A 57,671-nucleotide genomic window follows, 5' to 3' on the forward strand; every position below is an offset into this window, starting at 1 on the left:
CGTGCTCGGCCGGCTGTGGCCGCTGGTCAACGACCGCCTCAACTACCTGACCCCGACCAAGAAACCGACCGGGTACGGCACCGACCGCCACGGACGTCGAACCCGCCTGTACGACCCGCCCCGCACCCCGCTGCAACGGCTCCTGGCCGCCAAGGTCCTGTCCGCAACCCAGGAGAACGAGCTGCTGGCCTACCGCGACCACCTCAACCCTGCCGACCTGGCCCGCCGGATCGCCGACCTGCAAGCCCGGCTGCTCGTCCTGGCCAAGGACAAGACCGAACAGCTCTACCTCGCCAGCTTCCCCTCAGCCCTCCCCAACCTCCGCCGCGGCATCCGCGTCCAAGCCAGCTGAACCACCCACCACTTTCGCGGGCATTCCTAGTTGAGGCACGGCCCCAGTTTCGCGGGCACATTGACATGAGGCACTACGCATCTCGCAATCCGTGTTCTCGTCGGTTCAGCGCCTCGCGCTACCCGCGAGTCGATCGAGGCCCACCTGACCATCGCGTTCGCCGCGCTGGCCGTGGCCCGCTACCTGTAGGAAGCGACTGGGATGAGCATCAAGAAGATCGTCAGGACACTACGACGACTGCAACAAGTCAGCGTCCGCATCGCCGGCCAGGAACACCTCGCCGAAGACCCCCTCACTCCCGCCGCCAAAGCCATCCTCGACGCACTCGACCTCACCGCTCAGTGACGTACCCCGGTGGCACGAGTCGGTACTACGGTGGGGTTGCCCCGTTTGGTGGACATCGGTTAGGCGGCTTCTGAGGCCGCGGTGATGGTCCGGTGCTCGAACGTTACCGGAGGGATCTGGCCGAGGGCGCTGTGGCGCCGGCGGCGGTTGTAGACGGTTTCGATCCAGCCGGTGACGGCCCGGATGGCGTGGGCGTGGGTGGCGAACTGGTGACGGTCGTAGAACTCGGTCTTCAGGGTCGACCAGAAGCTCTCGATCTGGGCGTTGTCCCAGCACACGCCTGTGCGTCCGACCGAGAGGAGCACGCCCAGGTCCTGCGCGGCGTCGGCGAGCTGGGTGGAGGTGTACTGACCAGACTCAACCAGTCGAAGCAACACCCCGACAGTGGAGGTGTTGATGGGACGGCAGCCAGGGTGGATGGTCACACGGACAGGACGACCGGCGATGAGGTCGCCAGGGCGGCCGCCGATCCGTCGGGAGGTCGAGCGGGCGTTCTGGCGCAGGATCGCCGAGGGCATGACGAGCGAGGATGCCGGGATCGCGGTCGGCGTGTCGGGCTCTGTGGGGTCGAGGTGGTTCCGCGAACGTGGCGGCATGCCGTTGATCAGCCTCGACGCACCCTCGGGCCGGTACCTGTCCTTCGCCGAGCGGGAGGAGATCGCGCTGTGGAGAGCCCAGGACCACGGCGTGCGTGAGATCGCCCGCCGAATCGGGCGCTCGCCCTCGACCATCTCGCGGGAGCTGCGGCGCAACGCCGCGACCCGCGGCGGGAACCTGACGTATCGCGCGGGCGTGGCGCAGTGGAAGGCAGAGCTGGCAGCCCGCCGGCCTAGGACGGCCAAGCTGGTCACCAACCCACGGCTTCGCGAGTACGTCCAGGAGAGGCTGGCCGGTCAGGTCCGTCGCCCCGACGGCACCATCGTCACCGGCCCCACGCCGGCACCGTGGAAGGGGCGGAACAAGCCTCGGCGCCAGGACCGCGCCTGGGCGTTGGCGTGGAGCCCGGAGCAGATCGCCGCCCGCTTGCCGATCGACTTCCCCGATGATGAGTCCATGAGGATCAGCCACGAGGCGATCTACCAGGCGCTGTACGTCCAGGCCCGCGGAGCGCTCAAGCGCGAGCTCGTCTCTTGCCTGCGCACCGGCCGTGCCCTCCGAGTGCCCAGAGCGCGGGCGCGCAGCAAGCCCGGTGCTCACGTCACGGCCGAGGTGATGATCAGCGAACGGCCTGCCGAGGTCGAGGACCGGGCGGTGCCCGGCCACTGGGAGGGGGACCTGATCATCGGGCTGCAGCGCTCGGCGATCGGCACGGTCGTGGAACGCCGGACCAGGTTCACGATGTTGGTGCACCTGCCGCGCGAGGACGGCTACGGGGTGATCGTCCCGGTGAAGAACGGGCCGGCGCTGGGCGGTTACGGTGCGCTGTCGATGAACAAGGCCCTCGCAATCACGATGACCACGATGCCGCAACAGCTGCGCCGGTCGTTGACGTGGGACCGCGGCAAGGAGCTCTCGGCCCATGCCGCGTTCACGGTCCAGACCAAGACGGCGGTCTACTTCGCCGATCCGCACAGCCCGTGGCAGCGCGGGACGAACGAGAACACGAACGGGCTGCTGCGGCAGTACTTCCCGAAGGGCACCGACCTCTCGCGGTGGGCCGCCGAGGACCTCGAAGCCGTCGCGCACGCGCTGAACAGCAGACCGCGCAAGACGCTCGGCTGGAAGACACCGGCCGAAGCGATGCACGAGCAACTACTCTCGATCCAACAAGCAGATGTTGCGACGACCGGTTGATTCCGCCCAGCGCGAGGTAGCCGCGGAAGAGGAACAGGGCACCCACCAGCACGGCCAGCACCCCGACGACCCAATCCTCCATCGGTTCTCCTCACGCTCGTCCCGCGCCAGCACCCCGTCGGTCCGCAGCCTAGGCGGAGCGGGTCAGGACTGGCTACGCATCCTGCCGATGGCGGACCTACCCCGTAGGTTGGGTCGAGCCGTTGCGTCGAGAGTGGGAGCAGGAGAGGAGCACAGCATGCTGCATGGCAAGGTCGCGTTGGTGACCGGTGCGGGGTCCGGCATCGGTGAGGCGAGCGCACGGACGCTCGCTGCGCAGGGTGCGCACGTCACCCTGGTCAGTCGCACCCGGGAGGAGCTCGAACAGGTCGCGTCCGACCTCGAGGCCGCCGGCGCCCAGGCGCTGGTGGTGCCCGGCGACGTCAGCGAGGAGGACGATGTCCGCCGGATGGTCTCGGCGACCGTGGAGCGCTTCGGCGGGCTCGACGTCGTCGTCGCCAACGCCGGGGTCAACGGCACGTGGGCCGGCATCGAGGACCTCGGGGTCGAGGACTTCCGGTCCACGGTCGACATCAACCTCACCGGGACGTTCCTCACCGTCAAGCATGCGGTGCCGCACCTGGCCGAGGGCGGCGGCTCGGTCGTCGTGGTCGCGTCGGTCAACGGCACGCGCGTCTTCTCCAACTCCGGCGCCACGGCATACGCCGCGAGCAAGGCGGGCCAGGTCGCCCTGACCAAGATGCTGGCAGTCGAGCTCGGGCCGCGCAGCATCCGCCTCAACGTGGTGTGCCCCGGGACGATCGAGACCGAGATCGACGACAACACGCGGTTCGTGAACTCGGACGTGAAGATCCCGGTCGAGTTCCCGCAGGGGGAGATCCCGCTCACCGAAGGGGCCCCGGGCTCGGCGCAGCAGGTGGCCGAACTGGTGGCCTTCCTCGCCTCGGACGCGGCCGGTCACATCAGCGGCACCGAGGTGTGGGTCGACGGGGCGCAGTCGCTGCTGCAAGGGTGACCGGCGGTCCCTCGGTCCCTCGGGGTCGATCTTCTTCGGCATGCTCATCCTCCTGGACTCAAACAGGAGCGGCATCAAACCTGGGACGCTTCAGCTCACCGCGCGACGAAGGCCCGGACCGCACGGTCCGGGCCTTCGTCGCGCACCCAGCGTCCGTCAGTAGCCTTCCTCGGCTGTGCCGGAGGTGCTGCCGGTGCCGATCTTCCCGTGCATGCCGACCCCGGCGGCGACACCGCCCGTGTCGCCGCCCATGGCCGCCGCGCCGGTGGCCTTGGCGGCACTGCGTGACCTGCGGCGCTGCCGGTCCTCGATTGCCTCGGCGAGCCTGCCCAGCCCGTAGTTGATGACGATGAACAGCGCAGCCGCGACGATGTAGGCCGGCACGACGTTCGCCTCAGCTGACCCGAGCTGGCGGGCCCGCGTGAGCAGCTCGGGGTAGAGGATGATGTAGCCCAGCGCGGTGTCCTTGACGATGACGATGATCTGGCTGACCAGGGTCGGCAGCATCGCGGTCAAGGCCTGGGGGATGAGGATGATGCGTCGGGTCTGCGAGGAGCTCAGTCCGATCGAGAGCCCTGCCTCACGCTGCCCGTTGGGCAGCGAGCCCACCCCGTTGCGGATGACCTCGCACAGGACCGAGGAGTTGTAGAGCACCAGGCCGGTCACCGTGGCGATGAAGGGGTTCAGGTTGTCGGGGAACCAGCCCTGCCGGGACAGGAAGAAGAACGTGAAGATCATCATGATCAGCACGGGGACGGCGCGGAAGAACTCGACGAAGACGGTCGTGACCCAGCGCAGGGGGGCCAGGTCCGACATCCGGCCCATGGCGAGCAGGAGGGCCAGCGACATCGAGATCACGATGGCGGCCAGCGCTGCCCGCGCCGTGTCCCAGAAGCCGGGGATGTAGTAGTTCTGCCAGATGGACCAGTCCAGGAAGGGCGACCACTTGTCGGCCGTCAGCTGGCCGCGGTCCCACATCCGCCAGCCGATCCAGCCGAGGGCGCCGGCCACGATGAGGACGCCGACGACGGCGAGGATGCGGTAGAGCCGGATCGCCTTGGGCCCGGGTGCGTCGAAGAGGACCTGCTGCGCGCTCATCGGCGGACCACCAGCTTCTGGGACAGGTAGCTCACCGCGAGCCCGGTGGGCAGCGTCAGGATGACGAAGCCGATGGCGATGATGAGGAAGTTCAGCAGGATCACGTCGGGCCGGAACTCGATCATGTTGCGGAGGGCGTAGGCGGCCTCGGCGACACCGATGGCCACGGCGACCGTCGTGTTCTTGATCAGCGCGATGAGCACGTTGCCCAGCGGGGTGATCGCGCCCCGGAACGCCTGCGGAAGGATGATGTAGCGCAGGTTCTGGGCGAAGGTGAGCCCGACCGAGCGGGCCGCCTCGGCCTGCCCGACGGGGATGGTGTTGACGCCGCTGCGGATCGCCTCGGTGACGAATGCCGCGTGGTAGAAGGCCAGGCCGATCACGGCCAGGCGGAAGTTCAGGTCGACGATGAAGGTGTCCGAGGTGCGCGAGGCGGGCTCGACGCCGAGCTGGCCCCACAGGCCGAGGCTGCAGAAGAGGATGATGAGCGTCAGCGGGGTGTTGCGCAGCAGGGTGACGTAGGCGGCGCCCGCCCACTGGAGGACTCCCACGGGCGACAGCCTCATGATGGCCACGATCGTGCCGATGATCAGCGCGAACAGCGATGACCACAGGGCCAGGCGGATGGTCATCCAGAAGGCCGTCAGGACGTTGAAGTCGTTGATCAGCTCGAGCATCGGACTCCTTCAGGAAGGGCGGACGGGGCCCGGCCGGCACACCCGCAGACGGTGGCCTGGGGTGTGCCGGCCGGGATGAGCGTGCCGCGCGGGCTCAGCCGCAGTGGCCACCGATCTCGGCCGGGGGGTTCAGGTCGGGGTTGGCGGTGTAGTTGGCGGCACCGAGGTTCTCCTCGATGATCGTCTCCATGGTGCCGTCGTCCCAGAAGCCCTGGAGGATCTCGTTGATCTCCTCGCACTGGTCGGAGTCCTTGTTGAGGCCGACGCCGTAGTTCTCCTCGCTGAACGGCTCACCCAGGACGCGCAGCTGCCCGGCGTACTGGTCCTGGGCGGCGTAGCCGGCCAGGATGGTGTCGTCCGTGGTCAGGGCGTCGATGGTGCCGTTGGCCAGCTGCTCCACACACTCGGAGTAGGTGCCGTACTCCTGGAGCTGCACCCCGGGCACCTCCTCCTGCACGTTGTTGGCCGACGTGGAGCCGGTCACGGAACAGAGCAGGCGGCCGTCCAGGTCGTCGAGCCCGGAGACGTCGCTGTCCTCCGTGACGAGCAGGTCCTGGCCTGCCACGAAGTAGGGCCCGGCGAACTGGACCTCCTCCTTGCGGGCGTCGGTGATCGAGTAGGTCGCGAAGATCATGTCGACCTGGTTGGTGGTCAGCAGGTTCTCGCGCTGCGGGGTGGGAGCCTCGCGCCAGGTGATGTCCTCCTCGGCGAAGCCGAGCTCCTCGGCGACGGCGACGGCGACGTCGACGTCCATGCCGGAGTACTCGTCGCCCTCCTGCAGGCCGAGGCCGGGCTGGTCGAACTTGATGCCGATGGTCAGACCGTCGCCGGAGGCCTCACCTTCGGTGGCGCCGTTGCCGGCGTCGCCGGCGTCGCCGTCGCCACCGTCCCCCTCGTCGTCGGAGCCACAGGCGCTGAGCACCAGGGCGGAGGCGGCGAGGACGGCGGCGATGCGGTACGGGGAGTGCTGCTTCACAGTGTTTCTCCTTCAGTGGGTGAGGATCTTGCCGAGGAAGTCCTTGGCACGGGCTGACTGGGGGTTGGTGAAGAACTCCTCGGGGGTGTTCTCCTCGACGATGGCGCCCTCGGACATGAAGACCACGCGGTCGGCGGCCTTCCTCGCGAAGCCCATCTCGTGGGTGACGACGATCATCGTCATGCCGCTCTTGGCCAGCGAGATCATGACGTCGAGGACCTCGTTGATCATCTCGGGGTCGAGGGCCGAGGTCGGCTCGTCGAAGAGCATGACCCTGGGCTCCATGGCCAGCGACCGGGCGATCGCGACGCGCTGCTGCTGGCCGCCCGAGAGCTGGGCGGGGTACTTCTTGGACTGGTGGGCCACCCCGACGCGCTCGAGCAGGGTCATCGCGTGCTTCTCGGCCGCCTTGGGCTTCATGCCGCGGACCTTGATCGGCCCCAGCGTGACGTTCTCCAGGATCGTCTTGTGGGAGAACAGGTTGAACGACTGGAACACCATGCCGACGTCGGCGCGCAGCTGAGCCAGCGCCTTGCCCTCCTCCGGCAGGTCCTGACCGTCGATCGTGATGGTGCCCGACTCGTAGGTCTCGAGACGGTTGATGGTGCGGCACAGCGTCGACTTGCCCGAGCCCGACGGGCCGATGACCACGACCACCTCCCTCTCGTGCACGGTGAGGTTGATGTCCTGCAGGACATGCAGGTCGCCGAAGTGCTTGTTGACGCCGCTGAGGACCACCAGAGGGGTCGACGTGGCCGTGGAGGGTTCCTGCGTCATGGTGGGGACACTACCCACCTGCATGCCTGTGCGGGGCGATGCATAACAGGTCTATACCAAATCGTGTCCTAACCTCCGCGGGGTCGAGGTGGGTGGTTGCGGCCGGTAGGGGTGCCTCACCTGGCAGTATGGAGGGGTGACCAGGCCCAGCAGACGAGCGGTGGTGCTCGCCGGAGCATTAGCCGGCGCGACGGCGTGGGCGGCCCCGGCCGGAGCCCGCCACAGCAACCTGCGTCACGAACGACCGCTGACCGAGCTGGAGCGCACCGACGCCGAGCGTCTGCTGGTCGTGGTGACCAAGGAGGTGCCCCTGGACCCGGTCGACTACGCACCCTCGGACCTGGTCCCGTGGCGGGACACGGCATACGAGCTGCGTGCCGAGGTCAACGACCAGCTGGAGGAGCTCTTCTCGGCGGCGGAGGCCGAGGGCCTGGGGCTGCGGGTCATCAGTGGCTACCGGTCCTACGAGACGCAGGCCGGCACCTACGACTACTGGGTGCGCAACTACGGCCAGGCGTCGGCCGACGCGACCAGCGCGCGTCCCGGCCACAGCGAGCACCAGACCGGGCTCGCGGTCGACCTCGACGACCTCACGGGTGGCTGCTACCTCGACGCGTGCTTCGGCGAGCTTCCCGAGGGGCGGTGGGTGGCCCGGCACGCACACCGCTTCGGGTTCGTCCTGTCCTACCCTCAGGGTCTGCGCGACCGCACGGGCTACACCTACGAGCCCTGGCACCTGAGGTACGTCGGACCGCACGCCGCCCGCGCGATGCGGGAGCTGGGAGTCCCCCTCCTGCAGGACTACCGTTCACCGCGCGTCGCGGCCGCCGGGCTCGGGTCGCTGCTCGGCCGGCGGGACTGACCGCGCGGCACGCCCCCTGGGCGCGTCCTCACCGCAGCAGGCCCGTGCGGCGGGCGACGGCGGCGGCCTCGGTGCGGCCGCTCGCGCCGAGCTTGGCCAGGATGTTGGACACGTGCACGCTCACCGTCTTGGTGCTGATGAAGAGCCGCCGCGAGATCTCCCCGTTGGTGCGCCCCTCAGCGACCAGGGCGAGGACCTCCGCCTCGCGTGGGGTGAGCTGAGGTGGCGCACCACCCGCAGCCTGCGTGGCCCTGCCCCGGCGCGGCGCTGCGGCCTCGAGCTCGGTGAGCAGGGGGGTCGCGCCGAGCCGGAGGGCCACCGCATGCGCCGGCGCGGCCACCTCCTCGGCCCCGCTGACGTCACCGTGCGCGCGCAGGAGGGCGGCCAGCCTGGCGCGTGACCGCGCGGCCTCGAAGAGGTGGCCCAGCTGCTCGAACCCCGTCACCGTCTCCTCCCACGCCTGCACCATCGCGGCGTCGTCGGAGGTCCCGGACCCGCCCGTCCAGCACAGGCGCAGGTGCTCTGCCCTGATGCGGGACAGCCAGGCCCGTCCTTCCGGGCCGTAGGGCCGTCCCACGCCCTCCACCGTGGCCACGACCTCCTCGGCGGTCGTGAGCAGCTCGTCCCCACGCGCCAGCAACGCCGTCCGCTCCACGCTGCCGGCCCGGGCGGCGTGGGTGGCGAGGTGTCCGGTCAGCAGCGCGCCGAGGCGGACCTGAGCCTGGAAGACGGGCAGGTCCCACAGCCTCTGCACCGTGCTCGCGCCGTCCACCAGCGCCGCAGTCGCCCCTTCCAGGTCGCCCGCGTCACCCAGCAGGTCGATCGCGGCCCCGGTGCCGATGATCGCGGCCCAGCCGTCGCTCCTCCATCCTGGCCGCACGCGCTGGAGGGCCGCCGGCCCGTCGGGGTCACCGCGACCGGCCAGGACGAGCAGACGCAGGGTGCCGACCAGCATCTCGGCCTGCGGGGGAGGAGCCTGACCGGTCGTGTCGGTGAGCGTGTCGACCGTGTGCCAGTCGCCGATGGCGTATGCGGTGAGCCCGGCGAGCACGCGCGAGTCGAAGCCGTACGGGGCCCAGCGTCTCCCGTGCCTCAGGGCCAGTGCGTGAGCCTCGAGGTAGACCTGATGAGCGGCGGCCGCGTCGCCGAGCTCCAGCCGGGCGCCGCCCAGCTGGTGCAGCGCCCTGATGAGGGCGATGTGGTCACCGGTGCCGCGGGCCTGGTCGACGACCTGGGTGAGAGCGACGACCGATCCCTGCGGGTCGCCGGAGAGCTCCTTGAGCCGGCCGAGGGTCGTGGCGGCCTCCACCCGGACCGAGGCGGCCTGGACCTGGTCCGCCATGTCGAAGGCCTCCTGGGCGAAGCGCGCCGCCTCGTCGAAGCGGGCACGGTCGTCGAGCACCCGTGCACGCACCGACAGGGCCTTCGCCCGCAGGGCCGAAGGTCCGGGAGGCACGAGCTCGAGCGCCTCGGACACGACGTCCAGCGGGTTGACGGGTGCGTCGTCGGTCAGCAGTGACACGGTGCCGAGCGCGATGAGCAGCTGTGCGCGCTGCGCGGCCCCGATGCGCTCGCCGAGATGGCCGAGCTGGTCGCGCAGCAGTCCGGCGGACCGGGGGAGCTGCCCGGCCACCATGAGCGCGTCGGCGGCGCGCAGCGTGAGGTCGACCACGTCGACGTCGAGCGCGGTGGCGACCTCCGGGTCGGCGAGGACCTCCAGGGCGTGCTGGTAGTGCCGGGCCGCCTCGTCAGGACCCCCGACGGCCATGGCGTCGTCGCCCGCCTCGACGGCAGCCGTCGCGGATGTCGGCAGGTCGTGAGCGGCACGGGCGTGCCGGGCGAGCTCGGCCGCGGTGCCGCGCGCGCGCCCTTGCACCAGGGCCGCGACGTAGGCGGCGTGCAGGCGCGTGCGCTCGCCGGGAAGAAGGTCGTCGTGCACGGCCTCGGCCAGAAGGGCGTGCCGGAAGGCGTAGGAGTCGTCGTCCAGCGTCACCAGGACGTGCGCGTCGACCGCCTCCCGCAGGCCCGCGTCGAGCGCCGTCGGTGGCAGGTCCACCACCTGGGCGAGCAGGGCATGGGAGACCGTGCGGCCCGAGCAGGCCGCCGCACGCACGACGGCACGGCCCTCCTCACCCAGCCGGTCGAGGCGCACGAGCAGCAGGTCGGTGAGCTCGGTGGGCAGGCTGGCAGGCCCGAGGTCACGGGCGCCGAGCAGCTCCTCTGCGAAGAAGGCGTTGCCGTCGGCACGGGCGACGATCTCGTCGACGTCCCGCTCGGCCAGGCGGCCGGGGTGGACGGCATGGATGAGGGATCGCACCTCGGCGTCGCTGAGCGCCTCGAGCCCCATCCGGGTCACCCGCTGCATGCGCCCCCACTCCGCGAGCCGTGCGCGGAGAGGATGACGGCGGTGCAGGTCGTCGCTGCGGTAGGACACGACCACGCTCACGGGGGTCTCGAAGCCGCGGGCGAAGAGGAAGGAGAGAAGGTCGCAGGTCGAGCGGTCGGCCCAGTGCGCGTCCTCGACGACCAGCAGCACCGGTGCAGTGCCCGCCATCCGGGTCAGCGCGCTGTGCACACCCTCGAAGAGCTCGCCACGGGCCAGGGCCTCGTCAGTGGACGCCACACCAGGAGCGCCTCCGCGGCTGCTCCCGGACCCACTGTGCGCCAGCATGCGCCGACCGGGTTGGAGCCGGGAGACGGCAGGGTGTGCCTCGAGCAGGTCCTGCAGCAGGCCGGGCCGGGCGGCGTCAAGACGTCCGAACACCTCGGAGAACGGCAGGTAGGGCAGGGCGCTGTCGCCGAAGTCGAGGCAGTGGCCCATCAGCACCTGCCAGCCGGTGTCGAGAGCCTCGGAGCGCAGGGCACCCAGCAGCCGGGTCTTCCCGACCCCGGCGTCACCGCCGAGGACGACAGCGGAGCCCCGAGGGTCCGCGCCCAGGCCGAGCAGCGCCGTCAGCTGGTGCAGCTCACGGGTGCGCCCCACGAGGGGGGTCGTCGGCAGGTCGTCGGCGGGCACGCCTCCCATCATCGCGTGCTGCGCCCGCGTATGCGGTGCGGCGCTCCCGCGGCGGCGGGACGGGTCACCCGGCCAGGGCCGCGCAGGTGCCGACGCACACCTGCGGGCCGCGGCGACGGGACAGCCGGTCGGGGCGGACGGTCCGCCACAGGGGGGCTCGGGACCAGCTCGTGGCGAGCCGCTCACGGTGGAAGGCGACGACGCTCGGGTGCAGGGGCAGCGGGGTGGTCAGCACGATGGCTCCTCGGTGGGGTGTGGGTCCGGCTCTCGGATCCTGTGCTTCGACTCTGCGCCTCTGAGGTAGCCCTCCTCATCGGGCGAAGTCCCTATCTTTCGGTCCCCGCTACCTCAGAGCCGCGCCCCCACCACCGGGTCTCAGGTCTCCCGGGGGTTGAGGTTGCCCGGGTCGGCGTCCGGGTCCTCGAACTCGGTGTCGTCGCCGGTGTCCCGATCGTCCCGGGGGTTGAGGTTGTCCGGGTCTGCGTCGGGGTCGGGGCGACCGTCGTCGACCTGCTCCTCGTGTCCGCTCTGTTCGCTCATGAGCCGTCCTCCCTGTCACGGTGGCCTGGTCGGCCGCCTTCTCCGCACGGTAGTCCGAGCCGGTGCGGCCGGCCTGTCGAGGCACGACGTGCGGCACGGGGAGCGCTGGTAACCTCCGGCACGCAGGGGCCAGTAGCTCAGCCGGTCAGAGCAGCGGACTCATAATCCGTCGGTCGTGGGTTCAAGCCCCACCTGGCCCACCCCCGTCGGCACTGCTCAGGCGCGACGCAGCACCCGGCGGTGCCCGTCCGGGCGCGCGGCTGCTCGTGTCCGTGGGTCATCGCCTCACCTGGTCCCCGCCGTCAGACTCAGGGGTGGGGTGGGCCCGACGCGCGTCGCGGTCGAAGATGCCGAGGACCTCGCACGGCCCGGTCTCCGCGCCGAGGGCGTGGGGGAGCATGGTGGGGAGCTCCGCGCACTGGTTGGTCTCGACGCGGTATCGGCGGTGGCCCAGCAGGAGCAGGGCGGTGCCCGAGAGCACGACGAGCCACTCCCGGCCCGGGTGCGCGCGCAGCTTCGCAGGGTTGTCCGGCGGCGGCGCCGTCAGCTGTTGTCGGACGACGGTCATGCCCGGGTCGGCGCGCACCGGCCAGCGCAGCATCCCGTGGGCGTGGTCGACCACCGGGCTGGTGACGACGTCGTCCGAGGCGGTCACGACGAGCTGGTCGAGGGTCGTGTCCAGGGCTCGGGCGAGCACGACGAGCTGGTCGAGGGCCAGCCGCCGTGGTCCGTTCTCGATGCGCGAGAGCGAGGACTGGCTGAGATGGGCGCGGCTCGCCAGCTCCTCGAGCGACCACCCCTGGGCCACGCGCAGGGCTCGGATGCGCTTGCGCACGAGGCCGTCCAGGTCCTCGATGTCTTGCTCCATACGCAAGACCGTATGTCTGCAACGCATGATCGATCTACCGTCGTCATCGCCGGCCCGCACCCGCCGGATGCCGTGACGAAGGAGCACCACCCATGACGACGCAGGCTGCAACCCATATGTCTGACCCGCTCCCGCACCGGACCGTGGACGCCGTGGTGGTCGGTGGCGGGGCCGCCGGGCTCAACGGTGCGATCATGCTGGCCCGCTCGCGCCGCTCCGTCGTGGTCGTCGACGACGGCCGGCCTCGCAACGCACCCGCCGACGGGGACCTGCGCTTCACCATCACCCTTGCGGACGGTCGCACCGTGACCGCCCGGCGGGTGCTCGTGGCCACCGGCCTGCGCGACGTCCTGCCCGACGTGCCCGGGTTGTCCCGGCACTGGGGCCAGGCCGTCGTCCACTGCCCCTACTGCCACGGCTGGGAGGTGCGCGACGAGCCCATCGGCGTGCTCGGCGGCAGCGCGGCCTCCGTGCACCAGGCGTTCCTCTTCCGCCAGCTGACCGATGACCTCGTCTTCCTCACCCGCGGCGTCACGCTGGACGCCGACACCCGCGTCCGCTTCGGCGCCCGGGACATCAGGGTCGTCGACACCCCGGTGGCGGAGGTGGTCACCGACGCGGACGGCACCCTGGCGGGGGTCCGCCTCATCGACGGTGAGGTCGTGAGCCGCCGCGTGCTGGTGGTCGGCACCACGATGCAGGCCCGCACCGACGGGCTGGAAGGCCTCCGGCTGCCGAGGGAGGACCTGCCCGACGGCAAGGGCCGCCGGTTCGTCGCGGGCACGGCCGGCGCCACCGCGGTGCCGGGGGTGTGGGTGGCGGGCAACGTCACCGACCCGACCGCCCAGGTGGGGGCGTCGGCCGCGGCCGGTGCGCTGGCGGGGGCGCACATCAACGCTCTCCTGGCCGCCGCCGACACCGACGCTGCGCTCGCGGCGCATGCCGTCGCCGGACGTGCCTAGGTCACCCCCTCCGGCCCGCCCACCCCGCGAACCGGGGGTGCCGCGCATAGACTGGCTGCAGGCCCAATGACGGGAGGACCATGTCCCACGGGACGCAGACGGACGCGGCTGCCACGCGAGCCGCGACGGTCCGCAGGATCGCGGAGCAGCACGCCTCTGCGCGAGGCCCGCTGATGCCGGCCCTGCACGGCGTCGTGGCTGAGCTCGGCCACATCGACCCGCTCGACGTGCCGGTGGTCGCGGACGTGCTCAACCTCTCCGTCGCCGAGGTGCACGGCGTCGTCTCCTTCTACACCGACTTCCGCACGCGGCCGGCGCCCGCCCACACGGTGCACCTGTGCCGTGCGGAGTCCTGTCAGGCCCTGGGCAGCCAGCCGCTCTACGAGGACACGGTCCGGCGTTTCGCCGGTCGCGAGGACGTCGAGGTCGACCACGTCTTCTGCTTCGGCAACTGCCCGCTCGGCCCCTCGGGCACGGTCGACGGGCGGCTGCACGGCCGGCTGACCCCGGAGCGCATCACCCGTCTCACCCAGGACTGGCAGCCATGACCACCGTCTACGTCCCGTGTGACTCCTCCGCCGTGTCGGTGGGAGCCGACGAGGTGGCGGCAGCCCTGGCCGCCGTCGAGGGGGTGCAGGTGCTGCGCAACGGCTCACGCGGGATGCTGTGGGCCGAGCCGCTCGTCGAGGTGGTCACCGAGCGCGGGCGGGTGGGCTACGCCGGCGTGAGCGCCGAGGACGTGCCGCGGCTCGTCGCAGCCGGACTGCTCACCGGGGAGGACACCCCGGAGTGCCTGGGCGTCGTGGACGAGCACGAGTGGCTGCGCTCGCAGCGGCGGGTCTCCTTCGCCCGGGTCGGGCTGATCGAGCCCACCGACATCGCGGCCTACGGCGAGCACGGCGGCTGGGCCGGGCTGCGTCGTGCCCTGTCCCTGGCCCCGGCCGACGTCGTCGCGGAGGTCACCACCTCGGGTCTGCGCGGACGCGGAGGGGCCGGGTTCCCGGCGGGCGTCAAGTGGAGGACCGTGCTCGACGCCCCGGCTGGGCTCCGGTTCGTGGTCTGCAACCTCGACGAGGGTGACAGCGGCACGTTCGCCGACCGGATGCTGTGCGAGGGCGACCCCTTCACCCTCATCGAGGGGATGGTCATCGCCGCCCATGCCACGGGCGCCTCCGAGGGCTACGTCTACTGCCGCTCCGAGTACCCCGCCGTCGTCACCACCCTGCGCCGGGCCATCGAGGTCGCCTACGCGCACGGCTACCTGGGCGAGCGGATCACCGGCAGCGACCTGAGCTTCGACCTCGAGCTGCGGGTCGGCGCCGGTGCCTACATCTGTGGCGAGGAGACCTCCATGCTGGAGAGCCTGGAGGGCCGGCGCGGCGAGGTGCGGGCCAAGCCGCCGATCCCCGCCCTGCACGGGCTCTTCGGCAGGCCCACCGTCATCAACAACACGCTCACCTTCGCTGCGGTGCCGATGATCCTGGCAGACGGAGGTGCTGCCTACGCGGCGCTGGGCACCGGTCGCTCCCGCGGCACCCAGGTCTTCCAGCTGGCCGGCAACATCGCCCGCGGCGGCATCGTCGAGGCCGACTTCGGCATCAGCCTCGGTGACCTCGTGACCGGCTACGGCGGTGGCACCCTGTCCGGCCGGCCCGTGCGCGCGGTCCAGGTGGGCGGCCCGCTCGGGGCCTACCTGCCGGTGGACAGGCTCGACGTCCCCATGGACTACGAGGCCCTGGCCGCGGCCGGCGGGATGCTCGGGCACGGCGGCATCGTGGTCTTCGACGACACCGTCGACATGGCCCGTCAGGCCAGGTTCGCCATGGAGTTCTGCGCCGCCGAGTCGTGCGGCAAGTGCACACCGTGCCGGGTGGGTGCCGTGCGAGGTGTGGAGACCCTCGACCGGATCATCGCCGGGGTGCGCCGCGAGGACAACCTGCTCCTGCTCGAGGACCTGTGCACCACCATGACCAAGGGGTCACTGTGCGCCATGGGCGGTCTCACACCGATGCCCGTGCGCAGCGCCGTGCAGCACTGGCCGGAGGACTTCGACGCCCCGGCCGTCCACGACATACCGTCCTCCGGAGGGAGCGGACCATGACCACCACCACGCCGCGCAGCGGGGGCCCGGCCCCCGGGCTCGCACCGGAGCCCGACTACGGCACTCCGGCGGTGCGTGGCGAGGCCACCGCCGGCGTCACCGTCGACGGCAGGCACGTGCAGGTGCCCCCGGGCACCTCGGTCATGCGCGCGGCTCGCGAGGCCGGCATCGAGATCCCCAAGCTGTGCGCCACCGACCGGCTCGCGGCGTTCGGCTCGTGCCGCCTGTGTGTGGTCGAGGTCGACGGCGCCAAGGGAGTGCCGGCATCCTGCACGACGCCCTGCGTCGACGGCATGGTCGTGCGCACCGACACCGAGCAGGTCCGCCAGGTCCGCCACGGGGTGATGGAGCTCTACCTGTCGGACCACCCGGCCGACTGCGCCGGGTGCGCCCGGGGCAGCTGTGAGATGCAGGACCTCGCCCGCAGGACGGGCGTCGCGCAGGTGCGCTACGGCCTCGTCGACACCCCGACGGCCACGCACGTCGACGGGGGTGCCGCGCGCGACGTGTCCAACCCCTACTTCGACTACGACCCACAGGCCTGCATCGTGTGCTCCCGCTGCGTGCGGGCCTGTGCCGACATCCAGGGCACGTTCGCGCTGACCGTGCAGGGGCGCGGGTTCGACGCGCGGATCGCCCCCGGCCCGACCGACTTCCTGGGCTCGGAGTGCGTCTCCTGCGGCGCCTGCGTGCAGGCCTGCCCGACCGACGCCCTGGTGGAGAAGTCGGTGGTGCAGCTCGGTATGCCGACGCGCGCGGTCGACACGACGTGTGCCTACTGCGGGGTGGGCTGCTCGTTCCGCGCCGAGGTGCAGGGCTCCGGGCCCGAGACGCGGGTGGTGCGGATGATGCCGAGCAAGGCCGGCGGCGCCAACGAGGGCCACTCGTGCGTCAAGGGCCGGTTCGCCTACGGCTACGCCAACCATCCCGACCGGCAGATGCACCCCATGGTGCGCGACTCCATCGACCAGGAGTGGCGGGTGGTGTCGTGGGAGGAGGCCGTCACCAGGGTGGCCGACGGCTTCCGTGCCGTGCAGGCCGAGCACGGCGTGGGCTCGATCGGCGGCATCTCCTCCTCGCGGTGCACCAACGAGGAGGTCTACGTCGTCCAGAAGATGGTCCGGGCCGCCTTCGGCAACAACAACATCGACACCTGCGCCCGCGTCTGTCACAGCCCGACCGGCTACGGCCTGAGCCAGACCTTCGGCACCTCGGCCGGCACCCAGGACTTCGCGTCGGTCGACGAGACGGACGTGATGCTGCTCATCGGGGCCAACCCGACCGATGCCCACCCGGTGTTCGGCTCGCGGATGAAGAGACGGCTGCGACAGGGCGCCCAGATCATCATCGCCGACCCGCGGCGCATCGACCTGGTCCGCACGCCCCATGTCGAGGCGGCCCACCACCTGCCGCTGCTGCCCGGCAGCAACGTCGCGTTCATCAACGCCATGGCGCACACCATCGTCAGCGAGGGTCTGCACGACGAGCAGTTCCTGCGGGAGCGGTGCGAGGACGTGGAGGACTACCTGCAGTTCATCGTGCGCGAGGAGAACTCGCCCGAGACGACGGCCGAGGCGACCGGCATACCCCCCGAGCAGCTGCGCGCCGCGGCCCGGCTCTTCGCCGCCGCACCCAACGGCTCGATCTACTACGGGCTGGGGGTGACCGAGCACAGCCAGGGCTCGACGATGGTCATGGGCCTGGCCAACCTGGCGATGGTCACCGGCAACATCGGGCGTCCGGGGGTGGGCGTGAACCCGCTGCGGGGACAGAACAACGTGCAGGGCTCGTGCGACATGGGCTCGTTCCCGCACGAGCTGCCGGGCTACCGGCACGTGGGCCTGGACGACGTGCGTGACATCTACGAGTCGCTGTGGCACGTCACGATCAGCCCCCAGCCGGGACTGCGCATCCCCAACATGTTCGACGCGGCGATCGGGGGCACCTTCAAAGGGGTGTTCGTGCACGGCGAGGACATCGCCCAGTCCGACCCGAACCTGCACCACGTGCGTCAGGCGCTGACCTCGATGGACCTGGTGGTCGTGCAGGACCTCTTCCTCAACGAGACCGCGAAGTACGCCCACGTCTTCCTGCCGGGCAGCTCGTTCCTGGAGAAGGACGGCACGTTCACCAACGCCGAGCGGCGTCTCAACCGGGTGCGCCCGGTGATGCCGAGCCTGGTCGGCAAGGACGAGTGGCAGATCGTGTGCGACATCGCGACGGCGATGGGCTACCCGATGCACTACGAGAGCGCCGCGCAGATCATGGACGAGATCGCGGCCACCACGCCCACGTTCGCCGGCGTGTCGTTCGCACGGCTGGACGAGGAGGGCAGCATGCAGTGGCCGGTCAACGACAAGGCACCGCACGGCACCCCGACCATGCACGTCGACGGGTTCGTGCGCGGCAAGGGACGGCTGGTGCCGACGGTCTACGTGCCGACCACGGAGACGACGAACCGACGCTACCCGCTGGTCCTGACGACGGGGCGCATCCTCACGCAGTACAACGTCGGCGCCCAGACACGGCGCACGGCCAACTCCACCTGGCACCCCGAGGACGTCCTGGAGATGCATCCCGCCGACGCGCAGATGCGCGGCATCTCCACCGGTGACCGGGTGGAGCTGTCCAGCCGCGTCGGGGTCACCACGTTGACGGCACTGGTCAGCGACCGGATGCAGCCCGGCGTGGTCTACACGACCTTCCATCATCCGGTCAGCGGCACCAACGTGATCACCACGGAGAACTCCGACTGGGCGACCAACTGCCCGGAGTACAAGGTGACGGCCGTCCAGGTCGCGGTGGCGAACGCCGGCCGCGCCGACCTGGCCGCCAGGGCCGGCACCGACACGGTGGACCCGGTCGCCGGCGTGGCCGACGCGGAGGTGGCCCGCCGATGAGCCTGCAGGGGGGCTTCGAGGTCGACTCCGAGGCGCGGATGCACGAGCCACCGGAGATCCGCCTCGGCGGCGACGTCGCCCGAGCCTTCGCCCACTACCCGCCGGAGCGGGCGGCGCACGAGATCGCCACCCACCTCCGCAAGTTCTGGGAGCCGCGGATGCGGGCCGCGGTCGTCGCGCGGGTCGCACAGGGCGACAGCCGGGTCGACCCGCTGCTGGCCGAGGCCGTGCGCCGCTACCTCGCGGGGGACATCGACTCCGGCGAGATCGCCGAGCCCTCAGGCGGCTGAGCGGCGACTCCTCCGGGCGGTCGTGACCGCCCGTCCCCGGCTGCTCGTGCCACGGCGGGGAATGGTGGGTGGACGTGACCGGGTTCCGTGCGCGAACCGAGACCTCGGTGACGCATCTCACAAAGGAGAAGGAACCATGAGCACGACGACTGCTTCGAGGATGTCGCTGAACAGCACCACCCTGGTTCACGGGGTGGCCGGAGGGTTGGCCGGAGGTGTGGTCTTCGGGGTGCTGATGCAGATGATGGACATGATGCCGATGGTCGCCATGCTGGTGGGCTCGGAGGCTGTGGCTGTGGGCTGGGTCGTGCACCTGGCGATCTCCGCCTTCATCGGAGCGGCGTTCGTGGTGCTGCTGGGCGCCAGGGTCAGCTCCCTGGGCACCGGCCTGGGCCTGGGGGTGGCCTGGGGCCTGGTCTGGTGGGTGCTGGGTGCGCTGGTCGCGATGCCGGCCCGGTTGGGCATGCCGCTGTTCGAGATCAACGACATGAGCCTGCAGAGCCTGATGGGCCACGTGGTCTTCGGTGCGGTGCTCGGGGCAGTGGTGGCCGTCATGGGTGGCCGCGGACGCACCGGCACGGACGCGTAGTGGCACCGGGCCGGCGGCCCGGCCGCGTCGCGGGTGCCGCCGTGGCGCTGTGGGGCGGCGCCCTGGTGCTCGCTGCCTGCTCCGGGGTGGAGACCCCAGCGCCAGGCGCCGGATCGCCGACCGGGTCGGAGCCGCCGGCAGGGGAGCAGGCCACGGACGTCTCCGCAGCGGCAGTCGACCCGGGGCCGGCCGTGCCGGCACTGGAAGGGCAGACCCTGGACGGGACGGACCTCGACCCGGCGTCGGTGACCGGCCGGTCGGTGCTGCTGTGGTTCTGGGCTCCGTGGTGCGTGGTGTGTCGGGCGGAGGCTCCCACGGTGCTGGAGATGGCCGAGGAGCTCGAGGACGAGGTGACGGTCGTCGGGGTGGCCGGCCGGGGCACTGTCGAGGAGATGCAGGCGTTCGTCGACGACACCGGGACCGCGGGCCTGACCCACGTGGCCGACGTCGACGGCGCGACCTGGCGGGACTTCGGCGTGGTGGCCCAGCCGGCCTTCGCGTTCGTCACCCCTGAGGGCGGACGTGAGGTGTTCGTGGGGGCGCTGGACGAGGACGACCTGCGCGCGTTCGTGCAGGGCGCGACGGGTGAGGACGGAGGGTGAGGACGATGCGACGCAGGAGGCAGGTGACGGTGCTGCTGGTCGGGGCCGCGCTGCTCACGGCCTGTGCGCCCGCCGGCGACGACGGCACCGGCGTGTCGGGTGAGCAGTCCGCGGCGGACGGTGACGCGCCATCGGCGGAGCCGGGCGGGTCGGTCGTGCTGGAGGAGGTGGAGCAGTCTGCGCAGCTCGACGTCCCCTCGGCGTTGACCGACCCCGTCGACCCGGCGCTGCCTGCGCCGGTGGTCGACGTGGACCGGATCCGTTCCGGGGGGCCGCCACCGGACGGGATCCCGGCCATCGACGAGCCGCGCTTCGAGCCGGCGTCACAGGTGGAGTGGCTGGACGAGCGGGAGCCGGTGCTGGCGCTGGACCTGGCGGGGCAGTCGCGCGCCTACCCGGTGCAGGTGCTGACCTGGCACGAGATCGTGAACGACACGGTGGGTGGTGTGCCGGTGGCGGTGACCTACTGCCCCCTGTGCAACTCCGCCCTGGCGTTCGAGCGTGAGCTGGACGACCACCTCGTCACGTTCGGCACCTCGGGCAGCCTGTACAACTCCGCACTGGTCATGTACGACCGGCAGACCGAGTCGCTGTGGTCCCAGATCGAGGGACGGGCGATCGCCGGTGAGCTGACCGGCACCGAGCTGGAGCGAGTCCCGGTCGCGACGGTGCCCTGGTCCACCTGGGTGGAGGCCAACCCCGAGGGCTGGGTGCTGAGCCGGCCGACAGGCACCGGGCGCGACTACGGACGCAACCCCTACGTGGGCTACGACGAGGCGGCCTCCGAGCCCTTCCTCTACGACGGGGAGAGCGACCCGCGGCTGCCTCCCAAGGAGCGGGTGGTGGCCTTCCCGGACGCGCAGGAGGCCCTCGCGGTGCGGCTCGCCGACGTGGCGGAGCAGGGGGCCGTCACGGTGCCGTTGGACGGGGCCGAGGTCCTCCTGGTCGCGGGGGGTGGACTGGCATCCAGCCTGGACACCTCCGCGATCGCGGACGGCGCCGAGGTCGCCGCCACCGGGGCCTTCTCGACGGTCGTCGACGAGCGTGACCTGAGCTTCGTCGCCGACCCCGACGGAGACGGTGCCAGGGACGAGCAGACCGGCACCCACTGGGACGTCCTCGGCAGAGGCAGCGACGGGCCGCTGGCCGGTCGCCAGCTCGAGAGCGTGCCGCACGTGGACACCTTCTGGTTCGCCTGGGCTGCCTTCCGTCCCGAGGCCACCATCTGGTCAGGACCCTGAGGCCCGGGCCGACCGCCGACGGGCCACCACGCGTGCGGCGCCGACGACGGCCAGCACGGCCGCACAGACCAGCAGCACCCACCACGGTCCGACCGAGGAGACCGCCTGGGAGGCCCGCGCGGACAGGGTGGCGACCCAGACCACCGGACCGGCCGGCACCGGCTCACCGGTGAAGGTGCGCCACTCGACCCATCCGAACCACACGACATACGCGCCCGCCACCAGCACCAGGACCCCGGAGACACGGCTCACGTAACGGGTCCACGACCGCAACCGGCCGCCGGCCGCCTGTCCCGCCAGACCGACGACGAGGGCCAGGGTGGTGAGCACCGCACCCATGCCCGCGGCATACGCCAGCATCGCGCCCACACCCAGCAGCGGGCCGGCATCCGGAGCCGCGAAGACGGACATGACGGCAGCGAGGAAGACCGGCAGGGTGCACGACAGCGAGACGGTGGCATAGACGACCCCGTATGCCGTCATGCCCGCGAACGAGTCGCTCACCGTGAGGCGTGCACGCGGCACCCGCACCGACACCTCACGACCGGTCACCAGCCAGCCGCCGAGGCCCAGCAAAAGCACCCCGGAGGCGATCGTGACCACGCTCAGCCACGGGCCCAGCGACACCGAGAGAGCGGCGACGAGCGCGCCGACCACGCCGAACACCGCGACGAAGCCGACCGTCACCGCAGCTCCGACCACGAGTGCACGGCCGACCGCGGAGCGGCGCGAGCCCCGGTCGCCCACGAACACCGCCAGGTAGGTCGGCAGCAGGGCGAAGCCGCACGGGTTGAACGCCGCCACCAGCCCGGCCGTCAGCGCCAGGGCGATCTCGGGTCTCACGACGTGACCGTCCCGGCGGGCAGGGCAGGGACCAGCGCGAGGGTGCTCGCGGGCGGCCGTGACATCCTGACCCTTCCTGGTGGACCGTTCGACGAGCGGAACCCGGTCAGGCACCCGCCCCATTCCACCAAGGGTGCTCGACGTCGTCGTGACCCGCTGCGCCCGACGGGCGCAGGGACCTTCGGCCCTGGCCGCCGGGCTCGGTGCCCGGCAGTGTGGTCCCTATGGGCGAGACACAGATGTCACGCGGTGGGTCGGGGCCGGACGGGCTGGGGGAGCGGCCGCCGGTCGTGCATGTCCCCAGGAGGGCTCCCCTGGTCGGTGACTACGAGCAGCGACGCAGGAGCTTCACCTGGGAGGAGGCCCGTGGGTGGCTCGAGGGGCTGCCCGGTGGTGGGATCAACATCGCGCACGAGGCGGTGGACCGGCACGCACACAGTGAGCTCGCCGACACCGTGGCGCTGCGGTTCCTCAGCCGCACCGAACCCACGAGCGAGCTGACCTACGCCGACCTGGCACGGCTCAGTGACGTGGCCGCCGTGGCGCTGCGCGAGCTCGGGGTCGAGCGGGGTGACCGGGTCTGCACGCTGCTGCCGCGCTCGCCCGAGCTCTACCTCACCGCCCTCGGCACGCTCAAGGCGGGCGCGGTCTACTGTCCGCTCTTCCCGGCCTTCGGCACCGAGCCGGTGCGCCAGCGGCTGGAGCTCGGCAGCGTCCGGGTGCTCGTCACCGACACCCTGTCCTACACCCGCAAGGTCGCCGCGGTCCGTGACCGGCTCCCCGGGCTGCGCGTGGTGCTGCTCGTCGACGCCCCCGAGCAGGGCAGCGACGAGGGCGGCACGGTGCCGTGGGCCACGGTGATGGCCGACGCCGCCCGGGTCGTCGAGCGCGACGGCTTCACCATCGCGGCCACGGCACCGGAGGACCCCGCGCTGCTGCACTTCACCAGCGGGACCACCGGCCGGCCCAAGGGCGCCGTCCACGTGCACGAGGCTGTCGTGGCGCACCACGCGACCTCGCGTTTCTGCCTCGACCTCGCGCCAGGTGACACCTACTGGTGCACGGCCGACCCGGGCTGGGTGACCGGCACGTCGTACGGCATCATCGGTCCGCTGACCTGCGGGGTCACGGTCGTGACCGACTCGGCCGACTTCGACGCCCGGCGCTGGTGGTCGATCCTGCAGGACCAGCGCATCTCGGTCTTCTACACCGCGCCCACCGCCTTGCGCATGCTCATGCGCAAGGGCGCGGCGCTGGCCCGTGAGCACGACCTGTCAGCGCTGCGCCACGTCGTCAGCGTCGGTGAGCCGCTCAACCCCGAGGCCGTGGTCTGGGGCACCGAGGCCTTCGGCATGCCGGTGCACGACACCTGGTGGCAGACCGAGACGGGCGCCATCATGGTGAGCAACTACCCGGGGATGCCGGTGCGCCCGGGCTCGATGGGCCGCCCCGTGCCGGGGGTGGAGGTGGGCATCCTGGCGCGCGGGGAGGACGGGCGTGCGGCCGTGGTCGACGGGCACGTGCACGAGGTGTCGGAGGCGGGCGGCCTGGGCGAGCTCGCCCTGCGACCGGGCTGGCCCTCCATGTTCCGCGGCTACCTCGGGGAGCCCGAGCGCTATGCACGGGCCTTCGCCGACGGCTGGTACCTCACGGGCGACCTGGCCCGGCGCGACGGCGACGGCTACCTGTGGTTCGTCGGCCGTGCCGACGACGTCATCAAGTCGGCGGGCCACCTCATCGGCCCCTTCGAGGTCGAGAGCGCGCTGATGGAGCATCCAGCGGTCGCCGAGGTGGGGGTCATCGGCAAGCCCGACCCGCTGGCGGGGGAGATCGTCAAGGCCTTCGTGACGCTCAAGGCCGAGCACGAGCCCACCGAGGCGCTGCGTCGCGAGCTCATCGTCTTCGGCCGCAGACGGCTGGGGTCGGTGGCACCGCGGGAGGTCGAGTTCGACGAGCATCTCCCGCACACCCGGAGCGGCAAGGTGATGAGACGGCTGCTGAAGGCACGGGAGCTGGGGCTGCCCGAGGGCGACCTGTCCACGGTGGAGCACCCGTCATGAGCGCCCTGCCGGCCGACCGCCAGGGGCTGGTGGAGGCGGGCGCCCCGGGGATGCTGCGCGAGATGATGCGGATCCGCAGGTTCGAGGAGATGTGCGCCGAGCTCTACAGCGCGACCCGGATCAGGGGGTTCGTGCACCTGTGCATCGGCGAGGAGGCCGTCGCCGTCGGCGTCGTCTCCTCGCTCGCCGAGGGGGACGCCGTCTTCTCGACCTACCGAGAGCACGGGCACGCGCTCGCGCGAGGGGTGCCGATGCCGTCCGTCATGGCCGAGATGTTCGGCAAGGTGACCGGGTGCAGCCGGGGGCGAGGGGGCTCCATGCACCTCTTCGACGTCTCCCGGCGGTTCTACGGGGGCAGCGCCATCGTGGCCGGCGGCATCCCGCTCGCGGTCGGGACCGCGCTGGCCGACCGGCTGCACGGCACCTCCGACGTCACCGTCGCGATCTTCGGCGAGGGGGCCATGGCCGAGGGCGCCTTCCACGAGAGCGCCAACCTCGCGGCGCTGTGGGGCCTGCCGGTGCTCTTCGTGTGCGAGAACAACCGCTACGCCATGGGCACGGCCCTGGCCCGGGAGCACGCCGACACCGACCTCACGGCCCGCGCCGCGTCGTACGGCATGGTCGCCTGGTCGGTCGACGGCATGGACGTCCTGGCCGTGCAGGACGCGACGTGCCGCGCGCTCGCCCTCGTGCGTGGGGGCGGTGGCCCGTGTTTCCTGGAGCTGCGCACCTACCGCTTCCGGGCGCACTCGATGTACGACCCGGACCGTTACCGCGACAAGGCGGAGGTCGAGGAGTGGAAGGGGGCCGACCCCATCCCGGCGCTGTCGTCACTGTTGGTCGAGCACGACGTGCTGACCCAGGACGAGCTCACCGCGTGGGCTGCGGAGATCGAGGCCGAGGTGGCCGCCGCGGTGGAGGCCGCGGACCGCGCGCCGCTGGAGCCGGTGGAGGACCTCACCCGGTTCGTGACCACCGAGGAGGAGCGGACATGACCGACACCGGCGCCCCCGTGACGACCTACCGCGAGGCACTGCGGGAGGCGCACCGTGACGCCATGCGGCGCGATCCCGAGGTCTTCCTCATGGGCGAGGACGTGGGTCGCTACGGCGGGTCCTTCGCCGTCAGCCTGGGACTGCTCGAGGAGTTCGGCGAGGACCGGGTGCGGGACACACCCCTGTCGGAGGTCGCCTTCACCGGTGCCGGCATCGGCGCCGCCCTGCGCGGGATGCGGCCGATCGTCGAGATCATGACCGTCAACTTCAGCCTGCTCGCCCTGGACCAGATCCTCAACAACGCGGCCACCCTGCGGCACATGTCGGGTGGGCAGGTGAACGTGCCGGTCGTGATCCGGATGACCACCGGCGGCGGACGCCAGCTCGCCGCGCAGCACTCCCACAGCCTGGAGGGCTGGTACGCCCACATCCCCGGGTTGCGGATCGTGGCACCGGCGACCGTCGAGGACGCCCGCGGCATGCTGTGGCCCGCCCTCCAGGACCCCGACCCCGTCCTGTTCTTCGAGCACGGCTCGCTCTACCCGCTCAAGGGGCCGCTGCCCGACCCGGCCCCGGAGGTCGACATCGTCAGTGCGGCCGTGCGCCGGCCGGGGCAGGACGTCACGGTCGTCACCTACGGTGCCGGCGTGGGCAAGGCCCTGACGGCGGCCACCGAGCTCGCGAGAGAGGGCATCGAGGCCGAGGTGGTGGACCTGCGGGTGCTGCGGCCGCTGGACGACGCGACCGTGCTCGCCTCGGTCGCCCGCACCCACCGGGTCGTCGTGGTCGACGAGGGGTGGCGTTCCGGTGGCCTGTCGGCCGAGATCTCGGCCCGGATCGCCGAGCAGGCGTTCTTCGACCTGGACGCTCCGGTCGAGCGGGTCTGCGGGGTGGAGGTGCCTGTGCCCTACGCGGCTCACCTGGAGCGGGCGGCACTGCCCCAGCCCGAGGACGTCGTCGCCGCCGTCCTGCGGGTGGTGCGCGGCGATGGGTGACTTCCGTATGCCGTCGCTCGGGGCGGACATGGAGGAGGGGATCCTCCTGGAGTGGCTGGTGGCCCCGGGGCAGCAGGTGCACCGCGGTGACGTCATCGCGGTCGTCGAGACCCCCAAGTCAGCGGTCGAGGTCGAGTGCTTCCAGGACGGCACCGTCCGCGAGCTCGTGGCGGACGAGGGGGAGCAGGTGCCCGTGGGCGGGGTGCTGGCGCGGCTGGACGACGGGCCGCCGTCCGCCCCCGCCGAGGAGGCTCCGGCCGCCAGGGACGGGGAGCCGGCCGCAGAGCCTCCGAGAGCCGTGGCGCAGCACGCGGCCCACCGCACCGTCTCGCCGCTGGTGCGTCGCCGCGCCCGGGAGCTGGGCCTGGACCCCGACGAGGTCACGGGCACCGGCCCCGGGGGGACGGTGACCCGCAGCGACGTGGAGACGGCCGCTGCCGCGGCTGCCGTGACCGACGCCATGGTGCCGCCCGGGTCCCCCTCGCGGTCCGGGACGCCGGCGCCACCCGGTGCGGACACGGCACGCGCCAGGGTGTCGCCCTATGCCCGGCGCCTGGCGAAGGAGCGAGGTGTGGACCCCGGCGGTCTGACCGGCACCGGTCCCGGCGGGACGGTGCGCGCCGCGGACGTGCTGCGTGCCGTGCCAGGCACGCCGTCGCGCTCCCCGGAAGCCGTGGCCGACCCGATGCCGCAGCGTCCGTCCCGGCGTGCGGCCGGGACCTCCGCCGACACGATGCGCGAGAGCATCGCAGCGGTGATGACGGCCTCCAACCGCGACATCCCGCACTACTACCTGAGCACGACCGTGGACATGGCTGCGGCCACCGACTGGGTGCGGCGGCGCAACCGGGAGCTACCGGTCGAGGAGCGGCTCGTGCCCTCCGCCCTGCTCCTGCTGTCGGCTGCCCGGGCCGCCCGGGACGTGCCCGAGCTCAACGGGCACTGGGTGGACGGGACGTTCCACCCGGCCGACACGGTCGACCTCGGTGTCATCGTGTCGCTGCGCCGGGGCGGGCTCCTCGTGCCGGTGATCCCGGCGGCGCACGAGCGGACGGTGGGCGAGACGATGGCTGCCCTGCGGGAGCTCACCAGCCGGTCCCGTGCCGGGCGTCTGCGTGGTTCCGACCTGGTGCCTCCCAGCATCACCGTCTCCAACCTCGGTGACCAGGGCGTCGAGAGCGTGCTGGGCGTGATCTACCCGCCTCAGGTGGCGCTGGTGGGTTTCGGGGCCGTCTCCGAGCGCCCCTGGGCCGTCGACGGTCTGCTCGGTGTGCGACCCCTCGTCACCGTCACCCTCGCCGGCGACCACCGTGCCAGTGACGGTGCGGTGGGGGCCAGGTTCCTCAAGCGACTGGCCCGTTTCCTGCAACGACCGGAGGAGCTATGACACCCGCGGAAGCCCGGAGCCTGCTCGAGGATGCACTACGGGCGGTCGTGCCCGACGCCAGCCTGGAGGGCATGCCCGGTGACACGGACCTGCGCGAGGAGCTCGAGCTCGACTCGCTCGACTTCCTCACCGTCGTCGAGCGGCTCAGCATCGGTGCAGGCGTGCGCATCGAGGAGGACGAGGACCTCAGGACCATCGATGCCGTGGTCGGGCGGCTCACCGGCGGGTGAGCCCGTGCTCCAGGCCGCGCCGCCAGCGACGGGCCCCCGCGGCGCCGGCCAAGGCCAGCGACATGGCGACCACCACGGCCAGCACGAAGGTCCAGGGCGAGGCGCCGGTCACCGACGCGCCGACGGCGACGTGGGCGACAGTGCCCGGGACGATCCCGACGGCGGTGCCGGCCACATAGGCACCCCAGGGCACGGCGGTCAGGCCGAGGGCGTAGCTGACCGGGGAGAAGGGGAGCACCGGCACCAGGCGCAGCCCCACCACGGCGAGCGTCCCGTGCCGGCGCAGGGCGGCGTCGACGGTCGCGACCCGGTCGCCGACGGTGACCTCGACCGCCTCCCGGCCCAGGGAGTGGGCCAGCGCGAAGGCAGCCACGGCCCCCAGCATGGAGGCGACCCACACCAGCCCCACCCCCCAGCCCAGCCCGAAGACCCACCCGGCCGTCACGGCCAGCACGTTCTTGGGCAGGGGTGTCAGCACCGCCACGGCATACCCGAGCACGAAGGCGACAGGGGCGACAGGGCCGAGGTCGGTCAGCCACGCCTCGACCCCGGCGCGGGTGGGCACCCCCACCACCGCAGCAGCCACGACGCCGCCGAGGACGAGCAGCACCAGGACCAGTGCTCGCCGGCGCCAACCGTCCATCGCGCACGCTCCGACCTGTGAACGCGGGCCGGACCGACGACCCGGCCGCGGCCCCGTGGCTCGATCGTACTGGCCCGCAGCCTGGAAAGAGCCCACGAGGTGCGGCAGACTGCACGCCATGGCCGTGAGCGATCTTCCCCAGTGGCAGGCCCTGCAGGACCATCACGCACAGGTGGGGGAGGTGCACCTGCGGACCTTGTTCGAGGAGGACCCCACGCGTGGGGAGCGGCTCGTCGCCGAGGTCGGAGGGGTGTACCTCGACTACTCCAAGCACCGGGTCACCGACGAGACGATGCGGCTGCTGGTCGACCTGGCCGAGGCGTGCGGGCTGCGCCGTCGCATCGACGCGATGTTCGCGGGCGAGCGCATCAACACCACGGAGGACCGGGCGGTGCTCCATGTCGCGCTGCGTGCCTCGGCGGACAGGGTCATCGAGGTGGACGGCCAGGACGTGGTCCCGGACGTGCAGGAGGTGCTGGGCCGGATGCGGGTCTTCGCCGACGACGTGCGGGAGGGCCGGTGGACCGGGCACACCGGCAAGCGCATCCGCACTGTGGTCAACATCGGCATCGGCGGCTCCGACCTCGGGCCGGCCATGGCCTACGAGGCGCTGCGCGACGCCACGACCAGGGACATGACCTTCCGGTTCGTGTCCAACGTCGACGCTGCCGACATCGTGGAGGCCACGCGCGACCTGGACCCGGAGGAGACCCTGTTCGTCGTCGCCTCCAAGACCTTCACCACCGTGGAGACGCTCACCAACGCGCGGACCGCGCGCGAGTGGCTGGTCGCCGCTCTCGGCGAGGAGGCCGTCGCCCGCCACTTCGTGGCGGTGTCGACCAACCGGGAGAAGGTGACCGACTTCGGGATCGACCCGGGCAGCATGTTCGGCTTCTGGGACTGGGTCGGCGGACGCTACTCCTTCACCTCTGCCATCGGCCTGTCGCTCATGGTCGCCATCGGGCCCGACGCCTTCGAGGAGATGCTCGCGGGCTTCCGCACCATGGACGACCACTTCCGCACCGCCCCCCTGGAGAGCAACATCCCGGTCCTGATGGGGCTGCTGGGGGTCTGGTACGGCAACTTCTTCGGCGCCGACACGCACGCGGTGCTGCCCTACAGCCAGTACCTCCAGCGGTTCCCGGCCTACCTCCAGCAGCTCGACATGGAGAGCAACGGCAAGTCGGTGACGCTCGACGGCTCTCCGGTGGGCGTGCAGACCGGTCCGGTGGTCTGGGGACAGCCGGGCACCAACGGTCAGCACGCCTTCTACCAGCTCATCCACCAGGGCACCAAGCTCGTGCCGGCCGACTTCATCGGAGTGGTCGAGCCGTTCCACGACGGCCCCGGCTCGCTCGGGACCCAGCACGACCTGCTCACCGCCAACCTGCTCGCCCAGACCGAGGCGCTGGCCATGGGCAAGACCGCGGAGGAGGTGCGGGCCGACGGGGTGTCCGGCACGTTGGTGGCCCACCGCACCTTCCCGGGCAACAGCCCGACCTCCACACTCCTGGTCGACCGGCTCTCACCGCATACGCTCGGCCAGCTGGTCGCCCTCTACGAGCACAAGGTCTTCGTGCAGGGCGCCATCTGGGGCATCAACAGCTTCGACCAGTGGGGTGTCGAGCTCGGCAAGGTGCTGGCCCAGCAGATCGACCCCGAGCTCGTGGGCGACGTGGCCGAGCTGAGCCACGACAGCTCGACCAACGCGTTGATCCGCCGGTACCGCACCGGGCGAGGCCGCTCCACGGCCTGACCTGTCCCGGGCTGCGAGGTCAGCGGGCGGGACGCGAGGTCTGACGCAGCTGCCGGGCGACGGCCTGGGCGCGCCCCCGGACGTCGAGCTTGCGGTAGATGCTGGAGGTGTGGTGCATCACCGTCTTGGGGGTGATGCCCAACGCGGCGGAGATCTCCTTGTTGGACTCACCGGCGACGAGCCGCTCCAGCACCTGCTCCTCCCGCTCGGTCAGGTGGCGCGTCCCCTCCAGCGGTGCGGTCGGCACCTCGGGGGCCATCGAGGCGGTGTAGGTGATGGCTTCCTGGGCGGCCGTCGCGTGCCCGAGGGCAGCCCCGGCGGCGTAGGCCGCCTCCAGCTCGCCGTCCCCCCCGCTCGCCCGGAACGCCTCCAGGGCCTGGTCGTAGCGCTGCCCGGCCCAGGGCGGCAGGCTGGGGCGCAGGACCGGGAGATGGACCGAGGTCATGCCGTGGAACCGCGCCGCCTGCACCGGGTCGTCATGGGCCTGGGCAACATAGGCCAGGCACATCAACGGAGCCCCGCACCACCCCCAGACGCCGGCGGCACGGGCCATGGCGATGGCCTCGCCGCAGTGGACGGCGGCAGCGGGGAGGTCGCCGGCGCGCAGGGCGTCCATGGCTGCCACGGGCTGGACCCAGGCCTGCGTATGCCGGTCGCCGGACCGGCGCGCCCCGGTCACCAGCTCGTCGGCCGTGGGCAGCGGCAGGCCGGTGTCGGCACTGCCGGGCAGGGTCCGCAGCAGACCTGCGGTAGGCACCACCAGGGCGGGGTCCTCCAGGTGCAGTGCTCGCTCGTGGGCCGCGCGAGCCCACGACAGGGCTTCGTCGACCCGGCCCTCCTGGTGCGCCAGCATGCCGGACCACAGCTCGAACCGGGTCAGGTTGTAGGTGTCGGCCAGGGACCGCGCGAGTGCGAGGCCCTCGGCGCACAGCGGGACGATGCTCTCCCGGTGGTGCAGCGTGCGGGAGGTCCGCACAGCGAGCGCCAGCACCCCGACCAGCACCTCAGGGGAGGCCGTGCGGGCCAGCGCGACCGCCGCGTCCAGGTCGGGCAGCACGGAGTCGACCTCCTCCGCGTGCCTGGCGCTCTCGGCACGGTGCAGTGCGTGCCACGCCCGCAGCTGGGACCGGATGCCCGGGGCTGCGCCGCGACAGTCCGCGACGTCGCGGGTGCGCTGGAGCAGCGCGACATGAGCAGCGTGGGTGCCGCGGTTGAGCCACAGGGGGGCCAGCGCCAGGCACAGCGTGCTCGCCGCAGCCGAGTCCGCGGATCGCAGGGCGTCGTGCAGCGCCGTCACCAGGTCGACCTCGACCGGCTGGACGAGGCGCCTGGCGGTGGTGGGCCGTCCTCCGGCCTCGGCCGCCAGGGAGCGGGTCGCCACGTCCTGGGCCCAGAGGTGGTGCCGACGGTCGAGGTCGCGCAGGCAGGCCTGACCATGGACACCGAGCTCGTGCCGGGCGTGCTCGCGCACGAGCGGGTGCAGGGAGAACAGGCTGGCGCCGGAGCGGTGGTCCGCGTCCACCAGGTGCACGTCGACCAGGGTCGAGAGCCTCTCCACGACGTCGGGCAGCCCGGAGACCGCCTCGACCGCCTCGACACCCACCGCGCTGCCGAAGACGGTCAGCTCCTGGAGCAGCTCACGCTCGGGTGCGGCGAGGAGCGCCAGACTCCACCCGATGGACCCGAAGAGGTCGGGCTCGTCCCCCCCGCCATCGGGGGAGGAGCAGCCCAGCACCTCTCTCGACGAGGAGCGTTCGAGCAGCCTGCGCAGCGTCGGGGGTGAGAACGCGGCGGTGCGCGCTGCGGCGAGCTCGATCGCCAGTGGCAGCCCACCGAGCCGGACGCAGACGGCCGCGATGTCGGACAGCGCTGGGCCGTCCATCCGCGCTGTCGTGCCGGTGGCAGCGGCGACGTCGAGGAAGAGCTGCACCGCAGGGTGCCGGGCCAGCCCAGCCGTCGGAGCCTGCGGGTCGGCGTCGGCGAAGGGCTGCAGGCGCACCACGCGCTCGCCGGGGACGTGCAGGGGGGCGCGTGCCGTGACCAGGAGGCGCAGGTCCGGCCTGGACCCCAGCAGTGCGGAGAGCGCCTCGGCGGCGTCGGGCGTGCGATGCACGTCGTCCACCACCACGAGGCCGGGCATGCCCTCGAGGGCGGCGGCGACCGCGGGCGCGAGCAGGCCGTGCTCGAGCACCTGACGGGCGTCGACGGTGGCGACCGGCCCGACGTCGAGGTCCGGCAGGTCGGCGACGTGCCGCGCCAGCCGCGACTTGCCGACGCCGGGGAGCCCGGTCAGCGTGACCAGCCGGCAGCGCGCTTGGCCGAGCAGCCGGACGACCTCCGCCACGGCCTCGCTGCGCCCGCGGAGCGGCATGTGCGACGACACCCCGGTGAGTATTCCAGACCGTCGCACCCCTATAGGGCATTTGCCCGATGCGGCCAGGACGGGACCTCTGCTGGACTCGGCATGCCCGTGCGGTCGGCGCGGGTCAACCGAGGAGTCGGCTATGCGCAACGATCACGTGGTCCTGGGATCCCTGCTCTCGCTGGTGCTGGTCGGGACGGTGTCCGTGGCGCCGATCTCGGCCACGGTCGACCCCGATGCGGGGCCTGGCGGGTCCGCTCTGGGGCGTGAGCCGCTGATGACCCCCGAGGCCCTCGGCGACGGCAGTGTCGACGGGTTGCAGTACGCCGACCCCGCCGAGGCCCTGTCCACCATCTCACCGCCGGAGGCCTCGAGCGACGGTGGTGCCCAGCTCGGCTACCCGCTGCTGCTGCCGCCGGGCCGCGGGATCACCCCCGAGCTGGCCTTGACCTACGACTCCGGCGGAGGCAACGGGTGGCTGGGCCTGGGCTGGGACCTGTCGGTCGGCGAGGTCGCCGTCGACACCAGCTTCGGCGCGCCCCACTTCGACCCCGACCTGGAGAGCGAGACCTACCTGCTCGACGGGGAGATGCTCGTGCCCAACTCCCTCGGTGAGACCTGGGAGCCCCGGGTGGCGGGCGACCGACAGGACTACACCCGCCAGGTCGAGTCCGACTACGAGCAGGTCATCCGCCGGTCCGTGGGCGACGGGGGCCCCGACGACTACTACTGGGAGGTGCACGACAAGGAGGGCAACGTCCGCTGGTACGGCGGGCACCCGGACTCCGGTGGTCCGGTCGGCACACCTGTGCAGAAGGCGGGGGAGGACCTCACGATCGACCGGGACGCCATCGTGTACGACGAGGCGGGCAACGCCGTGCGCTGGCTGCTCTCCGCCCAGCGTGACGTCGGCGTGAACCTCATCCGCTACGAGTACGAGACGATCCACTACGCGGAGGCCGGCACCGGCTGGAGCCCCGTCGAGACCTGCTCCTCCAGCGCCACGGCTGTCTGTGCCCGACACACCTACCTCAGCAAGATCGAGTACACCGCTGCCGCGCAGGCCTCCGGGATGCCTGAGGACCCGGCGTACGAGGTGCACTTCGAGCTCGAGTCCGACCTGGCCCCGGACGCGGACGTGCGCCTCGACCCGGTGGTCGACGGCATGGGTGGCTACGTCGACCTCGTGACCGAACGGCTGGCCCGGGTCGAGGTGCGCTACGGCGCACGCGACGGGGCCGGGGCGCGTGACTACGACCAGGTCGCCGTGCGCTTCGACCTCGACTACACCCACCCCGGCGGTCCCCGCCCCTTCGGCAAGACGCTGCTCAGGTCGGTCGCGCAGAGCGGTGGCACGGCCGACGAGGCCGTCCACGAGTTCGAGTACTACGACGAGGTGACAGACGGCGACGGCACCTACGACGGCTTCGCCGAGCAGGCGCAGACCTGGGACACCGGCTCCGACCTGCCCAGCCGCCTGCTCCTCGACTCCGAGGTCTCGGTGGGGGCGCTCGGGTCGTCCCAGAGCAACTCGGCCGAGGGCCACGCCTACATCGGCTTCAACCCGGCGATCCCTCAGAAGGTGGGCTCGTTCGGCGGCTCGATCCAGATCGGTGGGGGCAGGACCGAGGCCATGTCCGAGTGGGTCGACCTCAACGGGGACTCGCTGCCGGACAAGGTGTTCCTGGAAGGCAGCGAGGTCAAGTTCCGGCTCAACCGCAGCGGCCCGAGCGGGGAGACGTCCTTCGGAGGTGTGAGGACGGCGACAGGGATATCGGCGCTGTCCTCCGAGAGCAACCTCGGGCTGCAGGGGTCCGTGGAGGCCCACCTGGGGGTCACCGTGGCCTTCGGGCTGGGCGCCGACGTCTCGTGGGGCGACACCTACTTCACCGACGTCAACAGCGACGGGCTGCCCGACCTCGTCACCGGCGGCCAGGTCTTCTTCAACCGGCTGGTCGCGGGCGTCCCGACGTTCGCGACCGGCAGCGACGGCACGTTCGTGCCTCTTCCCGACAACAGCGTCACGCCGGACATCTCGGTCGAGCGGCTCGACGAGATCCAGGCAGACCTCGCCCAGCAGTCGCCCCTGGTGGACACCGTGCGCCGCTGGGAGGCGCCCTTCGGCGGCACCGTGTCCATCGACGCGCCGGTGACCCTCGACCCGCCCAACGGCTCCTCGGTCGACGGCGTCAGGGTCGCCGTGGAGCACGACGGGGACGAGCTCGAGTCGGCCAACCTGCTCTCCACCGGAGCCACCGCCTTCGGCGCCCCGATCACCCGCGAGGTCGACCCCGGTGACCACCTCTACTTCCGGGTGGGCTCGGTCAACGACGGCGCCAACGACGAGGTGGAGTGGGCCCCTGTCGTGAGCTACACGGCGATCGACGACGTGGCCGACGTGGCCGACGTGCCGCTCGACGTCAATGGCCTGTCCCAGACCGAGTTCTCGGCGGCCGACGACTTCACCCTGGCCGGCCGGCCCGACACCCTCGTCGTGATGCCCTTCGAGGGGACGGTGCGCTTCGAGGCCGTCGTGGACAAGACCGCGGTCACCACCGACGAGCTGCGCCTCGTACTGGAGCACAACGGCGTCACGGTCGCCGGCTCCGACATCACGATCCCCGCCGACCTCGTCGGCAAGCAGACGCTCTCCGTCGACTTCTCGGTCGCGGAGCCGGTGCTGCCGGACCCGGACGACCCGGACGCGCCCACCTCGCAGGACACGGTCCACGCCCGCCTGGCGGTGGACTCGCCGATCGACCTGACGGTGGTCGACTGGGCACCGCGTGTCTTCTACACGGCTGCGGTGAACCGGCAGGACGAGCCGGTGGACGTCGGTAGCCCCACCGAGCCCACCATCGTCGTCGACCTCGCACCGGAGGTCGACCAGTACCCCCAGCGGTCGACCAGCGAGGTGTCCACCCCCTGGGAGGCCACGACGAGCGACACCGTCGACGCGGTCGTCGCGCTGAACCTGCTGGCCGACAACCCCGGTGGACGCGCCGTCCTCTCGGTGAAGTCCGTCGACGGCGTGGTCGCGCAGCAGGATCTCACCATCCCCGCCAGCGACTCCTCCGACTCCTTCGAGACCGTCGTCGACCTCGACGCGGCGATCACCTCCGGTGAGGACTACTGGGTCGACCTCGTCATCCGAGACGCGGGCGTCTCGGAACGCACGACCTTCGGCTCGGTGGCACTGCGTCCCGACGGCGCCGACGATGACGACGACGACGTCGACGTCCCCGCCACCCTGCACTGGAGCGGGCGGCAGGGCATCTTCCCGCTGGGCTACCGCGGCTGGGCCGTGGCCGGCTACACCGCCCCCGGGGCCCTGGCGACGACGCCGGTCGACGAGTCGGCGTTCGTGATCGACACGGACGAGCTGCCGAGCGACCCGGTGGCGCCCAGCGGCTTCGAGGACCTCGAGACCGAGGCTCCGGAGCCGGACCCCTCGTTCGCGTTCCTGCCGGTCGCCTCACCGGTCGTGCTGGAGAACCAACCCGCACCGTTCGCCGGCCCCGTGTGGCGGGGGAGCCGGGACAACATCGCAGCCACGGCCGACCGCGTCCGGTCCTCCCGCTACGGGGCCGACAGCGTGGAGATCGGTGCCTCGACCGGTGGGTCCGGGCGAGGGGTGACCCGGGTGGGGGTCGCCGCTCCCTCCGCGGCGCTCTCCTTCGGTCTGGGCCCCCTCGGTGCTTCGTTCGGTGTCGGTCCGAGCTTCGGGCTGGTCGACTACGAGGACATGAACGGTGACGGCTACCCCGACGTCATCACCCCGGCCAACATCCACTACACGACGCAGCGTGGCACCTTCGCCTCGGCGGCCCGCTCGTTCAGCGAGCTCATGGACGTCACCAACCAGGACCTGACCTTCTCGGTGAGCGGAGGCCTGTCCAGCGGCCTGGTCGACATCAAGTCGAACACCAAGGGCAAGACGAACGCGACCCAGGGCTCCGCCGCCGGCAAGGGCGACGACGCCAACGACTCGGGCGGCGGTGTGGGCATCGGCGTGGAGGTCAACGCCAGCTGGACCAGTCCCAACGCCTCCGGCCCGGCCGACTCCGCGCTGGTCGACGGCATCGGCGCCGACCCGACGCAGACCTACGGCGACCAGCTGTCCGAGACGCCGGGGGACTCCAGTGGGCAGGGCGCGCCCATCCAGCAGGAGCTCGCGGACGTCAACGGGGACGGGCTCCCCGACCGGGTCTTCACCACGCCGGAGGGCGTCTTCGCGCACTACAACCTCGGCTACGCCTTCACCCAGGGCGCGGTGAAGATCAGCAGCGGCGGCTTCGAGGCGATGGAGTCCTATGCGGGGGCGCTGTCCCTGGGCTTCTCCACGCCGTGGGCGGAGTTCTCCGGGGGTGTGGCGCTGAACTGGAACTACGACCTCGCGCGCTACACCTGGGCCGACGTCAACGGCGACGGCATCCTCGACCAGGTCCACAAGCGCAGCACGGCGGGCTCGCCCTACGTGGCCTTCGGCACCGGCTCCGGCGTCCTGACCCCGCGGGTGTACGGCACCATGCAGAGCGCCAGCCCTGCCAACGGGGTGGACACCGGGCCACAGGCATCCTTCGACCGCAGCAACTCCCTCGGGGGAGGCTTCGACTTCACGGTCTACGTCGGCCCGCTGTGTCTGGTCGCGTGCTACCTCGTCATCAACCCGGGCGCGAGCTACCAGAACTCCGTGAGCTCCCCGGAGGTCGACCTGCAGGACGTGGACGGTGACGGCTTCGCCGACTCGGTCTCCACCACCGACGACGACGAGCTCAAGGTGCGCCTGAACCAGCACGGCCGCACCAACCTGCTCGCCGGGGTGAGCAACCCCCTGGGTGGCCACATCGGCCTGGAGTACGAGCGCGACGGCAACACCGTCGACCACCCCGACTCGGTGTGGACCATGAGCAAGGTCGAGGTCGACGACGGCCGCCCCGGTGACGGGGCGGACGTGCTGGCCACCGCCTACGAGTACTCCGGTCTGCGGTACGACCGGGTGCACCGTCAGTCGCTGGGCTACTCGACGGTGCGCGAGCGCGAGCTCGACGCCGCGTCGGGTGACCCGGTCCGGGACACGGAGCGGACGTTCCTCAACGACAACGTCTTCGTCTCCGGTCTGGAGACCGCGGCTCTGGTGACCGACGCCCAGACCGGCGAGAACCTGCGCGGAGCCACCATGGAGTGGGGCTTCCGCGACGTGCGCGTCGCGCCGGACGACGTCCGCGCACCGGTCGAGACCGTCTCGGCGCCGCTGCTGGACGGGCTCACCGGTGTCGGGTCGCTGGGCCGCTCGGTCGCGCCGCTGATGCTGGAGGTCGGGGAGCAGTTCTACGACGGCCCGGACGTGGGCCAGGAGACCCGGACGACCTTCGTCTACGACGGTCTGGGCAACGTCCTCGTGCAGGCGGACGAGGGCGAGACCGACGACCCCGGCGACGACCTGGTCGCGAGCTTCACCTACAGCGACTGCGAGATCTCCTCCTCGGTCGGCTGCGTGGACGAGCCTGCGAACACCTCCCCGTTGTGGTCGGACACGCTGTGCTCGACCTGGGTGAGCCTGCCTGCGGTGGTCGAGGTCACCAACGGTGCCAGTGGGGCGGACGAGGTGGTCTACCGGCACCGCGACGGCCGTGCCGACCTGTGCGACAACGCCTCCGTCACCCACCTGGAGGAGCGGGTCGACGACTCGACGGTGGCGGTGACCTCCCTGGCCTACAACGCCTTCGGCAGCTACGACCGGATCGTGTACCCCGAGGGCGAGGACGGCATCCGCTACGCCGTGGCCTACACCTACGACGACGACCGCTCCTCCGACATCGCCGAGGTCACCGACTACGACCTCGACGACGCGGCAGTGCAGGACTTCCTGGACAGCGGCTCCGTCGCCGGCGCCGTGCGCGTCGGGCTGACCTCGTCCGCGACGTTCGAGCCGCTCTCGGGCCGGGTGGCCTCGCGCACCGACGCCAACGGCAACGAGACGACCTACGGGTACGACGCGCTGGGGCGCATCGTCTCGATCAGCAGCCCACGCCCGTCCGACCCCGAGCCCCTGGTCACCTACGAGTACCACCCGTCAGCCGAGGACTACGGGTATGCGGTGGCCCGGCACTACGACGCCTTCAACCCCGGTGACACCATTGACACGGTCACCTTCGTGGACGGCATCGGCCGGGTGACGCAGACCAAGCGGGACGCCCGGCTCTTCGACGGAGCAGGGCAGCCGGCGGTGGACGGCCGGATCGTCAGCGGGGCGACCACCTTCGACGCCCTCGGACGTGCGGTGGAGCAGTACTACCCGGTCGCCGACAGCGAGACCCTGGAGACCTACGAGCTCGACGTGCCCGCAACCGCGCCCACCACCACCGAGTACGACCTGTGGGACATGCCTGTCGTCGTGGTCGAGCCCGGCGACCGACGCACCGAGACGTCATACGAGTATGCCGAGCTGGACGGCGTGGTCGTCTACAAGACGACCACGACCGACCCGAGGGACCGGGCCACGGTCAGCTGGACCGACGTGCGTGACCGGGTGCTGGCGCTCGACGACGAGCCCGAGGGCGCCGAGGCGCTGCGCGCGACGTACGAGTACAACGGCATGGGTGAGCTGCTCACCTTCGTCGACACCGCCGGTGAGACGACGACCCACAGCTACGACATGCTCGGACGGCGGCTGACCAGCCAGACCCCGGACGGTGGGCTCGTCGAGCTCTCCTACGACCCCGAGGGCAAGCTGGTGAGCAGGGTCAACCCCAACCTGCGCGCGGCGGGGGAGGCGACCACCTACGGCTACGAGCTGAGCAGGCTCGTGTCCGTCGACCACCCGGGCGCCACTCCCGACGTCCGCTACACCTACGGCGACATGGGTGCTGCAGGCAACGGCGCCGGACGCATCGTGCGGTCCGAGGACGGGACGAGGATCGTGAGCATGGCCTACGACGAGGCCGGCGCACTGGTCGAGCAGACCGCGGAGATGAAGCTGCACAACTGGGACCCGAGCAAGGACACCTCGCGGTTCCGCTGGACGACGGCCTGGGCCTACGACGGCCTCGGCCGGGTGGAGTCGATGGTCTACCCCGACGGCCAACGGCTGGCCTACGACTACGACGCCGGCGGCCAGCCGCTGAGCGTCGTGGGCGAGGAGGACGGCTACGAGACCGTGGTGGTCGGCGTCGACGAGGAGGGCAACGACATCACGGAGCAGCAGCCGCGCACGTGGGAGTACGACTACCTGCTGGACCGGCAGTACGACGAGTTCCTCACCCCGCGGTTCGCCGAGCTGGGCAACGGGGTGAGCACGCAGTGGTCCTACGACGAGGACACGCGGCGGTTGGCGCGGGTGCAGTCCCTGTCCCCGAACCGCAACGTGCCGGACCCGGCATACCAGGAGATCCAGGACCTGAACTACACCTACGACGCGGTGGGCAACCCGCTGACCTACGTCAACGACCTGCCGGCCCCCCTGCCCAGCCTCTTCGGAGGTGCCACCCGGCAGTCCTACACCTACGACCCCTACGACCGTCTGGTCGAGGCGTCGGGGGAGTGGGACCAGTCCAAGGACCGGATGCGCCGGTACACCGTCGAGCTGGGCTACGACGAGTTCGGCAACGTCGTGGCCAAGGACCAGCGCGACGAGGTCTACAACGGTCGACGCGGTCTGGTCCAGCGTGACACGACCTACTCCTTCGACCGCCTGTACGAGGAGGAGGCACCGCACCAGGCGACCTCGGTCGGCAGGGACACCTACCACTACGACGCGAACGGCAACCTGCTCGGCCTCAAGGACTCGCGGGACCGCTGGATCCGGCAGCTCACCTGGGACGCGACCGACCGGCTGCGCGTCGTCGACGACGCCTCGTCGACGACGACCTACCGGTACGACGACACCGGCCAGCGGACCATCGAGCGTGGGCCCCAGGGAGAGACGGCCTTCGTCAACCCGTGGGTCACGGTGCGCAACGGCACCGAGATGTTCAAGCACGTCTGGGTGGGTGAGGAGCGCCTCGCCACCCAGCGTGACGACGGCGGTGAGGAGGAGCTCAAACGCTACTTCCTGCACAAGGACCTGCAGGGCAGCACGAACATGGTCACCGACTACCGCGGTGACACGTTCCAGCACCACGAGTACTTCCCGACCGGTGAGGTGTGGATCGACGAGAGCAGCACGGTCTTCCGCACGCCCTACCAGTTCGCCGGGTCCTACACCGACGAGGTGCGTGACCTGCTGAGCACCGGAGCACGCTGGTACGACCCGCAGCGGGAGCTGATGTACTCGGCCGACCCGATCCTCGTGGACGACCCCACAGCCGTCGTCGACCAGCCCAGCCTGAGCACGGCATACGCGTATGCCGGGTCGAACCCGGTGGCGAACGTCGACCCCACCGGCTACGTGTTCACCAGCGCCCAGGCACCGGCCGTCATCAAGGCGCACGAGGCCGACCGCGCGAGGCTCAAGGCCAACCCGAAGCTGGCCGGCATCGTCGCCGACAGCCTGCAGACCCGGCTGCCACGCTCCTTCGTGCGGCTCGGCCTGGACATCGAACGCGCCGACCGGCTGCAGAAGTTCGCCGACCGGTTCGACGCGAAGCCCTTCGTGGAGATCAACCTGAGCGAGGGCACGGTGAAGTTCAGCCTCGGCATCGGCAAGCGGCTGAAGGTGGGCGGAGACTCCAGCAGCGCGACGGGTGCGCAGACCTCAGACGTGGCGACGACCCAGGGCAGCGGACCGAGCGCCACCAACGGTCAGCCGCCGCCGACGGGCGGCAGCAGCGCGCAGGCCCCGCAGTCGCCCGCGCAGACCTCGATGGGTGCGGGCTCCCAGGCCGATGCGGGGTCCTCCGCCCAGCCGCCGCCGCGGCCACCGAAGCCGCTCCCGAAGTCGCCGGCCCAGACTTCTGGTGCCGGGGACGCAGGGGTGGCGCGCGCTGGCCAGTGAGCCGGGCACGGCCCCTTCGGACCGGCCGCACGAGTGCCCCGAGGGCGCCTGTGGTGGACTGGCAGGCATGTCGCGGCGGACGAGGTGTCTCAGCGCAGTGGTGGCCGTGCTCCTGGTCTCGGGCTGCGGCTCAGACGAGGTGACCACCGCACCGTCCACGTCCGACAGCACAGCGGCGACGGGGGATGCGGCCGGCGAGGCGGCGGAGCAGCGTTACCCCGACATCGTCGAGGTCGAGGTCGAGCGCGGCGACGGGTCCGCCACGCTGCGGGTCACGGTGTCGTCCCCGTACGACTCGCCGGAGCGCTATGCCGACGGCTGGCGGGTGCTCGACCAGGACGGCCAGGTGCTGGGCGAGCACACGCTGCTGCACGACCACGCCGGCGAACAGCCGTTCACGCGCACCCAGAGCGACCTGGTCGTGCCGGAGGGCACGGACCGGCTGACCGTCGAGGGCAGGGACTCGGTCCACGGCTACGGGGGCGGCACGGTCTCGGTCGACTGGTGAGGACCGCGGCGCGCCGGTCCCACTTGTGACCTGTGTGACACCTGTGGCATTCTGTGGCGGAGCAGTAGTCCGTGCCGCCGTCCGGCGAGGTCGTTGGGGAAGACGTCCCTCGCATCAAGGAGGCCCGGATGTCCGCTGTCATGCCACGTGTCATGACTCGCGGGGTGGTGTTCATTCACTCCACCCCGACTGCGCTGTGCCCGCATATCGCGTGGGCCCTGGAAGGCGTCCTGGACACCCGGGTCGCCCTCGACTGGACCCCGCAGACGGCCCAGCCGGGCACCATGCGTGCCGAGTTCTCCTGGACCGGTGAGCAGGGGACCGGTGCACAGCTCGCCAGCGCGATGCGCGGCTGGGACGGCCTGCGGTACGAGGTCGTCGAGGAAGCCAGCCGCGGGTCGGACGGCGCCCGCTGGACGCACACCCCCGCCCTGGGCATCCACCACGCGCGCCTGTCCGCGAACGGGGACGTCGTCGTCAACGAGGACCGCCTGCGAGCCATGGTCGCCGAGGCGGGAGGGGCGATGGGGGTCCTGGCCGCGGAGGTCGACCTCGCACTGGGCTCGGCCTGGGACGCGGAGCTGGAGCACTTCCGGCACAGCGGCGAGGGTGCCCCCGTCAAGTGGCTGCACAAGGTGGGGTGACCCCGTCACGGCCTCACCGAGCTGCGCTACGCCGCACCCGCTCGTGGATCGACAGCATCCGCTCCGCCGACGCCTCCCAGGTGAACCGTTCGGCCTGACGGCGGGCCGTCGTGCGTGCCCCGGGCCTGCGCAGGAGCTGCACGACGCCGTCGGCGAAGGCCCCGGGGTGCGACCGGGCGACCAGCCCTCCGTCACCCACGACCTCCCCGAGGGCACCCTCGACAGGACAGACGGTCGGGACGCCGCAGGCGAGCGCCTCCAGGGCGGCCAGCCCGAAGGTCTCCACCGGTCCGGGTGCAATCGCGACGTCGGCGGCTGCCATCTCCGAGGCGAGCTGCCGTCGGTCGGTGATGTAGGGCCGGAAGGTCACCGGGAGGTCTTCGGCGAGGTCCATGAGCGCGTCACGCATGGGTCCTGTCCCCAGCACGGTCAGCTCGGCGGCGACGCCTCGGTCGAGCAGGGTCTGCAGGGTCCTGATGCTCAGCCCCGGGTTCTTCTCCGGCGAGAGGCGACCGCAGTGGATGACCCGTGCTGGGCGACCAGAGCCGGGTGCCGGGTGCGTCGGCGGCCGGTCACCGGGGACGAACGTGGCGAGGTCCACCCCCAGCGGCACCACCTCGGCGGGCACGCCGAGGCGCGTGAACTCCTGCGCGGCGAAGGCGCTGGGGCAGACGATGGCGTCGTAGGAGGCGGCACTGCGCCGGTTGACGGCGTCGGCGAGGGCGTGGGCGGGCCGGTCCGGCACGGGGGTCCGACGCTCGAGGATGCCGGTGAGGTGCTCATGGCTGATCATGATCGACCCGACGCCGTGGCGGCGTGCCCACCTACCGGTCCACCGAAGGGTGGAGCGGTCGGACACCTCGACCGTGTCGGGCCGCAGCTGCTCGAGCACGTCGGTGACCGCGGAGCGCCGCAGGATCAAGGAGTAGCCCGTGCTGCCCACCGGCACGGCGGGCAGGTGGTGGACCGTGCCCTGCTCCTGGTGCACCACGGCGGGGCCGGGGCCAGGGATCACCAGAAAGACCTCGTGGCCGCGGGCGCGGTAGACCTGTCCCCACTCACGCAACGCGGTCTTGATCCCCCCCGAGGTGGGGCTGACGAAGTTGGCGATCCGCACGATGCGCATGACCGCTCAACCTAGCGGACCGCCGCCCGCGCATCCCAGGGCAACGCGGGTCGGGTGGGTGCAGACTCCCTGGCAACGCGGGTGGGTGGGGTGCAGACTCCCTGGCAACGCGGATAGGCCGGGGGCTCCTGGCGATGTCAGAGCGGGATGTTGCCGTGCCGGCCGCGGCGCTGGGGGGCGTCCAGGATGGCCTGCGCCAGCGCGGTCCGCGTCTTCTTCGGCTCCACGACCTCGTCGATGACCCCGATCTCGACAGCGCGCTGGAGGCCGCCGGTGAGCTTGGCGTGCGACTCGGCCAGCTCGGCCTCGACCGCGGGACGCTCCTCCTCCGGCACCTCGGCCAGCCTGCGCCGGTGCAGGATGCGCACCGCGGCGACATGGCCCATCACGGCGATCTCCGCGGTGGGCCAGGCGAAGACACGCGAGGCACCCAGCGAACGGGCGTTCATGGCGATGTAGGCGCCTCCGTAGGTCTTGCGGGTCACCAGGGTCACCCGCGGCACGACGGCCTCGGCGAAGGCATGCAGCAGCTTGGCGCCGCGACGCACGACACCGTCCCACTCCTGCCCCACGCCAGGCAGGTAGCCGGGCACGTCGACGAGCACGACGAGCGGCACCCCGAAGGCGTCACACATGCGCACGAAGCGTGCGGCCTTCTCGGCGGAGATGGAGTCCAGGCACCCGCCGAGGCGCATCGGGTTGTTGGCGACGACCCCTACGGTGCGGCCCCCGAAACGGCCCAGGGCGGTCACGATGTTGGGAGCCCACTTGGGGAAGAGCTCGACCGTCTCGCTGCCCTTGTCCAGCAGGTTGGTGATGAGCGGGTGCACGTCGTAGGCGCGTTTGGCGGACTCGGGGAAGGTGGAGGCCAGGTCGCGGTCCTTGACCTTGCCGATCGCGAGCTCACCCTGGTCGGCCAGCAGGGAGCACAGCCGGCGACCCTGCTCGTACGCGTCGTCGGTGGTCTCGGTGACCACGTGGACCACACCCGAACGGCGCCCGTGCGGCTCCGGGCCGCCCAGGCGCAGCGCGTCGACCGACTCGCCGGTGACCGAGCGCACCACGTCGGGGCCGGTGACGAAGATCCGGCCGTCGGGTCCGAGCACCACGACGTCGGTGAGCGCCGGTCCGTAGGCGGCACCGCCGGCCGCAGCACCCAGCACGACCGAGATCTGGGGGATCACACCGGAGGCCCGCGTCATGATCGCGAAGACCTCCCCGACGGCGTGCAGAGACACGACGCCCTCGGCCAGGCGAGCCCCACCGGAGTGCCACAGGCCGACGACCGGCACCTGCTCCTCCAGCGCCCGCTCGTAGGCCGTCATGATGACCTTGCAGCCGTCGACACCCATGGCGCCGCCCTGGATGGTGGCGTCGGAGCAGAAGGTCACCACCCGAGCACCCTTGACCGTGCCGACCGCGGCCAGGAAGCCGGAGTCGTCGACCGGGGTGATGTGCTCGACGGACCCCTCGTCGTAGAAGGTCGCCAGCCGCTTGACCGGATGGCGCGGGTCCTGGTCGCGAGGCAGCTTGGCCTTGGCCGAGGCGGAGGCCTCCGAGGACGCGGTGCTGGGGACGCGGACGGTCATCGGGCGCTCCGGAAGGTGAGGGCGACGTTGGCGCCGCCGAAGCCGAACGAGTTGTTGAGGGCGGCGATGTCGCCGTCCGGGAAGGGGCGGTGCTCACCGGCCACCACGTCGAGGTCGATGGCCTCGTCCTGCTCGTGCAGGTTGATGGTCGCCGGCATCGTGCGGTGGTGGACGCTGAGCACGGTCAGGACGGCCTCCAGCGCGCCCGCCGCACCGAGCAGGTGGCCGGTCATCGACTTGGTCGCCGTCACCGGGATCTGTGCGGCACGGTCGCCGAAGGCACGGTGGATGGCCCTGGTCTCCGCGGCGTCGCCCACCGGCGTGGAGGTGGCATGGGCGTTGATGTGGTCGATGTCGGCCAGCTCCAGGCCGCCGTCGGCGACCGCCTCGAGCATGGCTCGGGCGGCGCCGGCACCCTCGGGCTCACCCGCGGTGATGTGGTAGGCGTCGGAGGACATGCCCACGCCGCTGAGCTCGGCGTAGATGCGGGCGCCGCGGGCCTTGGCGTGCTCCTCGGACTCCAGCACCATGACCGCCGCGCCCTCGCCGATGAGGAAGCCGTCGCGGTCCTTGTCGTAGGGGCGCGAGGCGCCGGTGATGTCGTCGTTGCGGGTGCTCAGCGCCTGCATCGCGGCGAACGCGGCGATCGGCAGCGGGTGGATCGCCGCCTCGGTGCCGCCGGCGACCATGACGTCGGCGCGGCCCGAGCGGATCATGTTCATGGCCAGGCCCATGCCCTCCGCGCCGCTCGCGCAGGCACTCACCGGGCAGTGCGCGCCTGCGCGAGCGGTGAGGTCGAGAGACACGGCGGCCGCGGGCCCGTTGGGCATCAGCATCGGCACGGCCAGCGGGAAGACCCGGCGCGGGCCCTTGCTGCGCAGCACGTCCCACTGGTCCAGCAGGGTCCAGACACCGCCGATGCCGGAGCCGATGGCGACGCCGAGCCGCTCCGGGTCCATCTCGCCGATGCCGGCGTCGGCCCAGGCCTCGCGGGACGCCACGAGGGCGTACTGACCGGCAGGGTCGTTGCGGCGCACCTCGACCTTGGACAGCGTCTGGGAGGTCGGGGTGTCCAGGGTCGCGGCGAAGGTCACCGGCAGGTCGTGCTCGTCCAGCCACTCCTGGGGCAGGGGCTTGGCCCCGGACCGGCCGGCCAGGATGGCCTCCCACGTGGAGGTGGTGGTGCCACCGACCGGGGTCGTGACACCCAGCCCGGTGACGACGACGCGACGCTCGCTACCTGCGGACATGTCTGCTGCTCCTCGAAAAACGGTGGTGGTCGATGGTTCCGTGGGAGGGGGCGGCACGGTCCGGTATGCGGCGTCGCAGGGATGCGCACGGCATACCGGACCGTGCTGGTCAGCCCTGGTTGTTGTTGATGTAGTTGACGGCGTCCCGGACGTGGGTGAGGTTCTTGACCTCGTCGTCGGGGATGCGCACGCCGAACTTGTCCTCGGCGTTGACCACGATGGTCATCATGGACAGCGAGTCGATGTCGAGGTCCTCGGTGAACGACTTGTCCATCTGGACGGCGTCGGTCTCGATACCGGTCTCCTCGTTGACGATCTCGGCCAGACCCTCGAGGATCTCCTGCTCGTTGAGTGCCATGTGGCGGTGCTCCTTCGTGTGTGTGGGCAGTGCGGTTGGGCTGACCCGGGATAACCCGCCGGGTCCCGGGAGCTAGGGCAGGACGACGACCTGCGCGGCGTAGACCAGCCCGGCACCGAAGCCGATCTGCAGGGCGAGCCCTCCGTGGGGGATGTCGCCGGCCTCGAGCATGCGCGACATGGCCAACGGCACCGAGGCCGCCGAGGTGTTGCCGGTCGTGGCGACGTCCCTGGCGACGGCGACCCCCTCAGGGAGCTTGAGCGCCTTGACCATGGCGTCCGTGATGCGCATGTTGGCCTGGTGGGGGACGAAGGCGTCCAGGTCCTCGGGCGCGATGCCGGCGGCCGTGATGGTGCGCGCGGCAACGGGGGCCATGGAGAAGACCGCCCAGCGGAAGACGGACTGGCCCTGCATCTCGATGGCGGGCCAGGTGGGGGTCTCCTGCCCGGGCTGGGGATGGTCCATCGCGGGTCGCAGGTCGGTCCAGGCCTGCCGCTGCACGATCTTGTCCCAGTTGTGGCCGTCCGAGCCGGCGACCGTGGGACCGATGCCCGGGAAGTCCGAGGGGCCCACGACCGCCGCGCCTGCCCCGTCGCCGAAGATGAACGCGGTGCCGCGGTCGGTGGGGCTGGTGAAGTCGCTGAGCTTCTCGACGCCGACGACCAGCACGAACTGCGCGCTCCCGGCGCGGATCATGTCGTTGGCCATGGAGATGCCGTAGCAGTAGCCCGCGCACGCTGCCGAGATGTCGTAGGCCGCCGGGTCGTCGGCACCGAGCCGGATCGCCAGCAGCGGGGCGGCCGCCGGCGTCTGGTAGGGAAAGCTGACGGTGGCGAGGAGGATGACGTCGATCTGGTCGGCGCTCACGCCGGCCATCTCCAGGGCCTTGACCGACGCGTGCTCGGCCATGTCCACGACCGTCTCGTCGGGGGCGGCGAACCGGCGCTCGATGATGCCGGAGCGCTGCTGGATCCACTCGTCGGAGGAGTCGATGTGCCGGCAGATCTCCTCGTTGGTGACGACCCGCTCCGGCCGGTACCCGCCGATGCCGTGGATGCGGGCGTGCCGGGGCCCGTCCGGGACCGTGAGCGCGGTGCGTCCGGTGATGGGCTGCAGGGTCATGTGACGTCCTCCGTCGGGTGCAGGCGGAGCAGGGGCTGACCGGGCGCGACGGGGTCGCCGTCCTCGGCCAGCCACTCGATGACGTGACCGCCGTGCACGGCCACGACCTCGTGCGTGTCACGACGGGTGGCCACGCTCGCGACGACCTGTCCGGGGGTGACGTCGGTCTCGGTGTCGACCAGCGTGGTGAGGGCCCCCTTGACGGGAGACACCACCAGGCGCCAGGAGGGGGTGACCGAGGACTCCTCGAGGGAGCCGTGCTCGCGGATCATCCGGTGAGCCGCGTCCAGGTCGTCGGGGGCCTTCAGGGCAAGGACCTCGACGCCGGGCAGGGCACGCTTGGCGAGCCCGGCGAGCGTGCCGGCAGGCGGGATCTCGATGAGACCGGTCACGCCGAGGTCGGCGAACGTCTGCATGCACAGGTCCCAGCGCACCGGGTTGCTGACCTGGCTGACCAGGCGCTGCAGCACCTCGCGGCCCTCCTGGACGATGGCGCCGTCGCGGTTGGACACCAGCGTCGTGCGGGGGTCGTGCACCGAGATCGCCCGGGCATAGCCGCCGAGCCGGTCCACGGCGGGGGCCATGTGCTCCGTGTGGAACGCCCCTGCGACCTGCAGGGGGACGACCCTGGCCTTGGCCGGCGGGTCCTCCCGCAGCGCCTGCAGCTGCTCGGTGGTGCCCGCAGCGACCACCTGGCCGGCACTGTTGACGTTGGCCGGGGTCAGCCCCTGCCTCTGCAGGGCTGCCAGCACCTCGTCGGGGTCGCCGCCGAGGACGGCCGACATGCCGGTCGGGCGCACGGCGCTGGCTGCAGCCATCCCCTTGCCCCGCTCCCGCACGAACACCATGGCCTGCTCGGCGCTCAGGACACCGGCGGCGGAGGCGGCCGTGATCTCCCCGACGGAGTGACCCGCACCGGCGCCGACGGCGCGGAAGCCGTCGGCAGGGTGGTCGAAGAGGGCCAGCAGCGAGATCAAACCCGAGCCGACGATGAGCGGCTGGGCCACCGCGGTGTCGCGGATGGTGTCGGCGTCCGAGGTGGTGCCGTGGGCGACCAGGTCCAGGGAGGCGACGGCGGCCAGCCACTCCATCCGGGCACGGAAGCCGGGCAGCTCCAGCCAGGGGGAGAGGAAGCCGGGGGTCTGGGAGCCCTGTCCGGGGGCGACGATGACGAGCACACCCCCACTCTGCCGCCCCCTACCGGACTTCGCCTGTCAAGGATGCCGACCACATACGGCGGACGATCTTGTGGGGTTCCTACAAAGAGCTGCGGTCAGGGCCGCCACGTCCGATGGCATCACGCCACCCTCGCTGCGGTGGTTCCGTCAACCGGCCCAGCGCCAGAGCCACCTGGACGACCCAGGCGTCGCGGCTGGAGGTGAGGTCGAGATGGACCAGGTCCTCGACGCGCCGCAGCCGGTAGCGCACGGTGTTGGGGTGCACGAACAGCACCCGCCCGGTGGCCTCCAGCGCCCCCCCGCAGTCGAGGTAGGCGGTGGCCGTCTCGAGCAGGGCCGAACCGTTGTCGCGCAGCGGGCGGTAGACCCGGTCGACCAGGGTGCGCCGGGCGGGGGCCTCCCCGATGAGCGAGCGTTCGGCGAGCAGGTCGTCGGCAGCGACGGGGCGAGGGGCCTGAGGCCAGGCCCGCACGGCGTCGAGCCCGGACAGCGCCGCGCGGGCCGAGCGACCCGCGGCATACAGGTGGGGGACCCGCGGCCCCACCACGACGGGGCCGGTGCCGAAGTGCGGCACCAGGCGGGCGGCGTCCTCGAGGGGCTCGTCGGTGTGGCCGAGCACACAGATGAGGCGGTTGCCCTGCACCGCGGTGAGCGCGTCCCGCCCGACCCGGCGTGCCGCCTGGCGCAGGGACAGCACAACGGCGGCCGCGTCGTGGGTTCCTGCAGGCAGGGGAGCCGTGCCGGCCAGCACCGCGACCCGCGTCACCTCCGACCAGCCGAGCTCGGCGGCCCGGCTGCGCAGGGTGTCGTCGGCCTCACCGCGCACGACCGCGTGCACCACCAGGGACTCCAGCCGCGCGTCCCAGGCGCCGCGTGACTCAGCCGCGGAGGCGTAGATCTCGGCCGTGGCGAAGGCCACCTCCCGCGAGTAGCGCAGCACCCCCTCGCGCAGGGCGCCCTCGTCGCCCTCCCCGGCGAGCAGGTGCACATGCTCCTCGACGGTGTCGACGGTCGTGCGCACCAGGTCGAGCGTCTGGCGCAGCGTGATCTTCTGTGCCAGCTCGCGGGGTGCAGTGCCGAAGATGTCGGCGGTGACGGCAGGGGTGCCACCTCCGCTGCGGTACCACGCCAGGAAGGCCGCGACCCCGGCCTGGGCGACGAGCGAGACCCAGGAACGGTCCTCCGCAGGCAGCTCGCGGTACCACGTCAGGTCACGTTCCATGCGCTGTGCCGCCGCTGTGGCGACCACGCCCGCGTGCCGGGCGGGGAGGTCGCGCGGTTGGTCGGTGGCCACCGCCTCACCCTAGTCCGAGACGAGGGCAGCAGACAGGCCGGTTTGTGCCCGGGACACAACAGCGGTGAGATGGCACCGTGCATCTGGACACCCCCGGGACAGGGCGCCCCCTGGTCATCGGCCACCGCGGCGCCCCGGGCTGCCGGCCCGAGCACACCTTGGAGTCCTATGCGCTGGCCGCCCGCATGGGAGCCGACTGCATCGAGCCCGACGTCGTCCCCACGCGGGACGGCGTGCTCGTCGCCCGCCACGAGAGCGAGATCTCCGGCACCACCGACATCGCCGACCGTCCCGAGCTGGCGGACCGTCGGACGACGAGGACCGTCGACGGGCACACGGTGACCGGGTGGTTCACGGAGGACCTGACGCTCGCCGAGCTGCGAACCCTGCGTGCGGTCGAAAGGATCCCCGCGCTGCGGCAGCCCGCGTCGACCCTCGACGGCAGGTTCGCGGTGCCCACGCTGGCCGAGATCCTGCGCCTGCGCGCCGGGTTGTCGGACGAGCTGGGCCGGGAGATCGCCGTCTACATCGAGACCAAGCACCCGAGCCACTTCGCCGGGCTCGGGCTGTCGCTGGAGGAGCCGCTGGTGGAGGAGCTCACGAGGGCCGGGCTCACCGGCCCCGGTGCGCCGGTGTTCGTGCAGTCCTTCGAGCTGGGCAGTCTGCGCCGTGTGCGTGCCGCGACCGGGCCGGGAGTGCCCCTGGTGCTCCTCGTCGCGCAGGCGGACGGCCCCGTGGCGCTGTCCGACGCGGCACTTGCGAGCCTGGCGCACGAGGTCGAGGCGATCGGGCCGGACAAGCTGCTCGTCATCCCCTGGCAGGAGGACGAGCAGCTGGGCGCCCCGACCGACCTCGTGGCACGCGCGCACGCCGCCGGTCTGCTCGTGCACCCGTGGACCTTCCGCGCGGAGAACCACTTCCTGCCCCGCGACCTGCGGCTCGGGCGGCGACCGGCCGACCACGGCCATCTGCTGGCCGAGCTGGCGGCCTACCTCGAGGTCGGGGTGGACGGCGTCTTCACCGACCATCCCGACCTCGGCGTGCTCGCGCGGGACGCGTCGTCCAGGGTTCACCGACGCGACACCTGAGCGTCGGGCCCCGGACCGCCTGACAGGTTTGACTGCCCGGGTGAGCCTCCCGAGCACCGTGCAGGCCCCCCGGCCGGAGCTGCTGCACCGCTGCCCGGGCGGCTTGGCACCCGGCGGTCCCGAACCCGTGGTCGTCGGGCACCGGGGTGCCTGCGGCTACCGCCCGGAGCACACGCTCGCCTCCTACGCGCTGGCGGCGCGGATGGGGGCCGACTACGTGTCGGTGGACCTCGTGGTCACCGCGGACGAGCAGCTCGTCGCCCGGCACGAGAGTGAGCTGTCCTCCTCGACGGACGTGGCGCGACGACATGAGCTCGCCGACCTGCGGCGGGTGCGGCACCTGGACGGGTATGCCGTGCAGGGCTGGTTCGCCGACGACCTGACCTTGGACCAGCTGCGTCGTCTGCGGGCCGTGGAGCGCTACCCGCACCTGCGCCACGGGAGCGTGCTCTACGACGGGCTGCTCGACGTGCCCACACTCGAGGAGGTGCTGCAGCTGAGGGCTGCGCTCGTCGGCCAGCTCGGCCGCGCCCTCGGGCTGGTGCTCGCCGTGCGGTGCCCGGACCGGCGCCAGGTCACGACGACCTGGCGTCTCCTGCAGCGCCATGACCTGGACCGACCGGACGGCCCGGTCATGCTGGCCGCGGAGTCACTCACGGTGCTGGAGGCGCTGCGTGCCGAGGGGGCTCGGCTGCCCCTGGCCTGGCGGGCGCTGGCCGGCGAGTGCGAGCCCACCGACCTCAGGCGTGCCGCCGCCGTGGCCCAGGTGGTGGCGACCGACAAGCAGGTGGTCATGCCACGACGCCTCGACGGCAGGCTCGGCGAGCCGACGGGCTGGGTGGAGCGGGCGCACCGGCTCGGCCTGGCCGTGCACGCCTGGACGTTCCGCGCCGACAACGTCCACCTGCCCACGGACCTGCAGATCGGCAACGACCCCTCGCGGCTGGGGCACGGCGCGCGGGAGATGCGGAGGTTCGCGCGGGCGGGTGTCGACGGCTGGGCCACCGACCACGCGGACCGCGGGGTGCTCGCACGCCGCAGCGACGAGCACCCCGCGGTGGGTGGCGCGTGAGCGGGGCGCCGACCCGCTCCGAGGACACCGGTCAGGCGTCACCACCGGCCGTGCCGGAGGTGCCGGCCGTGACGTCGTCGATGCGGTACTTCTCCGCCGCCTGCAGGGGCACCTGTGGGTCGATCTCACCACGGTCGGCGAGCATCTGCAGGGCCTTGACCGCCATGGAAGGCCCGTCGATGTGGAAGAACCGCCGGGCGGCGGCCCGGGTGTCGGCGAAGCCGAAGCCGTCGGCCCCGAGCGCGTAGTAGTCCTCGGGCACCCAGTTGGAGATCTGGTCCTGCACCTGGCGCATCCAGTCGCTCGTCGCCACGACCGGGCCACGCCCCTCCGAGAGCCGGCGGGTCACATAGGGCACCCTGCGCTCCTCGTCGGGGTGCATGAAGGCGTCCTCGTCGCACGCCATCGCCTCCCGCCGCAGCTCGGACCAGGAGGTCACCGACCACACGTCGGCACTGACCCCCCAGTCGTCCCGCAGCAGCTCCTGGGCCTCGACCGCCCACGGGACACCGACACCGGAGGCGAGCAGCCGCACGTTCTTGCCGTCCTCGCCCCCGTCACCGGCGCGCAGCAGGTACATCCCCTTGAGGATGCCGTCGACGTCCACGTCCTCCGGCTCGGGCGGCTGGACCATCGGCTCGTTGTAGACGGTGAGGTAGTAGAGGACGTCCTCGGGGTCCTCGCCGTACATGCGGCGCAGCCCGTCACGCAGGATGTGGGCGATCTCGTAGCCGTAGGCCGGGTCGTAGGACACGACCGCCGGGTTGGTCGCGGCCAGCAGCTGCGAGTGTCCGTCGGCGTGCTGCAGGCCCTCGCCGGTCAGGGTCGTCCGGCCGGCCGTGGCGCCGACCATGAAGCCGCGGGTCAGCTGGTCGGTCGCGGCCCAGATGCCGTCTCCGGTGCGCTGGAAGCCGAACATCGAGTAGAAGACGTAGAACGGCACCATCGGCACACCGTGGGTGTCGTACGACGTCCCGGCCGCCGTGAGCGCGGCGATCGAGCCCGCCTCGTTGATGCCGACGTGCAGGATCTGCCCGCTCACCGACTCCTTGTAGGTGAGCATCAGGTCGGCGTCGACCGAGGTGTAGTTCTGGCCGTGGACGTTGTAGATCTTCGCCGAGGGGAAGAAGCTGTCCATGCCGAACGTGCGGGCCTCGTCGGGGATGATCGGCACGATGTGCTTGCCGAACTCCTTGTCGCGCATCAGGTCCTTGAAGATGCGCACGAACGCCATCGTCGTGGCGACGCCCTGCTTGCCCGAGCCCTTCTTGGCGGCCTTGTAGGCCTCGTCCCCGGGCAGCGTGAGCGGGGTGGCCGCGGCCGGCCGGCGCTCCGGCAGGTAGCCGCCCAGCTTCTGCCGCCGCTCCTTCATGTAGCGGATCGCCTCGTCGTCCTCACCCGGGTGGTAGTAGGGCGGGGCGTAGGGGTCGGCCTCGAGCTGCTCGTCGGTGATCGGGATCCGCAGCCCGTCGCGGAAGGCCTTGAGGTCGTCCAGCGTGAGCTTCTTCATCTGGTGCGTCGCGTTGCGGCCGGCGAAGTGGCTGCCGAGGCTGTAGCCCTTGATGGTGTGAGCCAGGATCACCGTCGGCTGACCGGTGTGGTTCATGGCCGCCTGGTAGGCCGCGAAGACCTTGCGGTAGTCGTGGCCACCGCGCTTGAGCTTCCACCAGATGTCGTCGTCGGACCAGTCCTTGACGAGCTCCTTGGTGCGCGGGTCGCGCCCGAAGAAGGAGTCGCGGATGAACGCCCCGTCGTTGGCCCGGAAGGTCTGGAAGTCACCGTCGGGGGTGGTGTTCATGAGGTTGACCAGCGCCCCGGACTTGTCGCCCTCGATGAGCGGGTCCCAGCCACGGCCCCAGAGGACCTTGATGACGTTCCAGCCGGCCCCCCGGAAGAAGGACTCCAGCTCCTGCACGATCTTGCCGTTGCCGCGGACCGGTCCGTCCAGACGCTGCAGGTTGCAGTTCACCACGAACGTCAGGTTGTCCAGCTCGTCGTTGGCCGCGACCTGCAGCAGGCCACGCGACTCGGGCTCGTCCATCTCGCCGTCGCCCAGGAACGCCCACACATGCTGCTCGGAGGTGTCCTTGAGACCGCGGTTCTGGAGGTACTTGTTGAACTGGGCCTGGTAGATCGCGTTCATCGGGCCCAGACCCATCGACACCGTCGGGAACTGCCAGAAGCCCGGCATGTTGCGTGGGTGCGGGTAGGAGGACAGGGTGCGCAGCTCGCCGTCGACGTAGTGCGAGTGTTCCTGGCGGAAGCCGTTGAGGTCGTCCTCGCCGAGCCGGCCCTCGAGGAAGGCCCGGGCGTACATGCCCGGAGAGGCGTGGCCCTGGAAGAACACCTGGTCGCCGCCGCCCTCGTGGTCACGGCCGCGCCAGAAGTGGTTGAAGCCGACCTCGTAGAGCGTGGCCGCGGAGGCGTAGGTCGAGATGTGCCCGCCGACGGAGACGTCGGGGTGCTGGGCCCGGTGCACCATGACGGCGGCGTTCCAGCGCATCCAGGCGCGGTACCGACGCTCCACGTCCTCGTCGCCGGGGAACCAGGGCTCCTCCTCGGGGCCGATCGTGTTGATGTAGTCGGTGGTCGTCAGCGACGGGATGCCCACCTGCGCCTCCCGAGCCCGCTCCAGCAGGCGGAGCATCAGGTAGCGGGCACGGCGGCGCCCACCCGCCTCGATGGCCCCGTCGAGCGAGGCCAGCCACTCCTGCGTCTCCTCGGGATCGGTGTCCGGAATCTGGCTCGGCAGGCCGTTCAGGATGGGGCCTGAACCGGATCGGTCCTTCGCCACGACACGTCCTCTCTGTTGCGGGTCACTTCGCTTCGCCTCAGTCTGTCACGGCGGTATGCCGCGTGCCGTCGCGCGTAGGAGCGTGCGCAGCCGCGTTGGCTTTACAAGTGGAGACCCGTCCGGTTGGCTTGGCGCCACACCAGCAGGAGGGAGCGGGACGTGGTAGGCACCGAGAGCGGCCGTGTGGCCGGACCGGTGGACAAGCTGGGCTTCCGGCCCGGCCATGTCGTCATGGAGTTCGGGTTCGACGACGACGTGGACGCGGACCTCCGCGAGTCCGTCGAGGACGTCGTCGGGAGCGAGCTGGAGGACGACGCCTACGACGGCGTCGTGGACGCGGTCCTGCTCTGGTGGCGCGACGGTGACGGCGACCTCACCGACGAGCTCGTCGACGCCCTCACGATGGTGGAGGAGGGTGGCTTCATCGCCCTCCTCACACCGGGCAAGGGCCGCAGCGACCGGGTCGAGGCCTTCGCTGTCCAGGAGGCCTGCACGACGTCCGGCCTGACGGCCAGCGGCGCCGTCCCCGTCGGTCGCGACTGGCTCGCCCAGCGGCTGGTGGGCCGCAAGTGAGCGCACCGCACCAGCAGGGGAGCCCCGGCGTCGGGGACCCCGCCCCCGACTTCACGCTGCGCGACCAGTACGGCCAGCAGGTCACGTTGTCCCAGGCCGTGCAGGACAAGCACGCACTGCTGGTCTTCTTCCCGTTCGCCTTCTCCGGCATCTGTGCCGGGGAGCTCCTGGAGATCCAGCTCAACATCGACCGGTTCAGCAACGAGCACGTGCAGGTCTACGGCATCTGCTGCGACGGTGCCCCGGCGATCAAGGCTTGGGCCGCCCACGAGGGCTACCGTTTCCCTCTCCTGTCCGACTTCTGGCCGCACGGCCAGGTCGCCCGTGCCTACGGTGTGCTCCACGAGGAGTCCGGCATGCCTGTGCGCGGCACCTTCCTTGTCGACCCCGGGATGACGGTGCGCTGGGCGCTGGTCTTCGGTCCCGGCGAACAGCGCGACATCGGCGTCCTGCACGACGCCGTGAAAGGCCTGCCCCGGCCGGCCTGACAGAATGAGCGATCGGCGCGTGCCCACCCGGGGCTGCGCCGTCAGGGGCCTGTAGCTCAGGTGGTAGAGCACCGCGTTTACACCGCGGATGTCGTCGGTTCGAGCCCGGCCGGGCCCACGTGGACACCTCACCTGCCGTCGCGAGCCTGCGTGAGGTGGTGGCTGCCCTGGAGCAGCTCTACCCTCCCGAGCACGCCCAGTCGTGGGACCGGGTCGGGCTGGTCGCCGGTGACCCGGACCAGCCGGTGCGGCGGGTGCTCCTGGCGGTGGACCCCACCCTGGCGGTGATCGCCGAGGCACAGGAGCGTGCTGCCGACCTGGTCGTCACCCACCACCCGCTGCTGCTGCGCGGCATCCACTCGGTCGCCACCACCACGGCCAAGGGGGCTGCGGTCACAGCGCTCGTCGTGTCGGACACCGCCCTCTACTGCGCACACACCAACGCTGATGTCGCCGACCCGGGGGTGGGCCAGGCCCTGGCCCTCGCCTGCGGTCTGGGTCACACCGAGGCGCTGGTCGTCACCGAAGGCCGCGAGCTCGGTCGCGTGGGCGACCTCACCGAGTCCTGCTCACTGGGTGACCTCGCCCGGCGCCTGGCCGACCGGCTGCCCCCGACCGCGGGCGGGATCCGGGTCAGCGGGCCACCCGAGGCGCGGGTGCGCCGGGTGGCCGTGCTGGGTGGCGCGGGGGACACCGCCTTCCCGCAGGTGCGGGCCTGCGACGCCGACGTCTACGTGACGTCCGACCTCCGCCACCACCCCGCACTCGAGGCCCGCGAGGAGGCCGCCGTGGGTGACGGTCGTCCCTACCTCGTCGACGCCGGCCACTACGCCAGCGAGTGGCTCTGGCTGCCCAGCCTGGCGGAGCGGCTCGGCGCTGCGATGGAGGCCGCGGGCACTACGGTGGAGATCGAGATCTCCTCGGTCCGGACGGACCCCTGGGACTTCGTGGTGGGAGCTGCGGGCCCGGAGACGACCACCCCCAGCACTCAGACCAAGCGAGGTATGCCGTGAAAGCCGACCCGAGCCGCCAGGCGAGACTGCTCGACCTGCAGGCCCTCGACACCCGTCTGGCCCAGCTGGACCATCGTGCGCGGTCGCTGCCGGAGCACGCCGACGCGGCACAGCTCACCGAGCGGCTCGGAGACCTGGAGGCGGAGGTCGTGCGGACGCGCACCGCCCAGCAGGACGTCCAGCGTGAGCTCACCAAGGCAGAGGCCGACGTCCAGCTCGTGCGTGACCGGGCCGAGCGCAACCGCACGCGTCTGGAGGTGGGCACCGGGACGGCGCGTGACCTGCAGGGGCTACAGCACGAGCTGGAGTCGCTGGCCCGACGTCAGGAGGTGCTCGAGGACCTCGAGATCGAGGTCATGGAGC

The 57,671-nt window shown here is 71.7% G+C and carries 45 protein-coding genes, 2 tRNA genes and 3 pseudogenes (1 of these 50 running past the window's edge); 30 read left to right on the plus strand and 20 right to left on the minus strand.

Annotated features, from left to right (window positions below; genetic code table 11):
• A pseudogene (locus tag LVO85_RS14610) lies at positions 1–352 on the plus strand (hypothetical protein); the annotation flags it as partial.
• Positions 353–475: 123 nt separating this feature from the next.
• Positions 476–697: pseudogene (locus tag LVO85_RS17265) on the plus strand (IS1634 family transposase); the annotation flags it as partial.
• 59 nt (positions 698–756) lie between these two features.
• Here LVO85_RS17265 and LVO85_RS14620 read toward each other — a convergent pair.
• A pseudogene (locus tag LVO85_RS14620) lies at positions 757–1,074 on the minus strand (integrase core domain-containing protein); the annotation flags it as partial.
• Between the two features lie 40 nt (positions 1,075–1,114).
• Between LVO85_RS14620 and LVO85_RS14625 the strand changes: the two are divergent.
• Both LVO85_RS14625 and LVO85_RS14630 read left to right on the plus strand, forming a co-directional pair.
• A complete protein-coding gene (locus tag LVO85_RS14625) occupies positions 1,115–2,491 on the plus strand; it encodes an IS30 family transposase (protein ID WP_232748235.1) in 1,377 nt (458 codons plus the stop codon).
• Positions 2,492–2,729: 238 nt separating this feature from the next.
• Positions 2,730–3,506, plus strand: a complete 777-nt coding sequence (locus LVO85_RS14630; RefSeq protein ID WP_232748236.1) for an SDR family oxidoreductase — start codon at positions 2,730–2,732, stop codon at positions 3,504–3,506.
• A 156-nt stretch (positions 3,507–3,662) separates the two neighbouring features.
• On the opposite strand, the gene LVO85_RS14635 is transcribed toward LVO85_RS14630, so the two are convergent.
• The 4 genes from LVO85_RS14635 to LVO85_RS14650 all read right to left on the minus strand — a co-directional run bounded on the left by LVO85_RS14635 (position 3,663) and on the right by LVO85_RS14650 (position 7,034).
• On the minus strand, positions 3,663–4,604 hold the full coding sequence (locus LVO85_RS14635) for an amino acid ABC transporter permease (RefSeq protein WP_232748237.1): 942 nt from the start codon (positions 4,602–4,604) through the stop codon (positions 3,663–3,665).
• Positions 4,601–5,281, minus strand: a complete 681-nt coding sequence (locus LVO85_RS14640) for an amino acid ABC transporter permease (RefSeq protein WP_232748238.1) — start codon at positions 5,279–5,281, stop codon at positions 4,601–4,603. Before LVO85_RS14640 ends, LVO85_RS14635 begins: the two co-directional genes overlap by 4 nt.
• A 94-nt stretch (positions 5,282–5,375) precedes the next feature.
• Positions 5,376–6,257: a glutamate ABC transporter substrate-binding protein gene (locus LVO85_RS14645; RefSeq protein ID WP_232748239.1), complete on the minus strand. Its 882-nt coding sequence runs from the start codon at positions 6,255–6,257 to the stop codon at positions 5,376–5,378.
• Between the two features lie 12 nt (positions 6,258–6,269).
• Complete coding sequence (locus tag LVO85_RS14650; RefSeq protein WP_408637701.1) at positions 6,270–7,034, minus strand: amino acid ABC transporter ATP-binding protein; 765 nt, start codon at positions 7,032–7,034, stop codon at positions 6,270–6,272.
• A gap of 136 nt (positions 7,035–7,170) precedes the next feature.
• Between LVO85_RS14650 and LVO85_RS14655 the strand changes: the two genes are divergently transcribed.
• Complete coding sequence (locus LVO85_RS14655; RefSeq protein ID WP_232748240.1) at positions 7,171–7,896, plus strand: M15 family metallopeptidase; 726 nt, start codon at positions 7,171–7,173, stop codon at positions 7,894–7,896.
• Between the two features lie 28 nt (positions 7,897–7,924).
• Here LVO85_RS14655 and LVO85_RS14660 read toward each other — a convergent pair whose 3' ends face one another.
• The 3 genes from LVO85_RS14660 to LVO85_RS14670 form a co-directional block, all read right to left on the minus strand.
• Positions 7,925–10,912 (minus strand): helix-turn-helix transcriptional regulator, encoded by a 2,988-nt coding sequence (locus LVO85_RS14660; protein WP_232748241.1) that lies wholly within the window; start codon positions 10,910–10,912, stop codon positions 7,925–7,927.
• A 64-nt stretch (positions 10,913–10,976) separates the two neighbouring features.
• Complete coding sequence (locus LVO85_RS14665) at positions 10,977–11,147, minus strand: hypothetical protein (protein ID WP_232748242.1); 171 nt, start codon at positions 11,145–11,147, stop codon at positions 10,977–10,979.
• Positions 11,148–11,287: 140 nt separating this feature from the next.
• On the minus strand, positions 11,288–11,452 hold the full coding sequence (locus tag LVO85_RS14670; RefSeq protein WP_232748243.1) for a hypothetical protein: 165 nt from the start codon (positions 11,450–11,452) through the stop codon (positions 11,288–11,290).
• A 126-nt stretch (positions 11,453–11,578) separates the two neighbouring features.
• Between LVO85_RS14670 and LVO85_RS14675 the strand changes: the two genes are divergently transcribed.
• Positions 11,579–11,652, plus strand: a tRNA-Ile gene (locus LVO85_RS14675).
• A gap of 77 nt (positions 11,653–11,729) precedes the next feature.
• On the opposite strand, the gene LVO85_RS14680 is transcribed toward LVO85_RS14675, so the two are convergent.
• Entirely contained in the window at positions 11,730–12,320 is a 591-nt protein-coding gene (locus LVO85_RS14680; RefSeq protein WP_232748244.1) for a helix-turn-helix domain-containing protein, read from the minus strand.
• A 116-nt stretch (positions 12,321–12,436) separates the two neighbouring features.
• On the opposite strand from LVO85_RS14680, the gene LVO85_RS14685 reads away from it, so the two are divergent.
• From LVO85_RS14685 to LVO85_RS14720, 8 genes are all read left to right on the plus strand, one after another.
• A complete protein-coding gene (locus LVO85_RS14685; protein ID WP_232748245.1) occupies positions 12,437–13,282 on the plus strand; it encodes an NAD(P)/FAD-dependent oxidoreductase in 846 nt (281 codons plus the stop codon).
• Between the two features lie 80 nt (positions 13,283–13,362).
• A complete protein-coding gene (locus LVO85_RS14690) occupies positions 13,363–13,830 on the plus strand; it encodes an NAD(P)H-dependent oxidoreductase subunit E (RefSeq protein ID WP_232748246.1) in 468 nt (155 codons plus the stop codon).
• A complete protein-coding gene (locus tag LVO85_RS14695; RefSeq protein WP_232748247.1) occupies positions 13,827–15,383 on the plus strand; it encodes an NADH-ubiquinone oxidoreductase-F iron-sulfur binding region domain-containing protein in 1,557 nt (518 codons plus the stop codon). Before LVO85_RS14690 ends, LVO85_RS14695 begins: the two co-directional genes overlap by 4 nt.
• Complete coding sequence (fdhF, locus tag LVO85_RS14700) at positions 15,380–18,283, plus strand: formate dehydrogenase subunit alpha (protein WP_232748248.1); 2,904 nt, start codon at positions 15,380–15,382, stop codon at positions 18,281–18,283. Before LVO85_RS14695 ends, fdhF begins: the two co-directional genes overlap by 4 nt.
• Positions 18,280–18,573 carry a formate dehydrogenase subunit delta gene (locus LVO85_RS14705; protein ID WP_232748249.1) on the plus strand — a complete coding sequence of 98 codons (294 nt, stop codon included), beginning with the start codon at positions 18,280–18,282 and terminating at the stop codon, positions 18,571–18,573. The genes fdhF and LVO85_RS14705 overlap by 4 nt, the downstream gene beginning before the upstream one ends.
• 136 nt (positions 18,574–18,709) lie before the next feature.
• The gene (locus tag LVO85_RS14710; protein WP_232748250.1) at positions 18,710–19,162 is read left to right on the plus strand and encodes a hypothetical protein; all 453 of its coding nucleotides are present in this window, start codon (positions 18,710–18,712) and stop codon (positions 19,160–19,162) included.
• 41 nt (positions 19,163–19,203) lie between these two features.
• On the plus strand, positions 19,204–19,764 hold the full coding sequence (locus LVO85_RS14715) for a redoxin domain-containing protein (RefSeq protein ID WP_232748251.1): 561 nt from the start codon (positions 19,204–19,206) through the stop codon (positions 19,762–19,764).
• 5 nt (positions 19,765–19,769) lie between these two features.
• A complete protein-coding gene (locus tag LVO85_RS14720; protein ID WP_232748252.1) occupies positions 19,770–21,005 on the plus strand; it encodes a DUF3179 domain-containing protein in 1,236 nt (411 codons plus the stop codon).
• Here the strand turns inward: LVO85_RS14720 and LVO85_RS14725 are convergent.
• Positions 20,994–21,848 carry a cytochrome c biogenesis CcdA family protein gene (locus tag LVO85_RS14725; RefSeq protein WP_232748253.1) on the minus strand — a complete coding sequence of 285 codons (855 nt, stop codon included), beginning with the start codon at positions 21,846–21,848 and terminating at the stop codon, positions 20,994–20,996. The two genes, LVO85_RS14720 and LVO85_RS14725, sit on opposite strands and share 12 nt — an antisense overlap.
• Before the next feature lie 224 nt (positions 21,849–22,072).
• Here LVO85_RS14725 and acsA point away from each other — a divergent pair, with 224 nt between their 5' ends.
• The 5 genes from acsA to LVO85_RS14750 are packed head-to-tail and all read left to right on the plus strand — an operon-like array spanning position 22,073 to position 27,515.
• Positions 22,073–23,908, plus strand: coding sequence for an acetate--CoA ligase (acsA, locus tag LVO85_RS14730; RefSeq protein ID WP_232748254.1), 1,836 nt, complete (start codon positions 22,073–22,075; stop codon positions 23,906–23,908).
• On the plus strand, positions 23,905–24,903 hold the full coding sequence (gene pdhA, locus LVO85_RS14735; RefSeq protein ID WP_232748255.1) for a pyruvate dehydrogenase (acetyl-transferring) E1 component subunit alpha: 999 nt from the start codon (positions 23,905–23,907) through the stop codon (positions 24,901–24,903). The genes acsA and pdhA overlap by 4 nt, the downstream gene beginning before the upstream one ends.
• Positions 24,900–25,898 carry an alpha-ketoacid dehydrogenase subunit beta gene (locus LVO85_RS14740; RefSeq protein WP_232748256.1) on the plus strand — a complete coding sequence of 333 codons (999 nt, stop codon included), beginning with the start codon at positions 24,900–24,902 and terminating at the stop codon, positions 25,896–25,898. Before pdhA ends, LVO85_RS14740 begins: the two co-directional genes overlap by 4 nt.
• Complete coding sequence (locus LVO85_RS14745) at positions 25,891–27,285, plus strand: dihydrolipoamide acetyltransferase family protein (protein ID WP_232748257.1); 1,395 nt, start codon at positions 25,891–25,893, stop codon at positions 27,283–27,285. The genes LVO85_RS14740 and LVO85_RS14745 overlap by 8 nt, the downstream gene beginning before the upstream one ends.
• On the plus strand, positions 27,282–27,515 hold the full coding sequence (locus tag LVO85_RS14750; RefSeq protein WP_232748258.1) for an acyl carrier protein: 234 nt from the start codon (positions 27,282–27,284) through the stop codon (positions 27,513–27,515). The genes LVO85_RS14745 and LVO85_RS14750 overlap by 4 nt, the downstream gene beginning before the upstream one ends.
• On the opposite strand, the gene LVO85_RS14755 is transcribed toward LVO85_RS14750, so the two are convergent.
• Positions 27,502–28,158 carry a TVP38/TMEM64 family protein gene (locus LVO85_RS14755; protein WP_232748259.1) on the minus strand — a complete coding sequence of 219 codons (657 nt, stop codon included), beginning with the start codon at positions 28,156–28,158 and terminating at the stop codon, positions 27,502–27,504. The genes LVO85_RS14750 and LVO85_RS14755 overlap by 14 nt on opposite strands.
• Before the next feature lie 118 nt (positions 28,159–28,276).
• Here LVO85_RS14755 and pgi point away from each other — a divergent pair, with 118 nt between their 5' ends.
• Positions 28,277–29,914, plus strand: coding sequence for a glucose-6-phosphate isomerase (gene pgi, locus LVO85_RS14760; protein ID WP_232748260.1), 1,638 nt, complete (start codon positions 28,277–28,279; stop codon positions 29,912–29,914).
• Positions 29,915–29,933: 19 nt separating this feature from the next.
• Here the strand turns inward: pgi and LVO85_RS17105 are convergent, their stop codons facing one another.
• Positions 29,934–32,297, minus strand: coding sequence for a LuxR C-terminal-related transcriptional regulator (locus LVO85_RS17105; RefSeq protein WP_232748261.1), 2,364 nt, complete (start codon positions 32,295–32,297; stop codon positions 29,934–29,936).
• Positions 32,298–32,418: 121 nt separating this feature from the next.
• On the opposite strand from LVO85_RS17105, the gene LVO85_RS14770 reads away from it, so the two are divergent.
• From LVO85_RS14770 to LVO85_RS14780, 3 genes are all read left to right on the plus strand, one after another.
• Positions 32,419–41,211 carry a SpvB/TcaC N-terminal domain-containing protein gene (locus tag LVO85_RS14770; RefSeq protein ID WP_232748262.1) on the plus strand — a complete coding sequence of 2,931 codons (8,793 nt, stop codon included), beginning with the start codon at positions 32,419–32,421 and terminating at the stop codon, positions 41,209–41,211.
• Between the two features lie 67 nt (positions 41,212–41,278).
• Entirely contained in the window at positions 41,279–41,719 is a 441-nt protein-coding gene (locus tag LVO85_RS14775; RefSeq protein ID WP_232748263.1) for a hypothetical protein, read from the plus strand.
• 128 nt (positions 41,720–41,847) lie between these two features.
• Complete coding sequence (locus LVO85_RS14780) at positions 41,848–42,363, plus strand: DUF3145 domain-containing protein (protein WP_232748264.1); 516 nt, start codon at positions 41,848–41,850, stop codon at positions 42,361–42,363.
• A gap of 13 nt (positions 42,364–42,376) precedes the next feature.
• Here LVO85_RS14780 and LVO85_RS14785 read toward each other — a convergent pair whose 3' ends face one another.
• The 7 genes from LVO85_RS14785 to LVO85_RS14815 form a co-directional block, all read right to left on the minus strand.
• On the minus strand, positions 42,377–43,489 hold the full coding sequence (locus LVO85_RS14785) for a glycosyltransferase (RefSeq protein ID WP_232748265.1): 1,113 nt from the start codon (positions 43,487–43,489) through the stop codon (positions 42,377–42,379).
• 137 nt (positions 43,490–43,626) lie between these two features.
• Positions 43,627–45,078 (minus strand): acyl-CoA carboxylase subunit beta, encoded by a 1,452-nt coding sequence (locus LVO85_RS14790; protein ID WP_232748266.1) that lies wholly within the window; start codon positions 45,076–45,078, stop codon positions 43,627–43,629.
• The gene (gene fabF, locus LVO85_RS14795; protein WP_232748267.1) at positions 45,075–46,328 is read right to left on the minus strand and encodes a beta-ketoacyl-ACP synthase II; all 1,254 of its coding nucleotides are present in this window, start codon (positions 46,326–46,328) and stop codon (positions 45,075–45,077) included. Before fabF ends, LVO85_RS14790 begins: the two co-directional genes overlap by 4 nt.
• Before the next feature lie 109 nt (positions 46,329–46,437).
• The gene (locus LVO85_RS14800; protein ID WP_232748268.1) at positions 46,438–46,686 is read right to left on the minus strand and encodes an acyl carrier protein; all 249 of its coding nucleotides are present in this window, start codon (positions 46,684–46,686) and stop codon (positions 46,438–46,440) included.
• A 72-nt stretch (positions 46,687–46,758) separates the two neighbouring features.
• On the minus strand, positions 46,759–47,808 hold the full coding sequence (locus LVO85_RS14805; protein ID WP_232748269.1) for a beta-ketoacyl-ACP synthase III: 1,050 nt from the start codon (positions 47,806–47,808) through the stop codon (positions 46,759–46,761).
• A complete protein-coding gene (locus LVO85_RS14810) occupies positions 47,805–48,986 on the minus strand; it encodes an acyltransferase domain-containing protein (RefSeq protein ID WP_332875448.1) in 1,182 nt (393 codons plus the stop codon). Before LVO85_RS14810 ends, LVO85_RS14805 begins: the two co-directional genes overlap by 4 nt.
• 79 nt (positions 48,987–49,065) lie before the next feature.
• Entirely contained in the window at positions 49,066–50,280 is a 1,215-nt protein-coding gene (locus LVO85_RS14815) for a PucR family transcriptional regulator (protein ID WP_232748270.1), read from the minus strand.
• A gap of 77 nt (positions 50,281–50,357) precedes the next feature.
• Between LVO85_RS14815 and LVO85_RS14820 the strand changes: the two genes are divergently transcribed.
• Both LVO85_RS14820 and LVO85_RS14825 read left to right on the plus strand, forming a co-directional pair.
• A complete protein-coding gene (locus LVO85_RS14820; protein ID WP_232748271.1) occupies positions 50,358–51,368 on the plus strand; it encodes a glycerophosphodiester phosphodiesterase family protein in 1,011 nt (336 codons plus the stop codon).
• Positions 51,369–51,408: 40 nt separating this feature from the next.
• Entirely contained in the window at positions 51,409–52,440 is a 1,032-nt protein-coding gene (locus tag LVO85_RS14825; protein ID WP_232748272.1) for a glycerophosphodiester phosphodiesterase family protein, read from the plus strand.
• A gap of 31 nt (positions 52,441–52,471) precedes the next feature.
• Here LVO85_RS14825 and aceE read toward each other — a convergent pair whose 3' ends face one another.
• Positions 52,472–55,234 carry a pyruvate dehydrogenase (acetyl-transferring), homodimeric type gene (gene aceE, locus LVO85_RS14830; RefSeq protein ID WP_232748273.1) on the minus strand — a complete coding sequence of 921 codons (2,763 nt, stop codon included), beginning with the start codon at positions 55,232–55,234 and terminating at the stop codon, positions 52,472–52,474.
• A 159-nt stretch (positions 55,235–55,393) separates the two neighbouring features.
• Between aceE and LVO85_RS14835 the strand changes: the two genes are divergently transcribed.
• The 5 genes from LVO85_RS14835 to LVO85_RS14855 all read left to right on the plus strand — a co-directional run.
• The gene (locus LVO85_RS14835) at positions 55,394–55,807 is read left to right on the plus strand and encodes a DUF3052 domain-containing protein (RefSeq protein WP_332875449.1); all 414 of its coding nucleotides are present in this window, start codon (positions 55,394–55,396) and stop codon (positions 55,805–55,807) included.
• Positions 55,804–56,295: a peroxiredoxin gene (locus LVO85_RS14840; protein WP_232748274.1), complete on the plus strand. Its 492-nt coding sequence runs from the start codon at positions 55,804–55,806 to the stop codon at positions 56,293–56,295. Before LVO85_RS14835 ends, LVO85_RS14840 begins: the two co-directional genes overlap by 4 nt.
• Before the next feature lie 45 nt (positions 56,296–56,340).
• A tRNA-Val gene (locus LVO85_RS14845) sits at positions 56,341–56,413 on the plus strand.
• 1 nt (position 56,414) lies between these two features.
• Entirely contained in the window at positions 56,415–57,308 is an 894-nt protein-coding gene (locus tag LVO85_RS14850) for a Nif3-like dinuclear metal center hexameric protein (RefSeq protein ID WP_232748275.1), read from the plus strand.
• Positions 57,305–57,671 carry the 5' portion of a zinc ribbon domain-containing protein gene (locus LVO85_RS14855; RefSeq protein WP_232748276.1) on the plus strand. It continues 371 nt past the right edge of the window, so 367 of the gene's 738 nt are visible here — the first part of the coding sequence; it begins with the start codon at positions 57,305–57,307; its stop codon lies off the right edge, out of view. Before LVO85_RS14850 ends, LVO85_RS14855 begins: the two co-directional genes overlap by 4 nt.

This window comes from Ornithinimicrobium sediminis, from assembly GCF_021272345.1.
Lineage (GTDB): Bacteria > Actinomycetota > Actinomycetes > Actinomycetales > Dermatophilaceae > Ornithinicoccus > Ornithinicoccus sediminis_B.

Excerpts from the sequence above, each read along its gene's own strand:
- LVO85_RS14690 (WP_232748246.1), top strand. The coding sequence starts at position 13,363 with ATGTCCCACGGGACGCAGACGGACGCGGCTGCCACGCGAGCCGCGACG.
- LVO85_RS14710 (WP_232748250.1), top strand. The coding sequence starts at position 18,710 with ATGAGCACGACGACTGCTTCGAGGATGTCGCTGAACAGCACCACCCTG.
- LVO85_RS14800 (WP_232748268.1), bottom strand. The coding sequence starts at position 46,686 with ATGGCACTCAACGAGCAGGAGATCCTCGAGGGTCTGGCCGAGATCGTC.
- LVO85_RS14705 (WP_232748249.1), top strand. The coding sequence starts at position 18,280 with ATGAGCCTGCAGGGGGGCTTCGAGGTCGACTCCGAGGCGCGGATGCAC.
- LVO85_RS14785 (WP_232748265.1), bottom strand. The coding sequence starts at position 43,489 with ATGCGCATCGTGCGGATCGCCAACTTCGTCAGCCCCACCTCGGGGGGG.
- pgi (WP_232748260.1), top strand. The coding sequence starts at position 28,277 with ATGGCCGTGAGCGATCTTCCCCAGTGGCAGGCCCTGCAGGACCATCAC.
- acsA (WP_232748254.1), top strand. The coding sequence starts at position 22,073 with ATGGGCGAGACACAGATGTCACGCGGTGGGTCGGGGCCGGACGGGCTG.
- LVO85_RS14680 (WP_232748244.1), bottom strand. The coding sequence starts at position 12,320 with ATGGAGCAAGACATCGAGGACCTGGACGGCCTCGTGCGCAAGCGCATC.
- LVO85_RS14720 (WP_232748252.1), top strand. The coding sequence starts at position 19,770 with ATGCGACGCAGGAGGCAGGTGACGGTGCTGCTGGTCGGGGCCGCGCTG.
- LVO85_RS14805 (WP_232748269.1), bottom strand. The coding sequence starts at position 47,808 with ATGACCCTGCAGCCCATCACCGGACGCACCGCGCTCACGGTCCCGGAC.
- LVO85_RS14630 (WP_232748236.1), top strand. The coding sequence starts at position 2,730 with ATGCTGCATGGCAAGGTCGCGTTGGTGACCGGTGCGGGGTCCGGCATC.
- LVO85_RS14640 (WP_232748238.1), bottom strand. The coding sequence starts at position 5,281 with ATGCTCGAGCTGATCAACGACTTCAACGTCCTGACGGCCTTCTGGATG.
- LVO85_RS14790 (WP_232748266.1), bottom strand. The coding sequence starts at position 45,078 with ATGACCGTCCGCGTCCCCAGCACCGCGTCCTCGGAGGCCTCCGCCTCG.
- LVO85_RS14740 (WP_232748256.1), top strand. The coding sequence starts at position 24,900 with ATGACCGACACCGGCGCCCCCGTGACGACCTACCGCGAGGCACTGCGG.
- LVO85_RS14780 (WP_232748264.1), top strand. The coding sequence starts at position 41,848 with ATGTCCGCTGTCATGCCACGTGTCATGACTCGCGGGGTGGTGTTCATT.
- LVO85_RS14625 (WP_232748235.1), top strand. The coding sequence starts at position 1,115 with ATGGTCACACGGACAGGACGACCGGCGATGAGGTCGCCAGGGCGGCCG.
- LVO85_RS14635 (WP_232748237.1), bottom strand. The coding sequence starts at position 4,604 with ATGAGCGCGCAGCAGGTCCTCTTCGACGCACCCGGGCCCAAGGCGATC.
- LVO85_RS14685 (WP_232748245.1), top strand. The coding sequence starts at position 12,437 with ATGTCTGACCCGCTCCCGCACCGGACCGTGGACGCCGTGGTGGTCGGT.
- LVO85_RS14650 (WP_408637701.1), bottom strand. The coding sequence starts at position 7,034 with ATGACGCAGGAACCCTCCACGGCCACGTCGACCCCTCTGGTGGTCCTC.
- LVO85_RS14770 (WP_232748262.1), top strand. The coding sequence starts at position 32,419 with ATGCGCAACGATCACGTGGTCCTGGGATCCCTGCTCTCGCTGGTGCTG.
- LVO85_RS14755 (WP_232748259.1), bottom strand. The coding sequence starts at position 28,158 with ATGGACGGTTGGCGCCGGCGAGCACTGGTCCTGGTGCTGCTCGTCCTC.
- LVO85_RS14670 (WP_232748243.1), bottom strand. The coding sequence starts at position 11,452 with ATGAGCGAACAGAGCGGACACGAGGAGCAGGTCGACGACGGTCGCCCC.
- fdhF (WP_232748248.1), top strand. The coding sequence starts at position 15,380 with ATGACCACCACCACGCCGCGCAGCGGGGGCCCGGCCCCCGGGCTCGCA.
- LVO85_RS14775 (WP_232748263.1), top strand. The coding sequence starts at position 41,279 with ATGTCGCGGCGGACGAGGTGTCTCAGCGCAGTGGTGGCCGTGCTCCTG.
- LVO85_RS14695 (WP_232748247.1), top strand. The coding sequence starts at position 13,827 with ATGACCACCGTCTACGTCCCGTGTGACTCCTCCGCCGTGTCGGTGGGA.
- LVO85_RS14750 (WP_232748258.1), top strand. The coding sequence starts at position 27,282 with ATGACACCCGCGGAAGCCCGGAGCCTGCTCGAGGATGCACTACGGGCG.
- pdhA (WP_232748255.1), top strand. The coding sequence starts at position 23,905 with ATGAGCGCCCTGCCGGCCGACCGCCAGGGGCTGGTGGAGGCGGGCGCC.
- fabF (WP_232748267.1), bottom strand. The coding sequence starts at position 46,328 with ATGTCCGCAGGTAGCGAGCGTCGCGTCGTCGTCACCGGGCTGGGTGTC.
- LVO85_RS14745 (WP_232748257.1), top strand. The coding sequence starts at position 25,891 with ATGGGTGACTTCCGTATGCCGTCGCTCGGGGCGGACATGGAGGAGGGG.